The organism is Rhodococcus sp. ACPA1, from assembly GCF_002300195.1.
GTDB lineage: Bacteria > Actinomycetota > Actinomycetes > Mycobacteriales > Mycobacteriaceae > Rhodococcus_F > Rhodococcus_F opacus.
Map to the genome: position 1 here is coordinate 1,315,574 of NZ_NSDX01000003.1, position 56,305 is coordinate 1,371,878.

The window sequence follows — 56,305 nt, forward strand, 5'->3', positions numbered from 1 at the left end:
TCGCGGTGACGTCGGGGAGGTAGGCGAACTCGGGGCATGCGGCCGACGTCGGCAGTCCCGCGACGTCGATGTTGTCCTTGACCGCCACGACCTTGCCGGCCAGGGGGAGGTGCTCGCCGGCGTCGAGACGGGCCTGCACGGCAACGGCATCCGCGTGCACGTCCTCGGCGGGCCGCAGGGTGATCCATACCTCCGGGCGGTCCACCTCGGCGATCCGCCGGAAGGCGTCCTCGACGCGGGCGGTGGGGGAGAGAGTGGTCTGTCCGCGGTTCACGGCATCGACAGTCATCAGTTTTCTGCTCCAATCACGACGAGAGGGGTGCCCGGTTCGACGATCGCGCCCGGTGACACGAGGACTTCGAGGACTGTTCCGGACGTGGTGAACGCGACCGGCATCTCGAGTTTCATCGCCTCGAGGACCACCGCGTTCTGGCCAGGTTCGATGCGTTGCCCGGCTTCGACTTCGACGCGCCACACGCTCCCGACCATGGGGGCCTCGACGACGACGGCTCCGGGTGGAAGTTCGCCCCGCGCGGGCGGTTCGGGGGTGGGTGCCTGTTCGACGCGGTCGAATTCGCCCGACGCATGCCACGCCGACTTCTCGGCCTCGAAAGCCGCGGACTGCCGGGAGTCGAACTCGGCGATGGATTCGGCGTTGTTCCGCAGGAACTTCAGGTGGTCGGCGAACGCGAACGTGCCGTCGGAGATCTCCGCGTCGAACCGCCCCGCGACCGCCTGCTCGCGGTATTCGCGCAGCTGCTCCGGGGTGACGGGTTCCCACACGATGCGGTCGAAGAACCGGAACATCCAGGGTGTGCCCTCGTCGAACGGGCGGTGCTGCCGGTACCCGGACCAGATCGGGACGGTGCGGCCGATCAGCTGATACCCGCCCGGCGACTCCATGCCGTAGACGCACAGGTACTTGCCGCCGATCCCGACGGCGTCGGACGGCGTCCAGGTGCGTGCCGGGTTGTATTTGGTGGTAACCAGACGGTGCCGCGGGTCGAGCGGCACGGCCAGGGGCGCGCCGAGGTAGACGTCGCCGAGCCCGAGGACCAGGTATTCGGCGTCGAACACGGCGTTCCGGACGTCGTCGACGCTGTCCAATCCGTTGATGCGCCGGATGAACTCGGTGTTCGACGGCAGCCACGGCGCGTCGGCGCGGACACCGCTGCGGTAGCGGTCGATGGCCTCCGCGATGGACGGGTCGTCGAACGACAGCGGCAACCGGACGGTGCGGCTAGGGACCACCAGATCGTGCGTCGCGGGCAGCAGTTCCTCGATGTCCTGGAGGATGTCCAGCAACCGGCCGGCCGGAAGTTCGTCGGCATCGAAGTGCAGGTGCAGGGAGCGCACCCCCGGAGTGATGTCGATGATGCCGGGAACGCGGCGTCGGACCAGCGCTTCCGACAGTGCGTGGACGCGCATGCGGAGCCCGAGGTCGAGTTCCCGGTCGCCGTATTCGACGAGGATGTTGTCGTCGCCACCGCGGAGGTACACGACCTCCGGTCGGTCCAGTACGGGCGCGATCCGGCGGAGGACCCCGCCGTCGGACACCGTCGACCGGGTGGCCGCGGGCGGAACATCCAGTCGTCGAGACGAATCCGACGCCCGCAGCGAGTGCGCGCCGTTGTCGGAGACCGGGAGGAAGCGTACCCGGTCACCGGGGCGGATCTGCCCGAGTTTCCACCGGTGGGCCTTTACCACGGTGAGGGGGCAGGCGAAGCCGCCGAGGCTCGGGCCGTCGGGTCCGAGCAGAATCGGGGTGTCGCCGGAGACGTTGAGGGCGCCGACGCTGTACGGGTTGTCGTGCAGGTTCGACGGATGCAGCCCGGCGTCGCCGCCGTCGGTCCGGGACCAGACCGGCTTGGGGCCGTCGAGCCGCAGTCCGGTGCGGTTGGCGTGCGTCTGGACCTTCCAGGTGGTGTCGTAGAACTGCGCCATGTCGGAGTCGGTGAAGTAGGCGGGCGCCGGCTGCGGTCCCTCGGTGACGGCGAGATGCCACACGTGCGTGAACTCGGGACGCGAGTCCTCCGGGACGGGATGCGGTGCGCCGAGACCCGTGGTGTTCTCGAACAGCGAGTCGTCGAAGAGGCCCAGCACGTCACCGGTGGTGACGGCCTTGCCGGTGATGCCGCCGAACCCGCCGAGCGTGAACGTGGACGCGCTGCCGTGGTACAGCGGAGCGTCGATGCCGCCCCGGAACGCGACGTACGTGCGCAGGCCCGTGTCCGCCGGGGTGCCGACGTCGAGTACGGACCCGGCCGGCGCTTCCACCGGTTCCCACAGGGCGATCGGTTCGCCGTCGAGCGTGACCGGGGCGTCGGCGCCGCCCACACAGATCACCGTGGCGTCCGAGAGCACGAGGCTCGGCCCCTGCAGGGTGCATTCGAGCCCCGGTGCGCCGACTGGATTGCCGACCGCGGTGTTGACCAACTGGAACGACAGGTCGTCCATCGGTCCCGACGGCGGAATTCCGACCTCCCACAGTCCGATTCGGCCGGGATGGTCCTGCACGGTGGTCATCGTCCCGGCGCGGAGCACGTCGGCCCGGCGGCCGGTGGGCCGCAGATCGGCCAGCGACTGTGTGGTGTGCTCGGCGCCGAGCACGGTGTCGGCGGCGCAGATCCGCCGCAGCTGGGGCAGGTTCGTCTGGACCCCGTAGATGTGTGTGTCTGCGAGCGCTTCCGCGAGGGCGGCGAACGCCGCTGTGCGTCGGTGTCCGCGGGTGATCACCTTCGCGAGCATCGGGTCGTAGTAGGCGCTCACCTCGGTGCCCGTGTCGACCCACGTCTCGACCCGCGTGTGGGCCGGGAACTCGACCCCGGTGAGTCGTCCGGCGCTGGGACGGTAGTCGTGGCCGGGGTCCTCGGCGTAGATGCGGGCCTCGACGGCGGTTCCCCTGATCTCGGGTCCGGAGTCGGGCAGCCCGTCGAGCATGGAACTGTCTCCGCGGGCGAGCCTCAGCATCCACTCGACGAGGTCCACCCTGGTGACCTCCTCGGTCACCGGGTGCTCGACCTGCAGTCGCGTGTTCATCTCGAGGAACGACGCCTCGCCGCGGTCCACGTCGTAGACGAACTCGACGGTTCCCGCGGACCGGTAGTTCACCGACGACGCGAGACTGCGGGACGAGCTGAGCAGTTGTTCCACCACGTCGTCGGAGAGCCCGGGCGCCGGGGCCTCCTCGACCACTTTCTGGTTGCGGCGCTGCAGTGAGCAGTCGCGGGTGCCGAGGCTCAGCGTGCGGCCGAGGCCGTCGCCGAACACCTGCACCTCGACGTGCCGGGCGCGGGCGACGAACCGTTCCAGGAACACCCCGGACGAGGAGAAGTTGGCCTGGGCGAGGCGCTGCACGCGGTCGTAGGCGTCGCGGAGTTCCGCGGCGTCGAAGCACGCCTGCATGCCGATGCCGCCGCCACCACCGACCGCCTTGATCATCACCGGATAGCCGATGTCGGAGGCCGCGGACAGGGCGTCGTCGACGGAGTCGAGGAGCCCGCTACCCGCGACGAGCGGGACGCCGACGGCGCGGGCGGCCTCGCGTGCCGTGTGCTTGTTCCCGAACGTGCGGAGCTGTTCGGGGGTGGGGCCGACGAACGCGATCCCGGCGGATTCCACCGCCGCGGCGAACGCGTCGTTCTCCGACAGGAAGCCGTAGCCGGGATGAATCGCGCCCGCGCCCGTCGCCAGGGCGGCCTCCACGACGGCGTCGGCCCGCAGATACGACTCGTGGGCGGGAGCCGGACCCAGGCGGACGGCGACGTCGGCCATCTCGACGTGCGCGGCAGCCGAATCGGCGTCCGAGTGGACCGCAACCGTCTTCAGTCCGAGGAGGTGTGCCGATCGCATGATGCGGCAGGCGATTTCGCCCCGGTTCGCGACGAGCAGAGTGTCGAAGGAGTACTCGATCGGCGGCGTATTCATCCCTGTGGACATGGTTGTATACGCTAAGGAGGGGGTGTTTCACCGAGATTTCTCGAGGTAAAGCGTGGGTTAGTAAGACCTCTCACGGCCTGCGCGAATCGGGATCACGGTGAGGACGGCTGTACCGGGGGCACGAACTCGAACGTCGTTCCGAGCAGCCACACCAGGAGCAGGACCACCGGCAGGTGGAACATGAACTGCAGGAACGTGAATCCCACCAGATCGCGCGCCTTGAGCCCCAGCACTGCGAGCAGGGGCAGCATGAAGAACGGGTTGATCAGGTTCGGCAGGGCCTCGGCGACGTTGTACACCTGGACCGTCCAGCCCAGGTTCATCCCGACATCGGTGGCCGACTGCATGACGTAAGGCGCCTCGACCAGCCATTTTCCGCCTCCGGACGGCACGAAGAGGCCCAGCACGACCGTGTAGAGGGCGATGACGACGGTGAAGCCGCCGCCGCTGCCGATGTTCGTGAAGAACTCGGCCAGGTGCTCCGAGATGGTGAGGCCGTTTCTGCCCTCGGCCTTCGTGAGGATCGCGGCCATCGCGGCGTACAGCGGGAACTGGACCAGGATGCCGGCCGTCGCCGGGACGGCCAGCGCGACGGCTTGCAGGAACTTGCGCGGCGTCCCGTGCAGCACCAGCCCCAGCATGAGGAAGACCAGCAGATAGGCGTTCAGGCTACTGACGACGGTGAGCACGGGTTTGGTCACCAGCTGGGAGATCAGCCACCCCAGCGTCATCAGACCGGCCAGCGCCGGCAGGATCCGGCTGTATTCGAGCCACTCTCCCGGTCGCGTTCGGGGAGCCACCTCCTTCGGCCGGTCGTCGAGGTCGACGTCCAGATCCTGGGCGGTGGTGACGGCCGCGCCCCTCGGTGCGGAGAAGTGGGCGATCACCACGGTCAGGGCGATGATGATCACGCACATCAGCAGCGACTGCCAGGTGAAGATCGTGGTCCCGAAGTCGAGGACGCCGGTGATCTCCAGCAGCGCCGGAGGTAGGGATGCGGCGGTGGCCTGCAGTTGCGCGGCGGACGAGGACATGCCGAGCGCCCACACGGCGCCCAGACCCATGAAGGCCGCAGCGCCGAGCGCACGGTAATCCACTCGCAGGTCGGATCGGCGGGCGATCGCCCGGGCGAGCAGCCCGCCGAACACCAGACTGAGCCCCCAGTTCAGGAAGGAGACCGACATGGACAGGAATGCGACGAAACTGACTGCGGTGCGCGCCGACTGAGGCACCAGGGCCAGGCGATCGATCAGCCGGGCGACCGGCGGGGACGTGGCGACGACGTATCCGGTCAGCACCACCATGGCCATCTGCAGGGTGAACGCCGTCAGATCCCAGAAACCGTCACCGAACGCGTCCACGACCGTCTGCGGAGACGAACCGTTGGCCAGTGCGGCCACCGAGACGACGAAGACGCCGACGAGCGCGAAGACGTAGGCGTCCGGAAACCATTTCTCCGTCCAGCCGGCCAGCGACTGCGCGACCCGCGCCAGTCCCTTCTCGGAACGGACCTCGTCGGTAGCGGATGTCATGCGGCCGTTCCTCTTCTCTACGCGATGCGGAACCTACGAATAGTCGCGTTCGATCCTCAGAGTCCCGATGGTGGTGGCCAGGGCGTCGTACTGGGTCACCAGAAAGCAGAATTCGATCATCCTGCGGTCGTCGAAGTGGGTGCTCAGCGCCGACCACGTGGCATCGTCCAGGTTGTCGGTGGCGACGAGTTGGTCGACGGCGGTGAGGATGGCACGGCGGCGCGCGTCCCAGCCCTCCGCGGCGGGACCTTCCAGCACCTGGTCGAGGAGCGCCGGGGTGACGCCCGCCCGGCGTCCGAGGCGCACGTGGTGGTCCATCTCGTAGCCGCACTGCCGCAGGTGTGCCACCCGAAGGATGATCAGTTCGGTCTCGTACCGGGAGATCTGCCCGCCCGGCATGAGCTTGCCGGAGTACTGCAGCCACGCACGGAAGAGGCCCCCCGTGCGGCCCACCGTGCTGAACAGATGTGCGTCCGGCACACCGGCGACACGGGAGATGATTCGCCACAGCACCCAGTTGACGGGGCCGAGTTCCTTCAGGCGTCCGGGTGGAATGCGTGCGGTCACGCCGCCCCCTCTCCTTCTACTCGTCCCCTTGCGGGAACGGCTGCGTGCGCGCGTAGTTCGATCGAACGGGTCATCTCCGTGGCCCGAAGTGCGAGCATACGCACAGAATCCGTCCCGGGTACCCGGGACGGCGCGTATATCCGATTCTTCCGCCCCGCGATTCCCCGTTCGAGTGCGTCGACCGCCACCGTGATCGAGGAGGTCCGGGTCAGTGCACTGCCGCGGGGTGGGGGAACCGCGAGGCCGTCGAAGTCGATCAGGGTCCGGTCCGTGTCGATCTCGCCGAGCCGGGCGATACCGACCCGGGTCCCCAGCGGTTTCATCTCTTCCCGCAGGGCCCCGCCGAGTTCCTCGGCTCCGCCTCTCGTGGCGCCGTGCACGCCGCGCAGGGGGCTGAACGTCGTCGACGACGCCACGACGAGTGCGTACCCGTTGCGGTGGCCGATGTACGGTCCCGCGGCCCGCAGCGTGTGATACGTCCCCATCACGTTCACCTCGATGGCATACCGCATCACATCCGGATCGCCTTCGACGATGTGCGCCGGGGGCGTCACGCCCGCGTTGGCGACGACGACGTCGAGGCCGCCGAGCCGGTCGGCGAGGTAGTCGAACGAGTCCTCGACGGCTCGCCGGTCGCGGATGTCGCATCGACGCCACGGCGCCCGGCCGCACGTGGTGGCCGTCTGTTCGAGGAGTTCGGGTTCGAGGCCGAGCAGCCCGACACGGGCGCCCCGCTCGTGAAGTCGTCTGGCGAGTCCGGCGCCGATACCCCGGGCTGCCCCGGTGATCAGGACGCGGCGTCCGACCAGATTCTCTTCGAGAGTGCGTGACATGAAGCGAGTTCCCAACCTGTGTTACCGAGCGGTAGCAAGACGCTAGCACCCGCTCGGTTCGTTGGTGGGAAAAATGTCCAACCGAGTTGGACAACTGTCTCAATCCCGGATCGCCCAGGCCATCCGTGCGAGGGAAAGTGCCTGTTCAGCGCGCTCGATGACCACTTCACGCGACTCGCTGATATGCGCGAGCAGCGTGTCGTACGCGGTATCCAGCTTGCCGTCGAGGGCGAACTCGGCCACCGAGATGTGCTCGTCGATGGTGGCGCTCATGCGGTCGGGGGTGAGGTAGTCGAACATCCGGACCGGCCGCACCTTGGCGTTCACGTTGACGAGCGCATCGGACAGCGCCCGGTTGCCGGCCGACCGCAGCAGAACGGTGTGGAACTGCTCGTCGAGCGCCACGAACCCGGCGTCCGGCTCGGGGTTCTCCTTCCGCAACGCGTACCACCGGTCGAGCTCGGGTCCCAGGACGTCCGGGTCGTGCGACAGCGACTCGTCGGCGCGCACCCGGGCGATCCCCTGGAGTTCGAGCGTGATGCGCAGTTCGTACAGTCCGGCCAGCTCGTCGATGCGGGGGCGGTACGGAAACAACCCACCCACGTCGCGCTGGACGAGTCCGTCGGCGAGGAGCCGGGCAAGGGCCTCCCGCACCGGCGTCCGGGACACCCCGTAGGTGTCGGCGAGACGCTCCTCGCCGAGACGCTGTCCCGGTGGGATCCGGCCGCTCATCAGGTCGGTGCGCAGCGACAGATACACCTGATCGCTCAGGGAGCCGGCCGGTTCTCGACGTGCCATCAGATGGCCATCGCCGCGCGGACGTCGGAGACCGCGGTACGGACGTCGGAATCGGGTGCGGCACCACCGGCGCCGGAGGACGTGACCCGCCCCGACTCGAGGACGTAGTAACTCTCGGCGGATTCGAGCGCGAACCCGATGTGCTGTTCCACCAACAGGACTCCGAGCCCGCCCCGGCGGGTGAGTTCCACGATGGTGCGCTCGATCTCGGCCACGACGGACGGCTGAATGCCCTCCGTCGGTTCGTCGAGGATCAGCATCTTCGGTTCCGTGATCAGGGCCCGCGCGATGGCGAGTTGCTGACGCTGCCCGCCGGACAGGAGACCGGCACGCCGGTCGAGCAGGCCGCGCAAAGCCGGGAACAGATCCAGCACCTCGCCGACGAGTTCCTTTCCGCGCTTGCGGCCGTCGGCCACCACCTGAAGATTCTCCGCGGTGGTCAGCTGACCGAACGACTGCTGGCCCTGCGGCACGTAGGCGAGGCCGCGCGCCACTCGGGCGCTCGGCCGCAGCGCCGTGACGTCCTCGCCGTCGAACACCACCCGCCCGGAGTCGACCTTGATCAGTCCGACCGCGGCCCGGAGAAGCGTGGTCTTGCCCGCGCCGTTGTGTCCCATCACCGCGGCCACACCGTCCGACGGGACCGTCAGCGAGACTCCGTGGATCACTTCGGTTCGGCCGTACCCGGCCCGGATGTCGTCAAGCTCGAGCATCGCTGTCCTCCTTCGAAACCTCGGGCTGCAACTCGGGGGCGGCGCCGGCCGCGGCGGTCCCGAGGTACACCTGCTGCACACGTGGGTCGGCCTGCACCTGCTCCACGGTTCCCTCGCTCAGCACCGTCCCGGCGTGGAGCACGGTCACCGACGTCGCGAACGCGCGCATGAAGTCCATGTCGTGCTCGACCACCACGACGGTCCGCTCACCGCCGATGCGGCGCAGCAGGTTTCCCGTCTCGTCGCGTTCCTCGTGGCTCATGCCGGCCACCGGCTCGTCGAGCAGCAGGACGGAGCAGTTCTGCACCAGCAGCATCCCGATCTCGAGCCACTGCTTCTGCCCGTGCGCGAGGATTCCCGCCGGGGTGTCGCGGAGCTTGCCGAGACCCGTGACGTCGAGTGCCTCCTCGATGGCGGGGAGCACCGTCTTGCGTCGGCGCAGCAGTGTGAGTGCCGAACGGCCGGCGCCCGCCGCGATGTCGAGGTTCTGGAGAACCGTCAACTCCTCGAACACGCTCGCGGTCTGGAACGTGCGGCCCACGCCGAGGCGGGCGATGCGGTGCACCTTCTTGCCGATCAACTCCACACCGGATTTCGTCACCGAACCCGTCGCGGGGACGAGCCCGGTGATGGCGTCGACGAGAGTGGTCTTGCCGGCGCCGTTGGGGCCGATGAGGAACCGCAGGTCGCCCTGCATGAGGGTGAGGTCGACGCCGTCGACCGCCTTGAAGCCGTCGAAGCTGACCCGAAGGTCCCGCACCTCGAGGTACTCGCTGGACATTCCGGCGTTGCCGCCGAGCACGGGTTCCTTGGCCGTGGCAGGAATCGTCATCGCGCCATCTCCATTCGTTCCGTCGCCTCGGTCTCGTCCTCCGGCCCAGGCGGTGCCGGCTGCTCGGACGACGCCTTCTTCTTCCGCTTCAGCAGCGCGAACAGCCCCGCGACACCGGCCGGGAAGAATCCGACGACCACGATGAACAGCAGGCCCTGCGCGTAGATCCAGCCGGACGGGAACGACTCCGAGAACGCGCTCTGCGCCCACGCCACCCCGATGGCGCCGAGGACGGGACCGAGGAGCGTGGAGCGTCCGCCGATGGCCACCCCGATCAGGAACGCGATCGACGGGACGATCCCGACGTCGGCGGGGGAGATGATGCCGACGATCGGCACGAACAGCGCGCCCGCGACGCCCGCGAAGAATGCGGCCGTCACGTAGGCGACGAGTTTGATGTTCGCCGGGTCGTACCCGAGGAAGCGGACCCGCTCCTCCTGATCCCGGACCGCGACGAGCAGTTCGCCGTAACGGCTGTTCATCAACTGCCGGGTGACGGCGACGACGGCCAGCAGCACGCCGGCGGCGATGAAGAACAGCATCTGCTTGTTGGCCGGATCATTCAGGTTGAAACCGAAGAACGTGCGGAACCGGTTGAGGCCGTTGCTTCCTCCGGTGCTCTGCTGACCCACCAGCAGGATGGCGAACGCGGCGGCGAGCGCCTGGCTGAGGATCGCGAAGTAGGCGCCCTTGACGCGGCGCTTGAACACGCCGAGCCCGAGGACGAACGCCACCAGCGCCGGGATCAGCAGGATTCCCAGGATCGTCACGATCGGCGACGTGAACGGCACCCAGTAGCCCGGCAGTTCCCGGATGCCCGCGATCTGCATGAAGTCGGGCACGGTGTCGCCGCGGAGTTCGGCGTCGGCGATCTTCAGGTGCATCGCCATCATGTAGGCGCCCAATCCGAAGAACACACCCTGGCCGAGGGTGAGCATGCCGCCGCGGCCCCACGCCAGGCCGATACCGACCGCGACGATCGCGAAGCACAGGAACTTGCCGAGCAGACTCAGCCGGAAGTCGCTGAGAACCGCGGGGGCGACGACGAACAGAAGCAGCGCGGCCAGTGCGAATCCCGCCCACGCGCGGTAGCGGCCACTCGTCAGGATGCTCATACGAGACTCCTCGTCTTGACGGCGAACAGGCCCTGCGGTCGAACCTGGAGGAACACCACGATGACCACGAACACGATGACCTTGGCGATCGACGCCGTGGTCGAGTACTCGACGAACGAATTGAGGATGCCGAGTGCGAACGCGGCGATCACCGCGCCCTTCATCTGACCCAGGCCGCCGACCACGACCACCAGGAACGCGTCGATGAGGTAGCTCTGCCCGATGGTCGGGCTCGTCGAGCCGATCAGGGTGAGCGCCACACCCGCGACACCCGCCAGACCGGAACCGATGAAGAACGTCGTCACATCGGTTCGGCGACTGGAGATCCCGCTCGTCTCCGCGAGGTCGCGGTTCTGCACGACGGCGCGGATGCGGCGTCCCATCGGGGACTTCTGCATCGCCAGCGACAGTGCGACCACTGCCACGACGGCCAGCACCAGGATGAACAGGCGCGTCTTCGGCACCACCGCGCCGAGGATCTCCACACCGCCGGAGAGCCACTCCGGTGCGGCGACGTTGACGGCGGGCGCACCGAAGACGTCCCGTGCCAGCTGCTGCAGGATCAACCCCACACCGAACGTCACCAGCAGCGTGTCCAGCGGCCGGTGGTACATCCGCTTGACGAGGGTGACCTCGAGGAGGACGCCCATCGCGCCACCGACCACGAAGCCGACGAGCAGAGAGATGAACAGAGAACCGGTGGCGCTCGACACCACCTGCTGCACCACGTACGCCGTGTACGAGCCGGCCATGATGAATTCGCCGTGGGCCATGTTGATGACGCCCATCTGGCCGAACGTCAACGACAGCCCCAACGCCGCCAGCAACAGGATCGATCCGATACTCAACCCGGTGAACAGCTGTCCGATCACTACATCCATCGATGTATGTCCTCTCTCTTCCCTCGTGCTCGTCGGACCGTGTTCTAGCTACCCAGCGACTCGGCCCACGGGTAGGACTTCAGGTACGGGTCCGGCTGAATCGGGGTGCCCGAATCCCAGACCGTGTAGATCAGGCCGTCGTTCCGGATCTCACCGATGCGCGCGGTCTTGGTGATGTGGTGGTTGGACCCGTCGATGGTGACCAGGCCCTCCGGTGCGGCGAACGTGACGCCGTCCGCGTTGTCCTGGATGTCCTTGGTGGCGAACGAGTTCGCCTTCTCGACGGTGTTCTTCCACAGGTACACCGACGTGTACGCGGCCTCCATCGGGTCGGACGTCGGCTTGTTCGCGCCGTACCGGGCCTTGTAGGCGTCGACGAATTTCTTGTTCTCCGGCGTGTCGATGGTCTGGTAGTAGTTCCAGGCCGTCAGCTGGCCCTCGATGTTCTGGACACCGATGCCGCCGACCTCCTCCTCGGCGATCGACACGGACACCACGGGCATGTCGGCGGGCTTCAGGCCGACGTTCGCGTACTCGCGGAAGAACGCGACGTTGGAGTCGCCGTTCAGGGTGTTGAAGACGGCGTCCGCGTCCGCGGAGCGCACCTTGTTGACGATGGTGGAGAAGTCGGTGGAGCCGAGCGGTGTGTAGTCCTCGCCCTTGATCTCGATGCCGTTGGCCTCCGCGTACGCCTTGATGATGCGGTTCGCGGTCTGCGGGAACACGTAGTCGCTGCCCACCAGGTACAGCGACTTGACGCCCTTCTCCTTCAGGTAGTCGAGGGCGGGCACGATCTGCTGATTGGTGGTGGCGCCGGTGTAGAAGATGTTCTTCGAATCCTCGAGCCCCTCGTACTGCACGGGGTAGTAGAGCAGCGAGTTGTTGTCCTCGAACACCGGCAGCATCGCCTTGCGGCTCGACGACGTCCAACCGCCGAACACGGCTGCGACGCAGTCACTGCTGATCAGCTTCTCCGCCTTCTCGGCGAAGACGGTGGGCTCCGAGGCCCCGTCCTCCGCGACGATCTGGATCTTCTTGCCGAGCACGCCGCCCGAGTTGTTGATCTCGTCGACCGCGAGCGCGATCGAATCCCGGACGGTCACCTCGCTGATGGCCATCGTGCCGGACAGCGAGTTCAGTGACCCGACCTTGATCGTGTCCCCGGAGGTGTCCACACAGGACGCCGCGGTGGACTCGCCGGCCGTGTCGGACGCCTTGCTGCCACAACCGGTCAGCACGAGCCCGATGGCGGCGAGCGCGGTCGGTGCAGCGAGGGCGCGCTTGGAGAAGGTGCGCATGTACGGGCCTTTCCGTCGGAGGACTTGGGGACCTCCGCAACCCGGGACATGTATGCGCCCCACGTATACAGAGGTGTATTCGTGGGGCGAACATTAAGCGGCCGTTGTTGCGTCTGAATGTCTGTCGGTGACGTGTTCGTGACGCGAATTACGGTTACGTGAACAAGCGCTCACAGTGCCCCCTGCGTGGCCGGATGCTGCTGCCGCTGCGGCCAATGTCACACCGGTTCAGTCGGATTGAACCGATGTGACATCGGACGACCCAGCGAGGGGTCAGCGGATCAGGTACGGGGAGACCGAACTCTGATGCTCGCTGATGTCGAGTTGCTTGCCGAGCGGCGGGAACGCGCGCTGCGGGCAGTTGACGCGCTCGCACACCCGGCAGCCGGCGCCGATGGGGGTGCCCGGGTTGGAATCGTCGAGGTCGAGACCGTCGCCGTAGACGAGGCGGTGGGCGTGCCGGATCTCGCAGCCGAGCCCGATCGCGAAGATCTTGGCGGGCTGACCGTAGCGCTGGGCGCGACGTTCGACGGTGCGGGCGATCCACAGGTACCGGCGGCCGTCCGGCATCTGCGCGATCTGGTTCATGATCTTGCCGGGGTACGCGAACGTCTCGTACACGTTCCACAGCGGGCACGTGCCCCCGCTGGTGGAGAAGTGGAACCCGGTGGCGGACTGCCGCTTCGACATGTTCCCGGCCCGGTCGACGCGCACGAACATGAATGGCACACCGCGCAGCTTCGGACGCTGCAGCGTCGAGAGACGGTGACAGATCGTCTCGTAGCTCACCGAGTAGAACGCGGAGAGCCGCTCGATGTCGTACCGGAAGTCCTCGGCCACGTCGTGGAACTGGCCGTAGGGGAGCACCGTGGCCGCAGCGAAGTAGTTGGCCAGCCCGAGCCGGGCGAGCGCAACGGACTCGTCGCTCGTGAAGCCGCCCTCCGCCACCAGCTTGTCGAGCAGGTCGCCGTATTCGAGGAACGCAAGCTCGGTCGCGAACTTGAACACCTGCTGGCCGCCCGACAAATGCGGCGAGATCTCCAGCAGCCGGGATTCGGGGTCGTACCGGTGCAGGACGTTCTCGCCCAGGTCGATGCGCCTGACGATCTGCACGTCGTGGACGGTCTGCAACCTGCGGGCGATCTCACCGCCGACATCGCCGCGGTGGAATCGCATGCGCGCGGTCAGTTCCTCCGCCGCCGTGTCCAGTTCGTGCAGATAGTTCTGCCGCTGATAGAAGTAATCGCGGACCTCTTCGTGCGGCATCGTGATCGAGCCGCTGCCGCTGCCGTCGCTGTAGCGGTCCTCCGTGGCGAGAGCCAGCTGCGCGGTGGTGTTGCGGAAGCGGCGGTGCATGTTGACCATCGCCTTCGCCAGGCCCGGATGCGACGCCACCATCTCCGCGATCTCCTGGGCGTCCGCGTCGATGCCCATCTCCTGGTCCAGCGCCACCTCGCGCATCTCCGCGATCAGGCGCGTGTCGTCCTGGGAGGAGAAGAACGTGGTGTCGACGCCGAACACCTCGCTGATCCGCAGCAGCACCGGCACCGTCAGCGGCCGGACGTCGTGCTCGATCTGATTGAGGTAGCTGGCGGAGATCTCCAGCGTCTTCGCCAGCGCCGCCTGGCTCAGTCCACGCTCGGTTCGGAGCTGACGCAACCGGGTGCCGACGAAGGTCTTGGACATACGGCAATGGTACCGGCGCAGGTCAGATGTGCGAACGGAACCTTCGCAAGATTTACTCGCGCGGGTCGGGACGCGGTGACGCGGGGCGAACGTACCTCTGGGCGCACTGGAGGCGCTGAAAGGTACATTCGCCCGCGCTCAGGCCTTGTTCTCCGAGCGCGGCGCGCCGACGCCCGGGTCGATCTGGAACGGTCCCGACGCGGACGGTGCGACGGGGAAGTCGAACATCGCCGTCGGCAGGTACACCGTCGAGCAGGAGTTCGGGATGTCCACGACACCGGACAGCCTGCCCTCGATCGGTGCGGCGCCGAGCAAGAGGTAGGCCTGCTCGGGGCTGTACCCGAACTTGGTGAGGTAGTCGATCGCGTGGAGACACGCCCGCTGGTAGGACAGGTGCGAGTCGAGGTACTTCTGTTCCCCGTCGAGGGTGACGGACGTTCCGGAGAACGCGAGCCACTCCGAATACCGCGGGTCCGTGTTACCGGGCATGAAGATCGCGTTCTCGGACACGCCGTACGTGTCCATGCCGCGCTTGATGATGTCGACGCGCAGGTCGATGAAGCCGCCCATCTCGATGGCGCCGCAGAACGTGATCTCGCCGTCGCCCTGGGAGAAGTGCAGATCGCCGACGGACAGGTTCGCGCCGTCGACGAATACGGGGTAGAAGACGCGGCTGCCCTTGGTGAGGTTCTTGATGTCCTGGTTGCCGCCGTTCTCGCGTGGGGGTGCGGTGCGGGCGGCCTCGCCGGCGACGCGGTCGAAGTCGGCGCCCGACAGGGACCCCAGGACGGCGTCCTGCGGTTCGGGCGGCAGGGCGAGTGGGGGAACCCGGCCCGGGTCGGTGGCGATGAGCGCGCCCTCCCTCGCGTTCCACTTCGACAGGAGGGCGGCCGACGGCGCTGTGCCCATCAGTCCGGGGTGGACGATGCCGGTGAACGAGACGTGCGGGACGTGCCGCGACGTGGCGGTCTGCCCGGAGAAGTCCCAGACGGCCTTGTAGGCGTCGGGGAACTGCTCGGTGAGGAATCCGCCGCCGTTGTGGCGGGAGAAGATCCCCGTGTACCCCCAGCCCTGTCCGGCCAGCGGGCCGGAATCCTCCTGTGGGATGGGTCCGACGTCCAGGATGTCGACGATCAGCAGGTCGCCGGGTTTCGCGCCCTCCACGGCGAAGGGGCCGGACAGTGTGTGGACCGTGGTGAGGGGCGCGTTCAGGATGTCGTCGGCGGAGTCGTCGTTGTGGATGGCGCCATCGAACCATTCACGGCAGTGCACGCGGAAGGAGTCGCCCGGTTTCACCGTGACCGCGGCCGGGATGTCGGGGTGCCAGCGGTTGTGGCCGACGATCGCCTGATCGGTGAACTTCTTCGAGGAATCGAGCGGAAACAGCAGTTCGGGCATGTGCGCTCCTTCGGTGGCCGGTCAGGGACGTGGAAGTCGGCGGTGCAACGGGTTGTTCGTGAGGGGTGAACGACCGGCCGTGGTCCGGTGCGGCGGACCGGTCACGACGTCCGGTTCGTGAGCCGACGCCTTGGTGCTGTCGAGGAGGTTCATCGCGGACGACGACCCGTGTCCGAGTCGTGGCGAGGACACGCGCCGGACGGCGTCGCGGTTGCACCGGGGACAGCGGGTGATTCCGGGTACGTCGGCCATGGGGAACGACTGCTCGAACGGGCCGCAGTCTTCGGCGCATCGGAATTCGTACAGCGGCATCGTGGTGCCCTTCGCCGGAGGAGACCATTCGAGGTCACGGTAACCGACCCGATTGGTGATTGCAGTCACAACGGGCGGGTCTACGGGTGTGCCGCGGCGGGAAGGCGAGGGTCGCAGGGGCGGAAATATCTGTGTACGACGAGTTGCGTGCATTTGGTTCACCACCTGCGACTTTTTGCTACTGGCGAGTATTTTTCCTCTCCGATCGGGCAGGTATGGCGCCGAACTTTCTTAACAGTCTTTGCAAAGCGGTGTGAAAAGCTAGCCAAGATTGGCATTAGCAACAGGTAGACGGCACTTTTTGCTTGTGTCATTCTCGGTAAGTACATACGAAGGGCCTGGCAAGGATGTGAAGCAGTACATCCGTACCGGACCAGCAGATCGAAGAGAGTGGAGTCTTGATGTCGACCACCGGCACCCCGAAGACCGCAGCTGAAATCCAGCAGGATTGGGACACCAACCCGCGCTGGAAGGGAGTAACCCGCAACTACACGGCGGAGCAGGTCACCAAGCTCCAGGGCACCGTTGTCGAAGAGCAGACCCTCGCACGCCGTGGTTCCGAGATCCTCTGGGACCTCGTGAACAACGAGGACTACATCAACTCGCTGGGCGCGCTGACCGGTAACCAGGCCGTTCAGCAGGTCCGTGCAGGCCTCAAGGCCATCTACCTGTCCGGCTGGCAGGTCGCCGGTGACGCGAACCTGTCCGGACACACCTACCCCGACCAGAGCCTCTACCCGGCCAACTCGGTCCCGCAGGTCGTGCGCCGCATCAACAACGCGTTGCTGCGCGCCGACGAGATCGCCAAGGTCGAGGGCGACACCTCCGTCGACAACTGGCTCGCCCCGATCGTCGCCGACGGCGAAGCGGGCTTCGGTGGCGCGCTCAACGTCTACGAGCTGCAGAAGGCCATGATCGCGGCCGGCGTCGCCGGTTCGCACTGGGAAGACCAGCTCGCGTCGGAGAAGAAGTGCGGCCACCTCGGTGGCAAGGTCCTCATCCCCACGCAGCAGCACATCCGCACCCTGACCTCGGCTCGCCTCGCGGCCGACGTCGCGGACGTTCCCACCGTGGTCATCGCCCGCACCGATGCCGAGGCCGCGACCCTCATCACGTCCGACGTCGACGAGCGCGACCAGCAGTTCCTGGACGGAACCCGCACCGCAGAGGGCTTCTTCGGTGTCAAGAACGGCATCGAGCCCTGCATCGCTCGCGCCAAGGCCTACGCCCCGTACGCCGACCTCATCTGGATGGAGACCGGCGTGCCGGACCTCGAGGTCGCCAAGAGGTTCGCCGAGTCCGTTCGCAGCGAGTTCCCGGACCAGCTGCTCGCCTACAACTGCTCGCCGTCCTTCAACTGGAAGGCGCACCTGGACGACTCGACCATCGCGAAGTTCCAGAAGGAGCTCGGCGCGATGGGCTTCAAGTTCCAGTTCATCACCCTGGCCGGCTTCCACTCGCTCAACTACGGCATGTTCGACCTCGCCCACGGCTACGCCCGCGAGGGCATGACCGCCTTCGTCGACCTGCAGGAGCGCGAGTTCAAGGCCGCCGAGGAGCGTGGCTTCACCGCCATCAAGCACCAGCGTGAGGTCGGTGCCGGCTACTTCGACAGCATCGCCACCACGGTCGACCCCAACACCTCGACGGCTGCTCTGAAGGGCTCCACCGAAGAGGGTCAGTTCCACTGAGTCTTGTCCTCCAAGGCTTCGACCGATCAAGGTTTCACCTGATCAACCCGCCCCCGGGGAGGGGCCTGTAACAGGGCCCCTCCCCGGGCGACGACTCCACTAGACGAAAAGGAGCTGACGTGACCAGCGAAAAGATTCAGCGCGTCGGCGTGATCGGCGCCGGGATCATGGGTGCCGGAATCGCAGAGGTGTGTGCTCGCGCGCACGTCGATGTTCTGGTGTTCGAGCAGACCCGCGAGCTTGCGGCGGCGGGGCGTTCGCGCATCCTGCGTTCGCTCGACCGCGGAGTGAGCAGTGGCAAGATCACTGAGCGGGAACGTGAGCAGGCCGCCTGGCGGCTGCGGTTCACCTCCGACCTCGGTGATTTCGCGGACCGGCAGCTCGTCGTGGAGGCCGTCGTCGAGGACGAGAAGGTGAAGAGCGAAATCTTCACCGAGCTCGATCAGGTCGTGACGGATCCGAACGCCGTGCTGGCGTCCAACACGTCGTCGATCCCGATCATGAAGCTGGGCATCGCCACGAAGTCCCCGGAACGGGTCATCGGGATGCACTTCTTCAACCCCGTTCCGGTGCTTCCCCTCGTCGAGTTGGTGACCACGCTCAAGACGAGCAAGTCGGTGTCCGAGCGGGCCGAGGCCTTCGCCAGCGATGTGCTGGGCAAGCAGGTCGTCCGTTCCGCGGACCGTTCCGGATTCGTCGTCAACGCCCTCCTGGTGCCGTACCTGCTCTCCGCGATCCGCATGGTGGAGTCCGGGTTCGCCACCAAGGAAGACATCGACAAGGCAACGGTTCTCGGCCTCGCACACCCGATGGGTCCGCTCGCGTTGACCGACCTGGTGGGCCTGGACACGGTCAAGTCCATCGCCGACTCCATGTACGAAGAGTTCAAGGAGCCCCTGTACTCGGCGCCGCCGCTGCTGCTTCGCATGGTCGAGGCCGGGCTGGTCGGAAAGAAGTCCGGCGCGGGCTTCTACGAGTACGGCGACAACGGCCGTTTCAGCAAGAAGGCCAGCTAGCAGGTAGGTAGGCGACTACACCTGTGCGCCTTTCACGACCACTGGCGGTTGTGAGAGGCGCACAGGTGCATCGAGCCCAGAGGCATTCTCAGCCACTGGACTGAGCCCAGAAAGGTCGACCGCATGTCCAGCACCGCAGCATACGGATCCAGCATCCTGGGGTATCCCCGCATCGGACCTCGCCGCGAACTCAAGCGTGCTCTCGAGTCCTACTGGCACGGCACGAGCACGAAGGAAGAACTCGTCGCCGTCGCCCGAGACCTCCAGGAGGAGACGTGGAGTGAGCTCGCCGCGACCGGTCTGACCCAGGTCCCGGGCAACACGTTCTCCTACTACGACCACGTACTCGACAATGCGCTGCTGTTCGGTGCCGTGCCCGAGCGGTTCGAGCCGCTCGAGAATCAGCTCGATCCGCTGGACTTCTACTTCACGCTGGCGCGCGGCCGGCCGGACTTTCCGCCGCTCGAGCTGGTGCGGTTCTTCGGCACCAACTACCACTACCGTCAGCCCGAACTGGACGAGAACACCGAGTTCGCGCTGCGGTCCGAGACCGTGATGGACGAGTTCGCGCGGGCGAAGGCGCGCGGGATCGAACTGCGTCCCGTCATCCTCGGCCCGGTGTCGCTGCTCCTGTTGTCGAAGGTCGGTCCGACGTCGAAGCGGCACGGCTTCTCGACCCTCGACCTGCTGGACAGGGTGCTGCCGGAGTACGAGCGGTTGTTCGAACAGCTCGCGAAGGCCGGCGCCACGTGCGTCCAGTTGGACGAGCCGTCGTTCACCGAGGACCGCACACCGGAAGAACTGGCCGCGCTGGCCAAGGCGTACGAGAAGCTGTCGCACGCACCGCTGCGGCCCCGAATCCTCGTCACCGGTCCTTACGGGCATCTCGGGGAGGCGCTCGCCATCCTCGCCTCCACCAAGGTGGAGGCTCTGGGCCTCGATCTCGTCAGTCACCGGCTCAGCGCCGACGAGCTGGCGAAGATCCCGGGCATCAAGCGCAAGCGCATCTACGCCGGTGTGGTCGACGGCCGCAACGTGTGGCGCGTCGACCGCTACAACACGCTGACGTACCTGAACACGCTGAAGGACGTCGTGCCGGATCTCGTGGTGTCGACGTCGACGTCGTTGCTGCACGTGCCGTACGACGTGTTGTCCGAATACGACATCCCGGGTGATGTCGCGGACCGGCTCGCGTTCGCGAAGCAGAAAGTCGGCGAGGTGGTCTCGCTGGCCAAGGCGCTCACCGAGGGTCCGTCCGACAAGTGGCGCAAGCGTCCCACGTCGGTGCACTTCAAGCTCAAGCACGCGGTGCGCGCACGGGTCAACGCGATCAAGCCGGGCGACCGCCTCCGGGTGCCGTACGAGGAGCGGCGGGTCGCCCAGCAGGAGCGACTGAACCTGCCGCTCGTTCCGGCGACGACGCTGGGCTCGTTCCCGCAGACGGACGCGATCCGGCAGGCCCGGTACGAGCTGGGTGAGGGACGCCTCGAGTGGGAGGAGTACTACAAGCGGATCCAGGCCGAGATCGAAAGCACGATCCGGTTGCAGGAAGACATCGGTCTCGACGTCTTCGTGCACGGTGAGCACGAGCGCAACGACATGGTGCAGTACTTCGCGGAGCTTCTCGAGGGGTATGCCTTCACCCATAACGGGTGGGTGCAGGCTTACGGCTCGCGGTGTACACGTCCGCCGATCCTCTACGGGGACGTGTCGCGGCCGAAGCCGATGACCGTCGAGTGGATCTCGTACGCGCAGTCGCTGACGGACAAGCCGGTCAAGGGCATGCTCACGGGTCCGGTGACGATGATCGCGCGGTCGTTCGTCCGCCAGGATCAGCCGCTGTACGAGACGGCTGATCAGTTGGCGCTGGTGATCCGTGACGAGATCGCCGACCTCGAGGCGGCGGGTATCGCGATCATCCAGGTCGACGAGCCGGCGATCCGGGAACTGCTGCCGTTGCGCGAGAACGGCCGCGAGGCGTATCTCGAGTGGGCGGTCGACGCATTCCGTCTCGCGACGGGCGGGGCGAAGCCGGAGACGCAGATCCACACGCATATCACGTACACGAGCCGGGCGTCGGTGGTCGACGCCATCGAACGGCTCGATGCGGACGTGACGGCGATCGTGGCGACGCGCTCCATCACGTGGGTTCTCGATGCCATCAAGGAGCGGGCGCTGACCCACGGTGTCGGTCCGGGTGTGTACGAGAGCCGGTCGGCCCGGATTCCGGACATCGACGAGTTGGACGAACTGCTCACGGAGGCGAGCGAGTCGGTGTCACTCGAACGGTTGTGGGCCAACCCGGACGGCGGACTGAAGACGCGTCACTACTGGCAGCTCGAGCCGTCGCTGCGCAATATGGTGGCGGCCGCGAAGCGTCTCCGCAGGCGGGCCGAGAAGGAAGAATCCGAGGCCTGATTTCGCAGGCGTGTTCGGGGTCACCGCGTCTACGGTGGCCCCGAACGTGCGTTCGGTCGTGCAAACATGTAGGCATGTAAGCATGGTTACCGCAGCCGCATATGCAGTCACGTCCAGCGAAGGGGCCTTCGAGAAGACCGCTATCGAACGCCGCGAGCTCGGACCGCTCGACATACTCATCGAGATCAAGTTCGCCGGCATCTGCCACTCCGACATTCATACCGCCCGCAACGAGTGGGGCAGCACGCACTATCCGGTCGTGCCCGGTCACGAGATCGCGGGCGTGGTGAGCGCGGTCGGTTCCGACGTGACGAAGCACCGGGTCGGCGACCGGGTCGGTGTCGGCTGCTTCGTCGACTCCTGCGGCGAATGCGACGCCTGCCGGGCCGACGAGGAGCAGTACTGCGTCAACCGGGTGACCGGCACGTACAACGCCAAGGGGCGCGACGGCGAGTGGACGCAGGGCGGCTACTCGACGCACATCGTCGTGACCGAACGATTCGTCCTGTCCATCCCCGACGGCCTGGACCTGGACGTCGCGGCGCCGCTGCTCTGCGCGGGGATCACGCTGTACTCACCGCTCGCGCACTGGGGAGCCGGACCGGGCAAGAAGGTCGCCGTCGTCGGGATGGGCGGCCTCGGACACGTCGGTGTGAAGATCGCGCACGCGATGGGAGCCGAGGTCACCGTGCTCAGCCAGTCCCTCGGCAAGAAGGACGACGGCCTGAAATTCGGTGCCGACCACTACTACGCCACCTCGGATCCGAGCACATTCACGCAGTTGCGCGGAAAATTCGACCTCATCGTCAACACCGTCTCGGTGAATCTCGACATCGACGCGTACATGTCGATGCTCGCGATCAACGGAACGCTGGTCGAACTGGGGTTGCCGGAGAAGCCGATCGAGGTGCGCGCGTTCAGTCTCGCGGCCAACCGTCGCAGCCTGGCCGGTTCGATGGTGGGCGGCATCGCTCAGACGCAGGAGATGCTGGACTTCTGCGCCGAGCACGGTATCGGTGCCGAGATCGAGGTGATCTCCGCGGACGAGATCGACGGCGCCTACGACCGCGTGGTCGGCAGCGACGTGCGGTACCGATTCGTGATCGACACGGCAACGATCTGACCTACGCGTCACCGAGTTGATCTCGCAGTGACGCCAGTGTCTTCGCCAGCAACCGGGACACGTGCATCTGCGAGATGCCGACTCGGTCGGCGATCTGGGTCTGTGTCATGTTGCCGAAGAACCGCAGCATGAGGACGGTCCGCTCCCGTTCGGGGAGGGATTGGAGCAGGGGGCGCAGGGTTTCGTGGTTCTCGACGTCGTCCATCGCGGCGTCGTAGTCGCCGAGTGTCTCCACCATCGACAGCTCGCCCGTCCGGTCGGACGACGTGTTGTCGACGGAGACGGTCTGATACGCGTTGCCGGCGAGGAGCCCCTGCGCCACCTCCTCCTGTTCGAGGTCCAGGTGTTCGGCGAGTTCGCTGACGGTGGGGGCGTGGCCGAGGCTCTGGGACAGTTCGGCGACGGCCTGGCTGAGCGCGAGGTGCAGTTCCTTCATCCGGCGGGGTACTCGCACGGCCCACCCGGTGTCGCGGAAGTGCCGGCGTACCTCGCCCATGATGGTGGGGACGGCGAACGACACGAAGTCGGATCCCCGCTCCACGTCGAACCGGTCGACCGAGTTGACCAGGCCGAGGCGCGCGACCTGAACCAGATCGTCGTGCGCCTCGCCGCGGCCGTCGAAACGGCGTGCGATGTGCTCGGCGAGCGGGAGACAGCGCGTCACGACGGCGTCGCGCAGTCTGCTGCGCCGGGGATCGTCCTCGTCGAGAGCTGCCATCTGTTCGAAGAGTGCTGTGACGTCCTGATACTCGTCCGGCCAACGGGCCGTGTGCCCCCCACTGTGAGTATGGGACGTCACAGACTCAGGCCGTTCTTCACCTTGGTGAATTCCATGGTGGTCACGAAACCCGCGGTGGCGGGGTCGGGCTCCTGTTTCAGATCGACCGAATCGGTGAGGGCGTTGAGTACGTGCCAGGCGAACGAACGCTCGCCGAGGGAGTCGACCGAGGTGGTGGTGCTCGATACATCGACTCGCAGGGTGTTGTCGAGATATTGCAGCCGGCACACCAGGAGCGCGTCCGGTGTCGCGCGGACGATCAGCTGGGTACAGATCTCGTCCATGGCCAGTTTGATGTCGGCGATGGAGTCGAGGTCGAAATCTTCGTGGATGGCAACGGTTGCTGCCAGGGCGCGCAGTACGGAGAGCTGATCGGGCGTTGCTCGCACGCGCAGTTCGACGACGGGATGTGTGTGATCCTGGTCGGGTTCGATTGTCTTGGCGATGGCCATGAGACCTCCGGGTCGGGCGTACCGTGCTGTCGGCGGGCGGTGGGTCGGCTCGCGCTGCTGAGAAGTCAGGGTAGCGATCCGGCGACACCGCAGGTGGAATACCGCAGAACAGGACCGATCAAACCAGTCCGATCAGTACGTTTGCCCGAGTAAGGTTGGCGGCACGATCAGCGTTCCTGAGGCCCTCGGCAGGGTCATGGTGGTCACGGGAGACGAGTGGGATGCCTGACGAGATTCACCTGCACACGTTGACGAGTGATGTCGAGGCTGTGCACGCCGACGCGGTCGCCGTGTCGCTCGACTCCGTGCTCGAGTTGCTCGAGCCGGAGGACGAGACCGACGTCGCGCTGCACGCGCTGTGCCGTCGGGTTGTCCAGGCGTTCCCGGGTGCGGCGATGGCCGGGATCACCGTTCTCCGCGCGACGGGTCCCGTCACGGTGGCCGCGACGTCGGACGAGCTCGCGGCACTCGAGGAGTTGCAGTACCGCTTCGGCGAGGGCCCTGCGCTCGACGCCGTACGCTCCGGCGAGACCGTGCGGGCCGACCGTGCCGCCGCGCACGAGAGGTGGCCTGCGTATGCCGCGAGTTCCGAACCGGCCGGCGTCCACAGCTATCTGTCCGTACCCCTCCCCGTCGCGGAGCAGTCCGCCGCGCTGAATCTGTACGGACTGTTGCCGCACGCCTTCCACCGGATGGACGAGTCGGCGCTGGAGCTGTACGTCGAGGCGGCAGCGGTCGCGGTGCGCAATGCCCGGCGGTACGGCGAGGCGAGAAACCTGATCGAGCAACTTCGTATCGCCCTCCGGTCCCGCGCCGTCATCGATCAGGCGAAGGGAATCGTGATGGCGTTGCGCGGTCTCGACGCCGAGACCGCGTTCGACGTCCTCGTCACGCGTTCGCAGCGGGAGAACGTCAAACTGCGTGTGGTCGCAGAACGTGTCGTCGCGGCTGTTTCGGCGCGTACAACCGTGCATAACGGTTTGTAATCGCTCACCAGGGCAAATGAGAGCTCGAGTATCTGTTATTTCCTTGTGACACATCACAGGCGGGAGTAGTCTCGAACCGAGGTTGAACACACAGCCGATGTCGGGAAGCGCTGCCGTAGCAGACGGTGTCATGTGTCCGAGGTCGGGTCTGTCTGCAGGTGCTCCGCTTCCCCTCTCAATGTTCGAGATGGGGTGAGCCATGTCTGTTGGTCCAGGGGTCCCAGAACCTGAAATGGCGTGTTCGGGCACGGAGTTCGGTACCACGTACAAGCCGAGGGTAACGCTCTCGGCTGTCGGTTCCGCTCCGACACGCTGTGCGAGCGCGGAATTCACTTCCGAGCGGCTCGGGTCCGGGGTGATGTTGGTAGGGGTGCGAGGCGAGATCGACCTGTTCAGTGCACCGGGGTTCCGCGACTACGTGTGCACGCGGATCTCGCCCGAGGGGCAGTTCATCCTCGACATGTCGAAGGTGGATTTCATCGGAACCGCGGGTCTGTCGGTGCTCGACACCGTCCACGCGACGAACGTCCGGGACGGGCGGACATGGGCGATGATCTGCGGCCGGCCCGTATATCGGCTGCTCAGAGCGGCGGGCCAGGAGTCGAGCTACCCCTGCTTCGCTTCCGTGGACAGTGCCCTCGGGGCCTGGCACGGCCGAACGGCCTGACCGTCCGAACCGGCGCCCGACTTCAGTGGGCGCCGGTTCGACTGGTGCGCGGAGGGGCCGACACGCAGCGGCCGTAGGCGCGAAGGGTGTCGGTGGCGACACGGTCCCACGAGTAGCGGGCGCGGGCGCGATCGCAGCCCGCCATGCCGTATCCCGTGCGCAGGGCGTCGTCGTCGAAGATCTGTCGCAGGGCCTCGGCCAGGCGGACCGGGTTGCGCGGTGAGATGAGGCGTCCGGTGATGCCGTCGACCACCGTGTCCCGCATACCGCCGACGGCGGACGCCACCACCGGGGTGCCGCAGGCCATCGCCTCGAGCGGAACCATGCCGAACGGCTCATACCACGGGGTGCACACGACGGCATCCGCCGAGCGCAGCAGCGAGGGCATCGCGTTTCTCGGCACGCGCCCGACGATCCGTACCCGGTTGCGCACCTTCGCCTCACGGGCCAGTGTCAGCAGTCGCGACGCTTCGGGGTCGTCGGCGACGTCGTCGGCGGCCGGGCCGCCCGCGATGACGAGTTCGGTGTCGGGGAAGTGGGAGAGTGCCTCGATCGCGGTGTCGAAGCCCTTGCTCGGCGCCAGCCGGCCGACCATGACGAGCCGATGGCGTTTACCCTTCTCGTCGGCGCGGCCGTCGGGCGTGAACTCGGCGACGTCGACGCCGGACGGAACCACGGACGTACGCGAGCGCGGCAGGCCGAGGTGGGAGAGTTCGAAGACCTCGTCCGTACACGTCGCCACCACCCGGGTGGCGCCGCGGGCGATCAACTGTTCCAGGTGAATTCGGTTGTGAGTGCTCGACGAATCCGCGCGCTCGTACCTCTGCTCGACCACCCCGAGCGCATGGAACGTCTGGACCACCGGAATGCCGAGCGTGCGGGCGGCGAGTTGCGTCGCGATCCCGGACATCCAGTAGTGGGCGTGGACGATGTCGGGCCGTTCGGATTCCCATTCGGTCTTGAGGAAGCTGCCGAATGCCCCCATCAGCGGCAGGATCTCGGCCTCGGACATCCGCCGCGCCGGCCCGACCGGCACGTGCACGACGGTGTACCCGCCCGGGGTGGTGACCCGCTCCGGGGCGTCCTCGCTGTCCGCCCGGGTGTAGACGGTGACGTCGTGACCCTCTCGCGTGAGGGCTGCCGACAGTTCGGCGAGGTGAATGCTCTGCCCCCCGACGTCGGCGCCGTCCGAGACGTCGAGAGGACTGGCGTTGGCCGAGACCATCGAAATCCTCAATCGTCTCGCGGTGCCGACGGCTGCCGTTCTCATCGGTTGCCCGCCGCACACGGGAGGTCTGGGTTCGCGATGAATGGCCGTCATGCCACGGGGATTCCCGAACTTCGGGTTTGTAAACCGACCGGCTAGCACTCTGTCACAGGACAGGTCGCACGAGCCGGCCGGTGTTGCGTTCTAATACCAACGCCGCCGGCCGCCGACCGCACGCCCGGTGGCGCCGAGAATCCACAGGATCGCGCCGATCACCAGGAGGATGATGCCGATGGTCCACAGCCAGGTGAGGCCGGTGAGCCATCCGATCAGGAGCAAGATCAGTCCGAGCACGATCATGGCGTTCCTCGATTCTTCATCCCACCGGGGCGAGGAGAGCGTCCGATCCCGGACCCTCCCGCACCCCGTCGACTCCTGCGCCCATTGCGTAGGTCAGATGCCCGCCGAGCGCGCCGCCGATGCCGATCGCGAGAAGTCCCGCGGTGCTCGTGACGACGGCGCGTGCGTCCGTTCCGTGCCTGCGGCGAAGGTAGGACGCGAGCATGGCCGTGATGCCGATGGCGTTGGCTTCGGCGTGGATCAGGCCGACGCGGCGCTGACGCGTATCGCGTTCGGACCAGTCCGCCCAGCCGGTCACCAATGTCGGGGGAGTGGCGAGCAGTCCCAGGCCGATGAGCCTGCGTGCGCCGGCGTGATCGCGGAATGCCAGGTCGAAGACGGTCGCGCCGACCCACGCCCCGATGGGGAGGCTGACGAGAACGGGGTGCACGGGGTGCCCGAGCCAGGATCCGCGCAACACCGCACCCGCGCCGGACGAACCGAGCACCCCCCGGATCCTCTGTTGCAGGAACCGGCTGCCGCCGTCGAGGAACCCGGCGGATTCCGCCTTTCGGAACAGGCTCTCGAGGTTCATGCTTTGCGGTTACCCAGGGCGGCGCGAAGAAAACCGGCCCGCCTTGTCGTCGATGCAGGTCGGGCGTAGCGTCGGGACCACGTTCTCGAAGGTGAGGTGAGTGCCGTGAAACTCAATCTCTTCGCTGCTTGGGTCAGCTTCGCTCTCGTGTTGTTGTCGGTGGTCTGTCTCGGCGGGTTCCTCGTCGCCGCAGGCTCGGGGCAGGGCGGCTGGGCGGTGATCTCCGGATCTCTGTGCGTCGTCGCGCTGGCCGGAGCGATGGCGCTGTACGGCGGAACCGTGCGTCACGATCACAGGCTGCACCACGAAACGCCGCACCTCTTCTGACGGCGGGATTTCCGGGAGGACTCAGGATTCCGCGAGCCTCCGCTTCTCCGTTTCGATGTCGAAAGTGGCGGGCGGCCAGTCGAGGTCGAGCTTCTGAAGGGCATCGATCAGCAGCTCGGTGACCGCGATCCGGCTGTACCACTTGCGGTCGCACGGAACCACGTACCACGGCGCGTAATCGGTCGATGTCTCGTCGAGCATCGCCTGATACGCGTCCTGATACGCGGGCCAGAGCCTGCGCTCGTCGATGTCCGACGGGTCGTACTTCCAGTACTTGTCCCGGCGTTCCAGCCGTTCGAGCAGCCGCGACTTCTGTTCGTCGAGTGACACGAACATCGCGACCTTCACCAGCGTCGTGCCGCCGGCGACGAGTTCCTTCTCGAATTGGTTGATCTCGTCGTAGCGGCCGCTCCAGACTTCCTCGGGCACGAGATCGTGAACCCGGACCACCAGCACGTCCTCGTAGTGCGACCGGTCGAACACACCGAGTTGTCCGCCGCGGGGCAGCGCCCTGTCGATTCGCCACAGAAAGTGGTGGCGCTTCTCTTCGGGAGTGGGCACGCCGAACGACTCGTGATCCACGCCCTGCGGATCCACGTGCCCGATGACGTGGCGGACCATCCCGCCTTTACCCGCGGTATCCATGCCCTGCAGCACGAGGAGCACCGACCGGTGGTCGCCGGATCGTCCGTTGGCGAAGAGCTTCTCCTGGAGGGACGACAGCACCGCGCCGCGTTCCTCGAGCAGCGCGACCCCGTCCGACTTGTCGCCGACGAATCCGGGTGTGCTCCCGCAATCGAGTTCGGCGATCGGCTGACCCGGGCGCGACCGCAGGGCCTCGATTGCCGGTGTCCTCCAGAATCCGCGTGCGTTGTCTGCCATGTGCAAACAGTGCCACAGGAGCGTTACATGGAGTTGTGGGCGGTGAGGTGCATCGGTGTCGCGTCCTGGTGATCGGGACGGGATTTTCCGGTCTGGGCACGGCCATTCAGCTTCGCAAGCGGGGACGCGACGACTTCATTCTGCTGGAGAAGGCGCGGGAGGTCGGCGGCACCTGGCGGGAGAACACGTACCCGGGTTGTGCGTGTGACGTGCCCTCCCATCTGTACTCGTTCTCGTTCGAGCCGAACTCGGACTGGACGCGGATGTGGTCGGGTCAGGTGGAGATCTTCGACTATCTGCGCGGTCTGGCCGACAAGTACGACCTGCGGCGAAACATTCATTTCGGCCGCACGATGACGGGCGGGTACTGGGACGCCGAACGGCAACGGTGGCATGTCCACACCGAGTCGGGCGAGGAGTACGACGCCCAGTTCGTCGTCTCCGGGATCGGCGCCCTCCACATCCCGAACATCCCGGATCTGCCCGGAGCCGACACGTTCGAGGGCACCGCGTTCCACTCGGCGCAGTGGAACCACGACTACGACCTGCGGGGCAAGAAGGTCGCGGTGATCGGCACGGGCGCCAGCGCCGTCCAGTTCGTTCCCGAGATCGTGGGCGACGTCGCCGAGTTGCAGTTGTATCAGCGGACGCCGCCCTGGGTTATACCGGGCATGAACTTCGGCATCCCGCCGGAGGCGCGGCGCTTGTTCGGCCGGGTCCCGCTGGTCCGTCGAATGGTGCGTGCCGCGGTCTACTGGACCTACGAATCGCTCGCGCTCGGGTTCAACGGGCACTCCCGCCTGATGCGGCCGATCGAGAGCGCGGCGCGGAAGAACTTGAACAGGACCGTCACCGATCCCGAACTGCGCCGGAAGCTCACCCCGTCCTATCGCATCGGTTGCAAGCGGATCCTGGGGTCGGACGTGTACTACCCGGCGCTGATCTCACCGAAGACGGTCGTGATCACCGAAGGCATCGCGGAGGTGCGCCCGCACAGCATCGTCGCGGGAGACGGGGCGGAGCGGGCGGTGGACGCGATCATCTACGCCACCGGATTCCATGTCACCGACGGCTTCGACAACGTCGAGCTCACCGGGGTCGGGGGCCGGCGCCTCGCCGACGAATGGGAGGAGCACGGGATCCGCACACACCTCGGTATCACCGTCGCGGGTTACCCCAACGCGTTCTTCCTCTTCGGGCCCAACACCGGGCTCGGTCACAATTCGGTGGTCTTCATGATCGAGTCGCAGATTCGTTATGCACTCGAGCTGATGGATCTCGTCGACCGGCGCGGCGCCGATTCCGCGGTCGTCCGGCCCGCGGTGCAGAGCCGCTTCAACACCGACATCCAACGGAAGTTGGCAAAGGGTGTGTGGTCCACCGGCGGGTGCGTGAGCTGGTACCTGGACTCGCACGGCGTCAACCGCACTATCTGGCCGGGTTCGACCGTGCGCTACTGGCGACGGACGCGGTCGGTCGAACCGGCGGACTTCGAGTTCACACCCGGCTGAACGGCGGGGGTGTCACTCCGTCGACGAGATGGCTTCCCCAGAGATCCACCCCCGTGATCCGGGCGGTGGCGGTGCCTTCCGGGCTGGTGATCTGCAGTTCCGTGCCCGTGGACAGGTCTGCATCTGCGCCGAGGGCGTCCGTCAGGGTGCGGACGCGGCCGTGCCAGACGTACCGACCGCTGATGGGTTCGAAGTTTCCCGCCAACTGGACCTGCACGGTCACGGCGGGACGGTCGCCGACGACGACGTCGGCGGGGCCGCGGTAGCCCTCTTCTTCTTCCTCGTGTTCGTTCACACAGGCAAGTTTACCTGTAACTGTCGGTTACACAAGAAAGGGTCGGGCGCCTAGTCGGCCTCGGCCGCGGGCGGCAGCAGCGGGTGCGGAATCGCATTGAATCGCGCGGGCGAGCCGTTGACCGCAGCGATACCGGTGACGCCACCCCAGGTCATCATGGTGAGGTAGTTGATCAGATCCTCGACCGACATGGACCGGTTGGAGATCCACCAGTGCGTCGCCAACTGCACACCGCCGACGATTCCGTACGCCCAGGGGACGGCGCCGCCGGAGTCCATCTCCATCTGCCGCAGCCGCTCGCCGAGAACGGTGGAGAGCACCTCCGCGATCATCCGTTCCGAGTCGGCGACCGTCTCGCGGCCGGGGCCGGAGCCGTTGGCCATGATGTACAGGTAGACGTCGGGATCCGACGCCACCGTCTCGACGTACGCCGTGATGGTGGCGCGGGTCAGCTCGAAGTCGTCGAGGTCGCCGCCGATGGCCTCGTAGATCCGCGGGGCGAGTGTGGTCTCCACGTAACGCGCCATGGTCGCGTTCGTCAGATCGCTCTTGTCCGCGAAATAGCGGTACAGCACCGTCTTGGAGACACCGATCTCGGATGCGATCTCGTCCATGCCGATGTCGCGTCCACGCAAGCGAATGGCGGCGATCGTTCCGTCGACGAGTTCTTCTCGGCGCGCGATCTTGTGCTCACGCCAGCGGCGCTTGCGCCCATCGGGCTTTGCCGCCTTGTCCAGCTTCGTCATCGACTCGGTCACCTGCTCAGGATCCTTCACGTCGTCGTTCGCCACTGAGTCTCTTCACATCCGTTTCGTGTCGCGATCTCCTGTCAGCTTAGTGCTCCGGTCTTGTCGCACGGCACAACGCCGTCTGTGCGGGCACTCGTCCAGCGGCTGGGCTGCCGCCTCCCCGCCGTCCTTGGGCACAATGGCGTCTGTGGATCAACTGAGCCTTTCCGCCTTCGACGACGACGCGAAGCGTCGCGATCTCCGCAAGATGAAGGCTGTCGCGACGGGCTTTCTCGTGTTCGCCACCGTGGTCTACCTCGTGTGCAGGTGGCAGGAATCGCGGGGCGCGGGGGCGTGGGTCGGCTACGTGCGGGCCGCGTCCGAGGCAGGCATGGTCGGTGCGCTGGCCGACTGGTTCGCGGTGACGGCCCTGTTCCGGCATCCGCTCGGATTGCCGATCCCGCACACCGCGATCATCAAGCGCAAGAAGGACCAGCTGGGGGCGAGCCTCAGCAACTTCGTCGGCCAGAACTTCCTCGCCCCCGAGGTGGTGTCCGCCAAGGTGGAGGCTGCGGAGATCCCGCTGCGGCTGGGCACGTGGATGGCGCAGCCCAAGCACGCCGCGCGTGTCGCTGCCGAGACGGCCACCATCCTGCGAGGCTTCGTCGAGATCCTGCGCGACGAGGACGTGCAGCAGATCATCGACAGCACCCTGGTACGCAGGCTGGCCGAGCCCCAGTGGGGGCCGCCGATCGGGCGCGTACTCGGCGAACTCCTGCGCGAGAACCGGCAGTTGCCGATCCTGGATCTGCTCGCCGAGCGGGCGCACCAGTGGGCGCTCGGGAGTCAGGAGACCATCGACCGGATCGTCAGCCGCGATTCGCCCGCCTGGTCGCCCAAGTTCGTCGACGCCATGCTCGGCGAGAAGATCCACCGGGAGCTCGTCGAATTCACCTGGAAGGTGCGATCCAACCCGGAGCACGAGGTGCGGCAGGCGGCCAACCGCTTCCTCGTCGATTTCGCCGACGACCTGCAGAACGATCCCGCGACCATGGAGAAGGCCGAGAAGATCAAGGCCGAGATCATGGGGCGCGAGGAGGTGACCGGCCTCGCCGCCGCGACGTGGACGGTCGCCAAGCGCCTGATCATGGAATCCGTCGACGACCCGAACAGCACGCTGCGCACGAAGGTCGCGGAGAACGTCGTGCGATTCGGTGAGCGGCTGCGCGACGACCACGAGCTGAGGGTCAAGGTCGACGGGTGGGTTCTCGCCGGCACGCGCTACGTCGTCGTCCACTACACCGACGAGATCACCGCGATCATCTCCGACACCGTCGAGCGCTGGGACGCCGAGGAGGCGTCCAAGAAGATCGAGCTGCAGGTGGGGCGGGATCTCCAGTTCATCCGCATCAACGGCACCGTGGTCGGTTCGATCGCGGGCTTGCTGATCTACACGTTCTCGACGTTGCTGTTCGGCTGACATTCGCCTCGGCGGAGGGTCCGCTAGCTGGGTGCTAACAGAGTGCTTGCAATTGCTAGCACCCTGCCTTAGGCTTGGTTCTGCCCAGCAACACGGAGGACTGATGGCAAGCGACGATCGCGACGCAGCCGGTGCAGGAGATCTGGCAGCTCGCGTAGTCAGCAACGCCGCTCACGACATCGGAGGTTTCATTCGTGCCCAGCGCGAAGCGGCCCAGGTGTCGATGCGGCAGCTGGCGCAGCTGGCCGGTGTCAGTAATCCGTATCTGAGTCAGATCGAGCGTGGGTTGCGCAAGCCCTCGGCCGAGGTGCTTGGGCAGATAGCCAAGGGTCTCCGGGTGTCTTCGGAGGTCCTGTACGTCCAGGCGGGTTACCTCGAGCAGCGGCCACACGGTCCCCTCCGTGATGCTCTGCTCGCGGATACGGCCATTACCGAGCGGCAGAAGCAAGTGCTGCTCGAGATCTACGAGTCGTTCTGTCGTGAGAACGAATCGGCGGAAGCGGCCGAATCCCGGACGTCCGAGCTTCGGACAGAAGAACACCAGCGTTCTGATTCCCAGACGCCGGAACCAGAACCCCCCACCGTTGAACAGGAGAAAGCCGATGACTGACCAGAAGACCATCGACAGCGTCAAGACCTCGCTGTACGCGGCTGTAGGCGCCGGAGACGTCGTCGTGCAGGCCGTGGCCGACGTCGTCGCCCAGGTCCGCTCGCGCGCCGAGTCCACCCAGGGTGACGTCGAGGAGCGTGTCGGCGGCGCCAAGGAGCGCATCGCCGGACTCCAGGAAGAGGTCACCGAGGGTGTCGAGAACCTTCGCGACCGCCTCGCCGGACTGCCGTCCGAGCTGCCCGAGGAGCTTGCCGAGCTGCGTGAGAAGTTCACCGCCGACGAGCTGCGCAAGGTCGCCGAGGCCTACCTGAAGGTCGCATCCGACCTGTACACGTCCCTCGCGGAGCGCGGCGAGGACACCGTCGAGCGCATCCGCAAGCAGCCGGTCGTCGAGGAGGGCATCGGCCGCGCCGAGACCGCCTTCGGCGACGCCGTCGAGCTGACCGAGGAAGCTCTCGGCACCGTTGCACGCCAGACGCGCGCCGTCGGCGAGCAGGCCGCGAAGCTCGCGGGCCGGGCTTCGGGTCGCATCTCCGACACCGCCGAGGGGCTCGGCGAGGCCATCGCCGACGCCGGCGACGAGGCTGCCCTGAAGGTTCTCGACCTGGGCGACCAGGCCGAGGAAGCGTCGAAGGACGCTGCCGATCGCGTCGCCGCCACCGCTGCCGACGTCCAGGCTCAGGCCGACAAGGCTGCCCAGGCCAAGCATGCCGCTCCCGCCAAGAAGGCTGCTCCGGCCAAGGCTGCGGCAACTCCGGCCCCGGCTCCGGCCAAGAAGGTCGCCGCTCCGGCCAAGAAGGCTGCTCCGGCCAAGAAGGCTTGATCCTTCACGCTTTTCGGCCCCCGCACGTTCGGTGCGGGGGCCGTTTGCGTGTCGACCTCGTAGGATGGGGCTGTGATTCAAGTTGACGGCGTCGTCTCGGTGATCTTGTTGGTGATTCGCATCGTCGCCCTGGGCGGTGCTGCATACGCGCTGTTCCACGCGGCTCGCCAGCGCAAAGACGCGTTCACCGCCGTGGACAAGTTGAGCAAACCGATCTGGCTGAGCATTCTCGCCGTCGCGTTCCTCGTCCTCCTGCTGTTCCCCGCAGTGCAGTTGTTCGGCATCGTCGCGGTCGTCGCGGTGTGCGTCTATCTCGTGGACGTGCGCCCGCGCGTCGACGACGTGCAGCGCGGGCCTCGCTGGTAGCCGCTCCCACCTCATGAACACGCGAAGGCGTGGGTCTCGTGCACCCAAACGATGACAATGGGCATTGTGACAATGCTATTGTGGTGACACGGCTACCGAGGAGCTGACATGTCCGTCGTCCACCTGCGTGACTCAGCGAGCGATGCCCACCCGGCCGCGGGACTCGTCGGCGGCCTGTCGCGGTTGCTGCTCCGACGGGCGCACCTCGTCCGATGAAGGAATACCGGATCGACGACCTCGCACGCGAGGCGCGGGTGAGCGTGCGCAACGTGCGCGTCTACCAGGACCGCGGACTGCTCCCGCCGCCACGGAAGCAGGGGCGCACCGGGTGGTACAACGAATCGCACCTCGCCCGGCTGCACCTGATCGGGCGCATGCTCGATCGCGGCTACACGTTCGCCACCATCAGTGAACTCCTCACGGCTGCGCACTACGGACTCCAGGTCAAGGACGTTCTGGAGACCGACGACCCGGGCAGCCGATGGAAGAAGCGCAGGCGAGCGGCCCGTCTCACGATCGCCGAGCTGAAACGCATGTTCGGTGCGCAGACCACCGAGGCCAACATCGCCAAGGGCACCGAACTCGGTGTGCTCGTTCCCGCCGGGGACGACTACTCGGTGAACGATCCGCGACTGGTCGAGGCTGCGCAGGTCCTCGTCGACGCCGGCATCCCGCTCGAGGACGTCCTCGAACAGACCGCGGCGGTGCGACGAGACCTCTCGGACGTCGCCGCGCGGTTCGTCGCCGTCGTCGCGGACCGTTACCTCGCCGCCGAGGGTGAGTCGCTCGAACTCGACGAGGCGAAGGTCTCGGAGATCGCGCGGCTCGTCGACCAGATGCGTCCCCTCGCGCACGACGCCGTCCAGTCGCTGTTCGACGAGGCGATGGAGGAGCAGATCTCCAAGGCCCTCGAGCGGGCGGCCCGGCAACTCGGAGAGACCCCGGGCCCGGCGACGAGCACAGACACCAACAGAGCAAGTTAGACAGGACAGGGGTAGGAATGACCAGCAGTTCGCGCACCATCGCCTTCCGGGCACTCGCCGGCGCAGCCGGAGTGGGCGCCGTCGTCGCCGCGGCAGCGGCGATCCGCCGCACGCGCGCAACCCGCGGGTTGACGTTGTCGACCGAGGTGGCGCCGAACGAGCTGCTGCGCACTCCGAACCTGCGCCCGGACGTGACGGAGATCCTCACCGACGACGGAGCGACGCTGTACGTCCGCGCCTACGGTCCGGTGGACGGCGATCCCATTGTGCTGAGCCATGGCTGGACCTGTTCGACCGAGTACTGGTACCCGCAGGTGAACGCGCTGGCGGACGAGTACCGGGTCATCACCTACGACCAGCGTGGGCACGGCCGCAGCACGGTCGGTTCGCTCGCACTCGGCCCGGACGTCCTCGCCGACGACCTGTCGGAGGTGCTGAAGGCGACGGTGCGTGAAGACAAGAAGGCCGTGCTCGTGGGTCACAGCATGGGTGGCATGAGCATCATGGCGTGGGCGGGCCGGCACCCCGACGAGGTGAAGAAGTACGCGTCGGCGGTTCTGCTCGCCAGCACCGCCTGCGACCGGCTCATCGCCGAAACCACCGTCATCCCGCTGCCGAATCGTTTTCCGCGAGTGCCGGTTCCGGTCGGACGCGCCGTCCTGAGCACGCCGGTCCCGTTGGTGTCGTCGCCGGTGATGACCCGCGCGCTCCAGTACGTGTCGATGTCGCCGAACGCCTCCCGCGCCGAAGTCCAGTTCTGCGAGAACATCGTCCGGGACTGCAAACCGCGTATCCGCGGCGGCTGGGGTGCAGCGCTCAGCGGCCTCGACATCCACGAGGCTCTCGACAACCTCGACGTCCCGACCACGGTGCTCGTCGGCTCCATGGACCGGCTGACCCCACCGGTCCACGCCCGCAAGCTCGCTCGCGTCCTGGACGAGGCCGGTCATCTCGAGCGGCTGATCGTCCTGCCCGGCGTCGGCCACATGAGTTCCGTCGAGAGCATCGACGAGTTCGACAAGGAGATCGTCCGGCTCCGCAACCTCTGATCCGACAGTTGCCCGCGAATTGGTCAGGCTCACACGCAACAGTGTGTGAGCCTGACAAATCCGTCGGAATCTACTGGTTGGCGACCACGCCGAAGCGGCGCAGCGACAGCGCCGGGTTCTTGGCACGGACCTCTGCGATCCGTTCGGCGGAGACGGTGCCGATCGCGGTCCCGACCCGCTCACCGAGAGACGCGATCACCACCCCCATCGGATCCACGATCATGGACGCGCCCGAACCCGCCGGGGCGCTCTGATCGGCCGCGGCGACGTAGATGGTGTTCTCGATGGCCCGGGCGCGAACGAGCGTGGTCCAGTGATCTTCCTTGAGCGGGCCGGGCACCCACTCGGCGGGCAGGACCAGGACGTCCGCGCCCGAGTCGACGATGCGCCGGGTCACTTCCGGGAACCGCAGGTCGTAGCACGTCTGCATGCCGAAGGTGACGCCCTCGACGGTGAACGTCTCGGGTTCGCCGATCGAGCCGGCCTGCACGAAGTCCGACTCCTTGTAGCCGAATGCGTCGTACAGGTGCAGCTTCCGATACGCGGCGGCGATGCTGCCGTCGGGAGCGACCGCGACGAGGGTGTTGAAGATGCGGCGCTCGCCCGGGATCGCTTCGTTGATCCCGGCGACGAGGGTCAACCGGTGCCGGGCGGCGATCTCGCGCAGTCCGGTGACGAACTCGCCCTCGAGGGTTTCCGCGGTGTCCACGAACCGCTCGTCCATCGTCGGGACCGTGAACATCGCGTATTCGGGGGCTGCCAGTACCCGGGCGCCGCCCGCGGCCGCCTCCTCGGCGAACTTCGCGATCCGGCCGAGGTTGTCCTGCTTGTCCGAACCCGGTGCGAACTGTGCGATTGCGATGTCGACCATGTCAGTGCCTTTCCGAAGTGACGGGTGCGGGCATCCGTTCGATCTTGCCGAGCACCACGGTGTAACAGAAGATTCCGCCGATCAAGACCGCTCCGGTCGCGATGAAGGCCCCGGCGAACGAGCCCGTGGAGTCGACCACCATGCCAGTCACGATGGGCGCCGCGATCCCGAGAAGATTGGCGATGAAGTTGACGATTCCGCCGAGCGATCCGGTGTACCCCTGAGGGGCGATCAGGGCGACGATGCTGGAACCCGCAGGAACCGAGACAGCCAGACCGGCCGCGCCGATCGACAGGAAGATCAGCGCGACGACGATCGATCCCGCGTACGCTGCGCCCGTCACCGCGAGGGATGCGAGCAGGCTGACCACCAGCACGGTTCGGCGCACCTTGGTGACGTCGCCGGTCCGAGCCAGCCATCGGTCCATCAGGATGCCCGCGATGAGGAACTGCGCGATGACGGCGACCAGCCACGGAATCATCGTGTAGATGCCGCCCTTGAGCAAATTCACTCCGAACTGCTTCTCCAGATAGGCCGGCAGCCAGGTGAGCAGGACGTAGTAGGCGTAGGTGTACGACGCGTAGCCCAGGGCCAGGCCCCACGTCTTGCGTCGGCGCAGAAGGTACCCCAGTCCGTTGAGTGACCCGGCCGTCTCGGCGTCTTCGTCCTCGGCGCCGCCGGCCCGGATGAAGTCGAATTCCGCCTGGCTGAGGCGTCCCTTGGCGAGAGCCTGCTTCGGGGTGAGGTAGAGCAGCCACCACACGGCCAGGTAGCCGACGGACAGGATGCCGGTGAAGATGAACGCCGCGTGCCAGCTGAACGTGGTGACGAGGAAGGCCATGATCGGGATCCCGATCACGTTGGAGATCTTCGCGCACCCGTCGAAGATGGCCGTGGCGGTTCCACGCTCCTGCCGGGGGAACCACTGACCGATCGCCTTCCAGCCCGCGGGCACCGTCGGCGCCTCGCCGACGCCGAGGACCAGACGGGCGACGAGCAGCATGCCGAGACCACCCGCGGCGGCGGACGCGAACGACGCGACCGCCCACAGGAAGGCCGCCACCCGGTTGACCCACCGGACGCCGATCTTGTCGATGAACGATCCGATCGGCATCTGGAGCATGGCGTACGTCCAGAGGAACGCCGACGACACCATGCCCATCTGCGACGCGCTGATGTCGAAGTCCCGCATGATCTCCGGGGCGGCGATCGAGAGGTTGACGCGGTCGATGTAGTTGACGAACATTCCGACGCCGAGAACGCCGGCGATGGTCCATCGGGCACGGCCCACCTTGGGGTGGGCCGCCGCTTCCGCGCTGTCGGGGGATACCGGTCCGGACGTCTGGGTAGTCATCGTGACTCCCTGATCTGCTTGATCTGCTCGAACGGTGCCGCGAAGCCTGCGGCGAGCGCGCCGTGCTGCATGATCAGCGCCATCTGGTCGGCCCCGTGCTGCACCGCGAACTCCTTCTCTTCGACGCTCCACGCCGGGAGCACCCACGGCTTGCCCGCCTCGGCGGCCGCCGAGGCCACCGCGGCGAGGTCGGTGAAGTCACCCTCCTCGCGTGAGTATGCCCCGCGCTCGCGGCGGAGGGAGAGGTCGGACGGTCCGACGAACACGCCGTCGACGGTGTCGAGCGCCAGGATCTCGGCGATGTTCTCGATCGCTCCGGCGTCCTCGATCATCGGGTAGCAGCGGGTGAACGTGTCCTGCTCGGTGACCCACTCGTCGGTGAAACCGCCGTAGCCGGTCGTGCGGCCGCCCGCGAAACTTCGGTCGCCGAGCGGCGGGAACTTCGCGAAAGCCGTGACTTCCTTTGCGTGAGCCGCATTTTCGATGTGGGGGATGACGACAGCCGTCGCACCGAAGTCCAGCGCTTGCTGGATGGGGCCGCGTTCGGGTCCGAGCACCTTCGCCAGGACCTCCATGCCGAGGCTGCGCAGGAACGGGATGAACCGTTCGAGATCCGCGAGGTCGAAGGATCCGTGCTCGATGTCGAGGACCACGGCGCCGTAGCCGATGCCGCGCGCGATCTCCGCTGCGGCGAAGCTCGGGTCGGACAGCCAGATCGCGTAACGCCGATCGGCGGGGGTGCTGTACATGCTGGTGGTCTCCTTTTTCGTGGGGTCCCTTGCCGGAAACGGGTGGCTCTCGGTAGTCACTGCGCTGTGACCGCTCACACATCCACTCCGTATACGTCATGTATACACAGAGAATACTTGGTGTGTCCATAGCTTGTATGATCAATTTGTTACGAGTCCGTCAATCCGATGGGCCGTCTGACGAAGGGATCGAGATGTCGGCATCGACGCTCGCCGGGCCCACCGGTGAATCCGGACCGGCACGAGATCGGGTCTACGTCTGGCTGCGGGACGAGATCATCCGCGGGTCCATCGAAGGCGGCCGATTCCTCGACGAGCTCTGGGTCTCCGGGACGATGGGAGTGTCACGCACCCCGGTGCGAGAAGCGTTTCACCGCCTCGCCGCCGAAAGATTCATCACGCTGCTCCCGCGCAAGGGTGCGCAGGTGCGCACGGTCACCGCGCGCGAACTCGAGGAGGTCTACCAGACCCGGCTGCTGATCGAGGGCCACGCGGTGTCCACCCTGTGTGCGCGGGGAGTCGGCGCACCCGCGCACATGGTCGATCTGATCGAGCCGATGGAAGCCGCGGGGCGCGAGCAGGACTGGTTCGCGGTGTCCGGCCTCGACCGCGAATTCCACCTGACCATGGTCAGCGCAGCGCAGAACTCGGTACTGACCGAACTCTACGATTCGCTGCGGTCGCGGCAGCAACGCGTCGCCGTCCGCGCGCTGAACGTCGGACCCCAGCGGCTCGACACCATCAACGCGCAGCACCGGGCGCTCGTCGCCGCACTCGACGCCGTCGACGCCGACAAGGCGCTGGAGATCCTCACCGCCCACCTGCGGCCCGTCCCGGAAGTGCTGGCGTTGCTGCCGTCCCAGTAGCGGGACGACGAAACTAGCTGAACACCACCGTCTTACGGCCGTGCACGAGGACGCGGTCCTCGAGATGCCAGCGCAAGCCGCGGGACAGCACGAGCTTCTCGATGTCGCGACCCTGCCGGACCATGTCCGCGACCTCGTCGGCGTGGTCGACGCGGATCACGTCCTGCTCGATGATGGGGCCCGCGTCGAGCTCGGCCGTCACGTAGTGACAGGTGGCGCCGATCAGCTTCACACCGCGGGCGAATGCCTGGTGGTACGGGCGGGCGCCGACGAAGGACGGCAGGAAGCTGTGGTGGATGTTGATCGCCCGGCCGGCCCAGTGCTCGCACAGTGCCGAGGGCAGCACCTGCATGAAACGCGCCAGTACGACGGCATCGGGGTCGTGGGCGTCGACCAGTTCACGCACCTGCTCGAACGCGGGCCCGCGTTCGGCGGGATCCTTCGGGAACGGCACGTGATGGAAGTCGATGCCGTGCTGTCGCGTGACGGTCTCGAGATCGCGGTGGTTGCCGATCACCGCGCAGATGTCGGCGGGCAACTCGCCTCCGGCCGCGCGGCCCAGCAGGTCGTGGAGGCAGTGCGCCTCCTTGCTGACGAGCAGCACCACCCGCTTGCGCTCACCGGTGTCGGACACCGTCCACTCGGTTTCGGGGCCCAGCTCGGCGGCGACCGCCGCGAACCGCTCCCGGAGTTCCTCGATCGACATGTCGACCGAGGAGGCCCGCACTGCCTGACGGGTGAAGAACCAGCCGGTGTCGGCGTCGGCGTGGTACGCCGCCTCGACGATCCAGCCGCCCACGTCGGCGAGGAACGTCGAGATCCGGGCGACGATGCCGGTGCGGTCGGGGCAGCCGAGGGAAAGAACGTACCGGTGATCCTCGGTCGAAGCAGCGCTCATGGGCAACAGTCTTTCAGGTCGCGCTCCGGCCGTTCACCACGGCGGTGCCGACGAGGGTGCCGGCGTCGACGTCGTGAATCGCTCGCTCGGTGAGCAGCTGCAGGAGATCGAGACGAATCTGCTCGACGGTCCCGGAATCGAACGGGGCGAGCGCGCGGCGGAAGTTCCCACCGAGGACGAGGTCCCAGACGAACTCGGGGGTCGCGGGAATGATGTTGGACAGTTCCCGGACCTCGGTCGAGTGCGCGCCCAGCTCGCCCAGCCACTGGTGGAGCGCATCGGGGGTGTCGATGCGTTCGAGGGGATCGAACGGCGACCCGGCTGGTTCGGGCTCGGGTTCCCGGTGCCGGGCCACGGCGTCGTGGAACGCGTCCGCGAAGTCTCGCCGCGCCCCCCGCCGCCACACCGTCATCCCGACCTTCCCGCCATGCCGGACGAGGCCCGCGAGCCGGGTGAAATCGGCATCCATGTGGGGTAGGAAGAACACGCCGTACGAGCAGGCGAGCGCGTCGTAGCCGGCTTCCGGGACGGTGCTCGGCGGCTCCCAGGTGGTGGCGTCCGCGCAGACGAACTCGATGTTCTGCAGTCCGCGTTCCGACGCCTTGACCCGGCCCTGCTCCAGGAGTTCGTCGGACAGGTCGACCCCGTGGACGAGACCCGACGGGCCCACTGCGGTGGCGGCGGGCAACGCCGAAGACCCTGCGCCGCAGCACACGTCGAGGACGGCGTCGCCGGGGCGCAGTCCGAGCTGGAAGGCGAGCGACTGCCCGGCAGGCGCCCACACGGCCGTCGTCAGCCGATCGAACTCCAGCCGCGCCTCGTCGAAGATCGATCCCGGATCACTCATACGGCGATGCTAGGCCGTGCCGCGAGCCCCGGAAGGCATTGTGCGAAGCTCACAGGTATGTCCGACGTTGCACTGACCCGCTCCCAGGTGGCCGACCTCGTCGACCACACGCTCCTCAAGCCCGAGGCCACCACCGACGACGTGAAGGCGCTGATCGACGAGGCGCGCTCGCTCGGTGTGCTCGCCGTCTGCGTGTCACCGTCGATGCTGCCGGTCAAGGCGCCGGGTCTGGTGACCGCCGCGGTGGTCGGGTTTCCCTCGGGCAAGCACCACTCGCTGGTCAAAGGGGCCGAGGCCCGGCTCGCCGTGGACCAGGGCGCGCAGGAGATCGACATGGTGATCGACATCGGTGCCGCCGTGGCCGGCGACTTCAACGCGGTGCTGGCCGACGTCCTCACCGTCCGCGAGGCAGTCGGCGACCGCACGGTCCTGAAGGTGATCCTCGAGACCGCCGCGCTCACCGACGAGGCGATCGTGGAAGCATGCCGGGCCGCCGAGCGGGCCGGGGCGAACTTCGTGAAGACGTCCACCGGGTTCCATCCGGCCGGGGGAGCGACCGTCGAGGCGGTGCGGCTGATGGCGCAGACCGTCGGCGGTCGGATCGGCGTGAAGGCGAGCGGCGGGATCCGCACCGCACAGGCCGCGCTCGACATGATCGCGGCCGGTGCGACGCGGCTGGGACTGTCGGGAACCCGTGCCGTCCTGGACGGGCTGCCCGACTGACCCGGTGGTCGATCAGACCAGGAGACCGCAGCTGCTCTGCTGTTCCTGCTGCTGTTGCTGGGTGCCGGCGGCAGGCATCGTGTAGGCGCCGCCTTCGAGGGTGATCTCGATGGCGTCGTCGGTGACCTTCAACGATGTCGGCTGCATGCCCAGCGGGTAGGTCTGCAGACTCGACGTGAGGGTCTGGACGACTCCGTCGACGAGATCGGTGGGAAGACCGAAACCGAGGATCTCCGCACCGACCGTCTGCACCTTCACGGTCCCGTTCACGATCTCCGGTTTGACGGTCAGGTCCGCGAGCCCGGCCGGGCCGACGGAGAACCTCAGTGTTCCCGCGCTCGAATCGGCGGTGACACCGCTGATGAGCGAGCCGAACGCCTGCTGCTGCAGCGTCGCGAGAATGCCCGCGGTGGACCAGGTGATGTCCGCGTCGGAACTGCCGATGGTGCCGCTGCTGTCCGCGGTGTTCTCGATCCGGATGTCGTTGACCTGGGCGTGCACCTGCATGCCCTGCGCGGGGCCGAACTTGGTGTCGTCGCTGTCGATCGTGATGTACGGGACGTTCTTGTCGACCGACTGGAGCAGGACCGGCTTCCAGCTCAGGCCCACGTCCACCTGCGAGCCGAGTTGGCTCTCGAACTGGTCTGCCATGCAGGTCTTCACTCTGTTGCGCACGAAGAGTTCACCGCCGACGAGGACCGCCACGAGCGCGGCGATGACGACAAGAGAGATGACGAGCACACGGTTACTTCGGGGTGCGGAGTTCGTTCGGGCTGCCATTACACGGATTCTTCCCGACAACTCTGAACAATTTCTGTGAATGCGCCCGCGGCGGGTCGCCGAGATCCGCAGAAATTGTGATACGTGCCACAATCGCCCAGTAATCTAGGGGAATGTCCGGATGGTTGGCTCCACGTCCCGGTGACCCGGAGCGCGAAGGTGTCGGTGAAGAACTGACACGCGTCGCGACGGCTCAGGCGGGTTTCTTCACCACTGCGCAAGTGCTGCGCCTCGGTTTCGCCTCCGACGAGATCGGCGAGCGCGTTGCCGACGGCTCGTGGGTCAAGATCGAGCGAGATCTGTTCCGCTTGAAGGATTGCCCGCACTCCGATCTCGAGGAATTCGCGAAATGGTGCACCTGGTTCGGTGCCGCCGCCGCGGTCTCCCACCAGAGTGCCGCCGAACTTCACGGCCTCGGGCACCTGTACCCGCGGTTCATCCACCTCTCGACGGTGCTGTCGCCGCCTTCGCCGACGCAGCAGTTGGCGCTGCACCGGCGTTCGCTACGCCCGGAAGACTGCGAGCAGGTCGGCCCCCTGCGCATCACCACGCCGCTGTGCACGGCACTCGACCTCGCCGCGAGCGGCATCTCGCAGGAACTGCTCGACGAGGTGGTCGCCGACGGCGTCGCGATCGGGCGACTGAATGCGCGCGCACTGCACGGCGAGTGCGGATCCCTGCCGGCGCAGGTGGCGCAGCGCGTCGAACACGCACTGGCCACCTGCACCTGACCGGTCACCGCCCCGAGATCAGAACGGCCACTCGCCGTTCCGGGTGCCCTCCACGAGCGGGATCATCGAGAATCCCGCGTCCGACAGTCCGCCGAACGTGTGGCGGTTCGCGGACCCCGTCGGTCCGTGTCCGTGTCGGTAGCCCGCCACGTTCCACGTGTACACGGGGACGTCGGCCGGGACGTGCCGGGTCGGATCGCCCCACGCCGCCTGCTCGTCGGTGACGATGACGACGCGATCGTGGTCGCGGTAGTGCTTCCGCACCGCCGACGCCGTGTCCGTGCCGCCCAGGTCGCCGAAACTGTCGACGACCCGCAGCACCGGCTGGTGCTTGAACGGCACGTACCGGCTGTCCGTGCCGAACTCGACCAGGTTGGCCCGCTCGGCGCGCGCCGCCAGGACGGTGCCGAACACCGCGGCCGCGTCCGCCCTCGTCAGTTCCGACCGCGCCGAGACGCGGCTGTAGAACATCGATCCGGACCGGTCGACGAGCACCAGGGTGCGGCCGGGCAGCGACGGGACCGCGGACAGCGATGCCCCGAGCGCACGTTCGAGCGCATGTCCCCACCGCAGGCTCGGCGCGTTCCGGTAGGCCGCGAGGAATCGCATCGGCAGCTGCCGCGACTTCGCGACCTCGCCCGGATCGGCGATCCGGGCCGCCACCTGTTCCGCGACGTGGTCGGGGAGCCCGGCCTCGTCGAAGTTCCTCAGGTTGCGCAGAAGCGCCATGTACTCCATGGACGGGATCACCGCCCGCCATGCTGCCGCGTCCATCGGTCCTTGCAGCCAGCCGGCGAGCGATTCCCATGTCATGCCCGCCGCCGACAGCCGCTCCGGGGTCCGGAGGACGGCACGCCGATCCTCCGGCGGGAGCGCCGCCAGCGCCGCCCGTTCCGTGAGCATCCGCAGGCCGGTGGGGATCGTGTTCTCGCGTCCCTGCCGCCGATCGATCGCGTGCCGGAACAGTTCGCCCTGCCACGTCGCCGACGGCGACGCATGGGTGAGCTCGAGGACGTCGCCGAAGCGGACGTCCCTGGCATCGGAATCCCACTTCAGCAGTGAGCGTTCCGAGTACAGGCGGACGGCGGCATCGGCGACACCGCGCTTGACCGGCTTCGGGATCGAACGACCGTGGCGCGCAATCCAGTAGGCGAGGATCTCACCCGGCTCGTCGGCCCGCTCCAGCGCCGAGGAGATGACCACGCGGTTGCCGCCGTGCAGACCGGCGCCCAGCCGGGCCCGGACGAACTCGGCCGCGGCCACCACCGACGCCGAACGCAGATGCGCGTCGCGGCGCAGCCACCCGATCAGGCGGGCGGTCCACTCCGGGTCCGACAGCGTGACCTCGTGGATGAGCTCGACGAACCGGTTGTCGCGGTCCGGAGCCGACTCGTAGAACGTGTGCTCACCCACCATGTTGGTGACCGCGAGGAGGAACAACTCGCTCTTCGCGTCGCGGGCGTAGCCGCTGCCGCCCTCGAACGTGCGGCCGGCCGGTTGCGTCTCCGATGTGATGGGGCTCCGTACCTTGGTGCGGCGCAGCGTCTTCAGGTTGAACTTGCTCATGGGTTGTTCCTCCTTCCAGGAGGTGTCGGTGCTCGTGGGGTGCGCGCCACCCGAGATCGAGGCGACGACGGGGTGCGGAGTCGAACCGCGTGCTTGCGCACTTCACCTGAGAAGTATCCGTCGTCTGCGCACCGGGTGGCGCGCACGCATGTCGTGCCGAGTTCGGAGTCGGCGGAGGCACGGACGCGCTCTACCACTGAGCTACAGGGACCTGCGTCCCTGACCGGATTCGAACCGGCGACCACGCGATCCACAGTCGAAGTAGCCCTCGCCTGCGCACCGGCACAACATGTTTCGTGAAGTGACTCTACGGGGCGCCTCGGGGGATGTCGCGTGAATTAATTCGTGCCGGAACCGGGCGCGACCACGTCCCACGGAACGGTGAGGATGTTGTCGCGAAGGCGGCGGCGCTGCGGTTGCACGGGAAGTCCCTGCGCGCGCAGCAGTTCGAGGGCGGCCCGCCACCGCACCCTCGGTCCGAACGAGCCGTGCGGCGCCGTAGTGGCCCACGCGCGATCCGCTGCCGCGAGGAGGGCGTGGACCGGCTCACCCGGTACGTTGCGATGGATCAGCGCCTTGGGGAGCCGTTCGGCGATGTCCGACGGCTTCTCCACGGCGAACGGATCCCACGCCAGCGTCAGCGACAGCGGGCGGGTGGCGTCGAGCAGCACCCACGCGCAGCGGCGGCCCAGCTCGTCACATGTGCCGTCGACGATCAGCCCACCCGGTGCGAGCCCGGACTGCATCCGTGACCAGGCCGGCCCGACGGCATCCTCGGGGTACTGCCGCAGCACGTTGAACGCGCGGACCAGGACGGGTCGCAGTCCGGAGAGCTCGAACCCGCCGCGGGCGAAACTCACTCCGTTCCTGCTCTCGACAACACGGTCGGGATCGATCTCGAGCCCGATCACCCGGCGGTCGCCGCGCACGGCGGTCAACCGGTCGGCGAGCTCGAACGTGGTGTGCGGCCGGGCGCCGTACCCGAGGTCGACGACGAGCGGGTCGACGGACGCGTGCAGCGTCCGGCGCACCAGCGCGTCGTGGACGAGCCAGCGGTCGCTGCGTCGCAGCCGATTGATGCCTGTCGTACCCCGGGTGATGACACCGTGAGGCCGCTTCAGCGTCGCTGAAGTCATGGGAAATCCGTGCGGTGGTTTCTAGTGCTGCGACAACCACGTTTCGGTGATCTCGGCCTCGGCGCGGAAGAGGTCGATCAGGTTGACGAGCATCAGCTGCTCGAGCTTCCCGCCGACGAACGGCAGGTACACCTTGGCCTCGGACGAGGTGCGGAACGTGCAGCCCGTCTCGGTGGCGAACAGCTTCATGGTGCCCGTGAGGCTGCCCGGGCCCGCCGGGATCGAGGCTTCGTACGTGCCCGTGGTCGGCTCACCGAAGGGCGTGTACGACTCCTTGCGCGTGATGACCATGTCCTTCTTCATCACGGTCTGCGCGATCTCGGGGAGTTCCGACCGCGGCAGGATGTGGTGCAGGACGATGTCGATCCCGTCGTCGTTCACGTCGAAGTGCTCGATGTGGTTCTCGGAGTACTTCCGCATCTCCTCGATGCGCGCATCCCAGTAGTCACGGTTGGTGAACGCGTTGTACACCTCTTTCGGGGTGTGCTTGTAACGGGCTGAGTAGTCGATGCGGCGAGCCATGATCGCCAAGGTTACCGGCTGTGACGGAACACAAGGGACACCCGCCCCAGGTCAGGCCCCGAGCCACTGCTGCGTGAAGCCCTGCTCCTTCTCGATCAGGCGCAGGACCTCGTCCGCGATCGCGCTCTCGATCTTGCCGCCGATCAACGGGATCCTCACGTCGGCCTTGCCTTCGACCTGCACGTTCGACCCGGAACCGGCAGCCGTCAGGGTCTGGGTCCCCGAGATCGTCGCGGGCGCACCCTGGACTTCGGCCGTGAACGTGCCCTCGGCGTGATCGCCGTCGAGCGTGCCCCATGTCTCCGTGCGCTTGATCACGAGATCGCCCGACCGGACCTTCGAGACGATGCTGGGCAGGTGCTCGGCGGGGATCGACTGCGACATGGCCACCGAGATGGTGCCCGGGCCGGTCGTGACCTCGTCCAGGGTTGCCCCCGGTCCTCCGACCCGGTCGAGACGGTCGCGCCAGTACTGCTCGGTGATCAGGCCCGCATGGACCTGGGCGACGGGAAACGCATAGGACGACGAATGCTCGATGCGGCGACTCACGATCCGCAGGCTACCGTTTGCGGTTGTGTGGGACGTGAGCATTGTCAGTCAACTCGTCGATTCGGGCGCCTTCGTGTCCGAGAACCTCGAACTGTCGGGGATGACCACGCTGCGCGTGGGCGGGCCGGCGCGGATCGTGGCGGAGTGCCCGACCACGCAGGTCCTCGTCGACGTGGTGCGTCTCCTCGACGCCGCGCACATTCCGACTCTGATCCTCGCCGGCGGCTCCAATCTGGTGGTCGGGGACGACGGATTCGACGGTGTGGTCGTGCGTGTGTGCAACACCACCGTCGGTCTGGAGGAGGGATTCGTCACTGCCGAGGCGGGCGCCGAGTGGGATCAGGTGGTCGCGCAGACCGTCGCCGCCGAGCTGGGCGGGCTGGAATGCCTGTCGGGGATTCCCGGATCGACCGGGGCCACCCCGGTGCAGAACGTGGGCGCGTACGGCGTCGAGGTGGGGTCGATGCTGCGGCGGGTCCACCTCCTCGATCGACGCACCGGTGAGGCGCGCTGGGTCGAACCCGAGGCCCTCGGTCTCGGTTACCGCACGAGCGTCCTCAAGCACTCCGACGCCGCCCTGGTGCTGGCCGTGGAACTGACCGTGCATCCCGACGGGCTCGGCGAACCGCTGCGCTACCGCGAGCTGGTTTCCGCGCTGAACGCTGCCGAGGGCGACCGATTGCCGTCGGCGCAGGTCCGCGACGCCGTGCTGGACCTGCGGCGGGGCAAGGGCATGGTGCTCGATCCCGAGGATTACGACACCTGGAGCGCGGGCTCCTTCTTCACCAACCCCGTCGTTGCGGACGGCGAGTTGGCGGGTGTCCTCGCCGCGATCGAGACCCGCCTCGGCGACGTCCTTGTTCCCCAGTACCCGGCCGACGGCGGAACCAAGTTGTCTGCGGGGTGGCTGATCGAGCGGGCCGGCTTCTCGAAGGGGTATCCCGGCGAGAACGCTGTCGCGCGGCTGTCGACCAAGCACACTCTCGCGTTGACCAATCGAGGTGCCGCGAAGAGCGAGGACCTGCTCGCATTGGCTCGCGATGTCCGGGACGGCGTCCAGGCGGCGTTCGGTGTCCGGCTCGAACCCGAACCCGTGACGGTGGGCTGCGCGATCTGAGGCAGATCCGTAGCGCAGGTAACCTGTTAGCTGTGCATGAACTGGGTTCTCGGACAAGTCGGTCGCGCGTCGCGTTGATCGCGACGGCGCTGATTGCGTTTCTCGTTTTGCTGACCGGATGCACGGTCGGCTCCGAGTCGGGAACCGCCACCGCGCCGCCCGAACCGGCGGTCGAGGTCACCCAGAATCCGGCGTCGGGCACCGAGGACGTCAATCCGGTGGCGCCGATCTCCGCGACCGCGTCGCAGGGCACGTTCACCGACATCTCCCTCGTCAACGCCGAGGGGCGTGCCGTGCAGGGTGTGCTGTCACCCGACCGGACCACGTTCACCGTCGGGGAGGCACTGGGCTACGGCGCCACGTACACGTGGACGGGCACGGCGCTCGGCACGGACGGCAAGTCCGTCGCCGTCGACGGCAGCTTCGCCACGATCGAGCCCGATGAGACGATCGGCGCCACACTCAACATCGCCGACGGTCAGGAAGTCGGGATCGCCGCCCCGATCATCGTCCAGTTCCACGAGTCCGTCGAGGACAAGGCGGCGGTCGAGAAGGCGATGACCGTCACGACCAACCCGCCCACACCCGGCTCGTGGGCGTGGCTGCCCGACGACAACGGGTCGCGCGCACACTGGCGTCCGCAGAACTACTGGGCGCCCGGCACCACCGTGAGCCTCGACGCCCGGCTGTACGGACTGGACTTCGGCGACGGCGCGTACGGCGCGGAGGATCTGTCGCTGAACTTCACCGTCGGGCGCAGCCAGATCGTGATCGCGAACGCGCCCAGCCACCGCATGCAGGTGGTGCGCGGCGGCGAGACCATCATGGACATCCCCGTCAGCTACGGCGAAGGCAACGAGGCCCGCAACGTCACCCGCAGCGGTATCCACATGGTGACCGAGAAGCACGAGGACTTCCTCATGTCCAACCCGCCGTTCTACGAGAACGTGCGCGAGCGCTGGGCGGTCCGCATCTCCAACAACGGTGAGTTCATCCACGCGAACCCCGAGACCATCGGCGTCCAGGGTTCGTCGAACGTCACCAACGGTTGCATCAACCTGTCCCTCGGGGACGCCCAGCAGTACTTCGGCACCGCGATGTACGGCGATCCCGTCGAGGTGACCGGGACGTCCATCGACCTCTCGGCCGCTGACGGCGACATCTACGACTGGGCCGTCAGCTGGCCCGAATGGCAGTCCATGTCGGCGCTCGCATAGGCGAGCGAACTTTCTTCACACCCGGTGGAACCGAAACCGGGGTCGCCTGCGTCTACCTGAATGAGGACGCGTCAACGGCGCCGTGTTCTCGGGTCACACAACTGTGGGGAGTCGTCCGCTGTCGAGGGGTCGACGGACGACCCCGACAGTCCGTTTCGGTCGAAAGTCGTTGATCGGCAGGGGGCTGTGGGATGGGATGGATGTTGCTGGGGGTCGTGACGATCGTGGCGGGACTGTGGACCGTGGTCCTGGTGCTCGAACACCAGGACCGGCGGACCGCCGCGAACGCGCCTACGTCGTGCGGTGAAAACGCCCGGACGAAGCCTGATCTCGTGGCTTGACGACGATCTGGTCGATGTTCACGTGGGAGGGCCTCGAGGCGACGAACCCGACGACGTCCGCGACGTCCGCGGCGACGAGCGGGGTGATGCCCTCGTAGACCTTGTCGGCGCGCTCCTGGTCGCCTTCGAAACGCACCAGCGAGAACTCGGTTTCCACTGCGCCCGGTGCGATCTCGGTGAGACGGACCGGCTTGCCGAGCAGTTCTCCGCGCAGCGTGCGGTGCAGGACGCCCTCCGCGTGCTTGGCGGTCGTGTATCCGGAACCGTTGTCGTACGCCTCGAGCGCGGCCAGCGATGTGATGGTGACGATCAGACCGTCACCCGACTCGACCAACTTCGGCAACAGCGCCTTGGTGATCCGAAGGGTGCCCAGGACATTGGTCTCCCACATCCACCGCCAGTCGTCGAGATCGGCCTCGGCGACGGTGGCCAGTCCCTTGGCGCCGCCCGCATTGTTCACGAGCACGTCGACCCTCGGCAGTACCGCGCTGAACGCGTCCACGGAATCCTGGTCCGTGACGTCGAGTTCGAGCGCGGTACCGCCGACGTCTTCGGCGATCTTCTCCAGACGATCCAGTCGCCGGGCCCCGATGACCACATGAAATCCCTGCTCGGCCAGGGTGCGGGCGGTGGCTTCTCCGATTCCGGAGCTCGCCCCGGTGACGACGGCGATGCGGGTGTCAGGTGAAAAGGTCATGCCGACATGTTAGGGCTCGTCGATGACGGAGTAGCCACTCGCGTCGCCGGCGACGCTGCGGCTGCGCTCGCCCCGGATGTCGACGGGGACGTCACCGGCCAGGGTGATGCGGTTGAGGCGCCGGTACTGATCGTCGTAGTCGGCGACGGCGTAGTGCTGAGTGGCACGGTTGTCCCAGATCGCGACATCGCCCGACTGCCAGTTCCACCGGGTCGTGAACTCGAGCGAGATCGCGTGATCCTGCAGAACCCGGAAGAGTGCCTGCGACTGGGTGCTGCTCAGGCCGACCAGGCTCTTGACGAAGTGACCGAGCAGCAGTGTGCGCTCGCCGGTCTCGGGGTGCACCCGCACCACGGGGTGCTCCGTCTCGAAGTAGGTGGACTGGAACTCGGCGCGGTACTCCTTCGCCTTGTCGTCCTGCGCGCGTTCCGCGCTGGTCGCCGCGTAGTCGTAGACGTTGGTGTGCGTCGCCCACAGGTTGTCGGCGAGGACCTTCAGCGGCTCGGGCAGCGCGTTGTAGGCGGCGACACCCGACGCCCAGGTGGTGGATCCGCCGTACGTGGGGAGTTGCACGGCGCGCAGGATCGACGCCTTCGGGATGCGATCGACGAACGTGACGTCGGTGTGCCAGCTGTTGGCCTTGCCGTAGTCGGAGTCGATGGGCAGCACCTTGGTGCCGCGCGAGGTGACGGTCGGATGCGCCGTGGTGGGGGAGCCGAGAAGCTCCGCGAATTCGTACTGCGAGTCGTCGGTCAGATGTTCCTGGCCACGGAAGAAGATCACCTTGTGCTCGAGCAGGGCCTGGCGGATGAGCGACACGGTGGCGGGGTCGAGGTTGCCGCCGAGCCGGACGCCGTCGATCCGGGCGCCGATGTGGGCACCGAGCTTGACGACGCTCGCCGCGTTCTGGGAACCCTCGGCGTCTGTCACGTGCTCGGGCGCGAAATCGATGGACATGGTGAGCCTTTCGGATACCGGAGACGGTGTGGAGTCCCGTAAACCGAACCATCGGTGGGTGTGTCGCCGGAAGGATTTGCGTCACCCTGATCGCAACGGGCGGGCGCGCAACGACGTCGCCGCCGCACCGGCAGGCCGGTGCGGCGGCGACGAGAGCGTCGATCGTGTCGGCGCTACGCGGCGGCGCGAACCTTCCGTGTGATCGCGACGACGCAGAGCAGGCTGAGCAGCGTGACCGCGGTGAGGTACAGGGTGATCGGTGCCGACGAACCCCAGTTCGCGTACAGCGCGGCGGCCACAGTCGGGGCGAGCCCGCCGCCGAGAACCGATCCGATCTGGTAGCCGAGCGACGCACCGCTGTACCGGACCTCGGCGCTGAAGAGTTCGGTGAACAGTGCCGCGATCGGCCCGTAGACGATGCCCATGAACACCGCCGTGCCGAGGAGGGCGAGCATCATCACCGCCGGGTTCCCGAGGTCGATCAGCGGGAACAGCGCGGCCGCCCAGACGGTCAGCCCCACCGAGCCCGTGACGAGGAGTCGCCGCCGGCCGTACCGGTCCGACAGCATCGACGCGACGGGGATGACGATCAACCACACGAACGAGGCGACCAGCGTGAAGACGAGCACGAGCGTCTTGCTCATGCCCAGGACCTTCGTCGAATAGGACAGCAGGTACGCCATGAAGATGTAACCGACCGTGTTGATGCCGATGAACGCGCCCGCGGCCAGCAGTACTTCGCGCAGGTTCTCCCGGAGGACGGTGACGATCGGCAGTCGTTGATCGCGGTGCGTGCTCTTGACCTTCTCGAAGTCGGGGCTCTCGGTGATGGTGAACCGGATGACGAGCCCCATCAGCACCATTACCGCACTGGCCAGGAACGGGACCCGCCAGCCCCAGGACAGGAACGCTTCCTCGCTGAGGCTCGTCGACACCCCCAGGAACACGAGATTCGCCAGGATCAGGCCGCCGGGGACACCCATCTGTGGGAAACTCCCGTAGAAACCCTTCCGGTGGGCGGGGGCGTGCTCCACCGCCATCAGCACCGCGCCGCCCCACTCTCCGCCGACCCCGATCCCCTGAACGAATCGCAGGGTGACCAGCAGAATCGGTGCCCAGACTCCGATGGTGGCGTACGTGGGCAGCAGTCCGATGCCGACGGTCGCGCCGCCCATCAGCATCAGGGACAGGACGAGCATGGACTTGCGTCCGATGCGGTCACCGAAGTGGCCCATGACCACGCCGCCGATCGGCCGTGCAATGAAGCCGACGGAGAACGTCGCGAACGCGGCCAGCGTGCCCGCGATGGAGGAGAAGGACGGAAAGAACAACGGGCCGAACACGATTGCCGCGGCCATGCCGTAGATGAAGTAGTCGTACCACTCGATGGCGGTCCCGATGAGACTGGCGCCGGCCACCTTCAGCGGCCGGACGGTCGCCCGGGGTGTCACGGAGATCTGGGTGGAGGTCATGTCGATTTCCTTCGAGGGTGCCGGGGCAGCGGACGTGCTGCCCCGGCGGGGGTGATGACGGGATGCCTACCGAACTGCCGGGCCCACTAGTTCGACGTCACCTCGCTGGTCTTGTTCGCGTCGACCGACTGTTCGGTCAGGTGGTCGGTCTTGCACTGGAAGTTCCGGTACATGTCCATCTGGTCGCTGTAGTGCTGTGAACGCGTACCGTCCGGTGCGATGAACCCGCTCTGGCCGGGCGGCCCGACAGTGCAGAGGTCGGCGATGCCGTCGCCGAGCACGATGCGGTCGTTCTGGGTTCCACGGTTCATGTACGGCGACAGGGACAGCACCTCGTCGCTACCGGCCTGGGGGACGCCCAGGTAGTTCTTGTAGTCGAACCGATTCGCGCCGACCGGCATCTTCCAGCCGGCGGGGTCGGGGCCCTGCTCGGTGCGCAGCCGGTCCATTGCCTGGCCGAACGTCGAACGGAGGACGGACATCCGGTCCGCTCCGTTGAAGAAGTCGGTGGTCTGTGGAACTCCGGACTCGTCGCCGCGCAGGGCGTTGTAGACGAGTTTCGTCGCCTCGGCAGGACGCGCGGTGCCCGCGGCGGGATACACCTTGGCCGCGTACGAGGCGTACACGTCCTCCGGAACGTCGTCCCGGATCACCGCGTCGAACAGGATCGGCAGCCACGTGCGCATGATCGCCGGTTGCGGGCCGTCGTACACGCCGTCCGCGTTGTCGTCGGTGGCCTGTCCGTCCCAGTCGCGGAGCATGTTCACGCCTGCGGCGACAGGGTCGCCGTCGGGCAGTTGCTCGGTGGCCTGCGCCAGGTACGGCAGCAGATAGTCGACGTTGAGGTCGGCGAACGACGCCTCCCGGTTGATGTCCCAGATCTCGCCGGGGGTGAACTTGTCCTTGGCCTCGAGTCGAGTGGTGATGGCTCGCACGCGGTCGACGGGAGACCAGTTGTAGCCGTCGGCGAGTGCGCCTGCCGCGGACTGATTGTTCCAGTTGGCCAGATAGCCCTGCTCGGGGTTGTACGACTGCGGGTTGTCCTCGAAGGGGCGGATGCCCTCCCACTCCATGCTGCCGTCGCCGATCGCCGGAAGTCGAAGGTCCTGGTCGGCGGGGCGGACCGGCAGTCGACCGGGGGAGACGTAACCGATGTTTCCCCGGTTGTCGGCGTAGTACCAGTTGATGGTGATGGCCACTTTCTTCGCCTGCTCGAGGAACTCGTCCCAGCTCGTGGCCTTCATGATGTCGATCCAGGCGACCAGCGACTGGATCTCGTATCCCGCCCAGCTCTCCTTCAGGGAGTAGGCACTGCCGTTCGGGGTGTCGAAGCTGGTGACGCGGCCGTGCACCGTCGAGTAGACGGGGTACGCGACGTCTGGGCCGCCCCGCACCTCGATCGTCTCGTTCCGCACCTCCATCGGGCGGTACTCGCCGTCGTACCGGTACGCGTGCTCGTTCGAGGGGTCGAGGACTTCCTGATAGACGTCGTTGACGTCGAGCGGCCCGGCGGTCGCCCCCCACGAGATCGTCTTGTTGGTGCCGAACAGGACGGTAGGGACGGCATAGGGGGTGTTTCCCGCGACGTCGAGACCGGCGCCGTGCAAACCGACGCCGTACACGTAGGACGGGTTGAACCAGCCGAACTGCGGTCCGTTCATCAGAACGGATGTGCCGTCGGCGGTCTTGTCGGCGCCGACCATCCACAGGTTGCTGGCCTCGGGTTTCATGTGCGGCCATTCGCCTCCGCCCGCGTTCTTCATCCGGGTCAGATTCGCGTCGGGCAGAGCCTGCGTGACGTCGGAGAGATGAGCTTCCTGTGACATCGCGTGCGGCTCGTCGTCGGGCGAAGCCGATTCGTCGCGGGGAACCGTCGTCGGGGCGCCGGGATCTTCCTCGGCCCAGATCAGCTGGTCGAAGAGTTGCCTGCCCTCCTCGTCGCCGTTCTTCGCCTGGAGGCTCTTCAGGACCTGGAGGTTCGCGAGTTCACTGCTCGACTGGGAGAACCTGTTGGCCATGGTCTGCACCCAGACCATGGCCACGTCGTACCCGGTCCAGTGCTCGGGCCGGAAATCGGCGTCCAGGAACTGCTTCGGCATCAGGCGTGCCGGATCTGCTCCGACCTCGTCGATCCGCTTGTTGAACCCCTCGGCGTAGCCCTCGAAGATGTCGTGTTCATTCTGCGGCAGTCGGGCCAGTTGATCCTTGATCGATTGTGGATCGATGCTATTGCGCGCCGTCTTGTCGATCTCGACGTAGTCGGGTCCGAGCACCTCGGCCGCCGTGCCGATCGACGACCGCTTGGCCATCTCCATCTGGAACAGCCGGTCCTCGGCGACCGAGTAGCCGTATCCGGAGTACAGCGCGCGCGTGGTGTCGGCGTACACGTGGGGGATTCCGTAACCGTCCCTCTTCACGGTGATCCCGGATGCGGGGGAGTCCTGCGTTCCGGTGGCCGAACAGGCGGTCAGCAGCACGCTGAGTCCGACCCCGAGGGCTAGCAGCGCCTTCGTCGTCTTCATCGACAACCCCTGGTCCGGTCCGTGGCAGACCGGTGGCGATCACATCGATACATCTCGCTCCTATAACCGTACGTTCGGTTGGTATCCCGGCGTATTGTGTCGTGAAACACGATTGCCGTCAAGGGTGGTGACGGTCTCCGGGGAGCGCCGCCGGTGGTGC

Annotated in this window: 55 protein-coding genes (1 of these 55 only partly in view); 19 read left to right on the top strand and 36 right to left on the bottom strand. The window is 67.0% G+C overall.

Translation table 11 applies throughout. From position 1 onward, the window contains the following. From atzF to CJ177_RS16630, 14 genes are all read right to left on the bottom strand, one after another. Positions 1-289 carry the 5' end (the start) of an allophanate hydrolase gene (gene atzF, locus CJ177_RS16565; RefSeq protein WP_095868140.1) on the bottom strand. It extends 1,457 nt beyond the left edge of the window, so only the first 289 of its 1,746 coding nucleotides appear in the window; it begins with the start codon at positions 287-289; its stop codon lies beyond the left edge, outside the window. Next, positions 289-3,939: an urea carboxylase gene (uca, locus tag CJ177_RS16570; protein ID WP_095868141.1), complete on the bottom strand. Its 3,651-nt coding sequence runs from the start codon at positions 3,937-3,939 to the stop codon at positions 289-291. The genes atzF and uca overlap by 1 nt, the downstream gene beginning before the upstream one ends. A gap of 92 nt (positions 3,940-4,031) precedes the next feature. Next, positions 4,032-5,471 (bottom strand): short-chain fatty acid transporter, encoded by a 1,440-nt coding sequence (locus tag CJ177_RS16575; protein WP_005251827.1) that lies wholly within the window; start codon positions 5,469-5,471, stop codon positions 4,032-4,034. 33 nt (positions 5,472-5,504) lie between these two features. Next, positions 5,505-6,038: a carboxymuconolactone decarboxylase family protein gene (locus CJ177_RS16580; RefSeq protein ID WP_005251828.1), complete on the bottom strand. Its 534-nt coding sequence runs from the start codon at positions 6,036-6,038 to the stop codon at positions 5,505-5,507. Beyond that, complete coding sequence (locus CJ177_RS16585; protein ID WP_005251829.1) at positions 6,035-6,871, bottom strand: SDR family NAD(P)-dependent oxidoreductase; 837 nt, start codon at positions 6,869-6,871, stop codon at positions 6,035-6,037. The genes CJ177_RS16580 and CJ177_RS16585 overlap by 4 nt, the downstream gene beginning before the upstream one ends. 99 nt (positions 6,872-6,970) lie before the next feature. Further along, positions 6,971-7,669, bottom strand: coding sequence for a GntR family transcriptional regulator (locus CJ177_RS16590; RefSeq protein WP_095868142.1), 699 nt, complete (start codon positions 7,667-7,669; stop codon positions 6,971-6,973). Next, positions 7,669-8,382 carry an urea ABC transporter ATP-binding subunit UrtE gene (gene urtE / locus CJ177_RS16595; RefSeq protein WP_061041753.1) on the bottom strand — a complete coding sequence of 238 codons (714 nt, stop codon included), beginning with the start codon at positions 8,380-8,382 and terminating at the stop codon, positions 7,669-7,671. The genes CJ177_RS16590 and urtE overlap by 1 nt, the downstream gene beginning before the upstream one ends. Further along, positions 8,369-9,214 (bottom strand): urea ABC transporter ATP-binding protein UrtD, encoded by an 846-nt coding sequence (gene urtD / locus CJ177_RS16600; protein WP_095868143.1) that lies wholly within the window; start codon positions 9,212-9,214, stop codon positions 8,369-8,371. Before urtD ends, urtE begins: the two co-directional genes overlap by 14 nt. Beyond that, positions 9,211-10,329: an urea ABC transporter permease subunit UrtC gene (gene urtC, locus CJ177_RS16605; protein ID WP_061041752.1), complete on the bottom strand. Its 1,119-nt coding sequence runs from the start codon at positions 10,327-10,329 to the stop codon at positions 9,211-9,213. Before urtC ends, urtD begins: the two co-directional genes overlap by 4 nt. Continuing rightward, entirely contained in the window at positions 10,326-11,210 is an 885-nt protein-coding gene (gene urtB / locus CJ177_RS16610; RefSeq protein WP_005251836.1) for an urea ABC transporter permease subunit UrtB, read from the bottom strand. Before urtB ends, urtC begins: the two co-directional genes overlap by 4 nt. A 44-nt stretch (positions 11,211-11,254) precedes the next feature. Then, on the bottom strand, positions 11,255-12,508 hold the full coding sequence (urtA, locus tag CJ177_RS16615; RefSeq protein WP_005563339.1) for an urea ABC transporter substrate-binding protein: 1,254 nt from the start codon (positions 12,506-12,508) through the stop codon (positions 11,255-11,257). Positions 12,509-12,781: 273 nt separating this feature from the next. Next, positions 12,782-14,194 carry an acetate metabolism transcriptional regulator RamB gene (gene ramB, locus CJ177_RS16620; RefSeq protein ID WP_005251841.1) on the bottom strand — a complete coding sequence of 471 codons (1,413 nt, stop codon included), beginning with the start codon at positions 14,192-14,194 and terminating at the stop codon, positions 12,782-12,784. A gap of 138 nt (positions 14,195-14,332) precedes the next feature. Further along, entirely contained in the window at positions 14,333-15,592 is a 1,260-nt protein-coding gene (fmdA, locus tag CJ177_RS16625) for a formamidase (RefSeq protein ID WP_095868144.1), read from the bottom strand. Between the two features lie 21 nt (positions 15,593-15,613). Beyond that, a complete protein-coding gene (locus CJ177_RS16630) occupies positions 15,614-15,973 on the bottom strand; it encodes a zinc ribbon domain-containing protein (RefSeq protein ID WP_257014564.1) in 360 nt (119 codons plus the stop codon). Between the two features lie 332 nt (positions 15,974-16,305). On the opposite strand from CJ177_RS16630, the gene aceA reads away from it, so the two are divergent. From aceA to CJ177_RS16650, 4 genes are all read left to right on the top strand, one after another. Next, on the top strand, positions 16,306-17,595 hold the full coding sequence (gene aceA, locus CJ177_RS16635; RefSeq protein ID WP_005251848.1) for an isocitrate lyase: 1,290 nt from the start codon (positions 16,306-16,308) through the stop codon (positions 17,593-17,595). Between the two features lie 119 nt (positions 17,596-17,714). After that, a complete protein-coding gene (locus tag CJ177_RS16640; protein WP_005251849.1) occupies positions 17,715-18,611 on the top strand; it encodes a 3-hydroxybutyryl-CoA dehydrogenase in 897 nt (298 codons plus the stop codon). A 123-nt stretch (positions 18,612-18,734) separates the two neighbouring features. Further along, positions 18,735-21,029, top strand: coding sequence for a 5-methyltetrahydropteroyltriglutamate--homocysteine S-methyltransferase (gene metE, locus CJ177_RS16645; protein WP_061041749.1), 2,295 nt, complete (start codon positions 18,735-18,737; stop codon positions 21,027-21,029). An 82-nt stretch (positions 21,030-21,111) separates the two neighbouring features. Continuing rightward, positions 21,112-22,152 carry an NAD(P)-dependent alcohol dehydrogenase gene (locus tag CJ177_RS16650; protein ID WP_025433158.1) on the top strand — a complete coding sequence of 347 codons (1,041 nt, stop codon included), beginning with the start codon at positions 21,112-21,114 and terminating at the stop codon, positions 22,150-22,152. Position 22,153: 1 nt separating this feature from the next. On the opposite strand, the gene CJ177_RS16655 is transcribed toward CJ177_RS16650, so the two are convergent. Together CJ177_RS16655 and CJ177_RS16660 are read right to left on the bottom strand one after the other, a co-directional pair. Further along, on the bottom strand, positions 22,154-22,951 hold the full coding sequence (locus CJ177_RS16655) for an RNA polymerase sigma factor SigF (protein WP_005251853.1): 798 nt from the start codon (positions 22,949-22,951) through the stop codon (positions 22,154-22,156). After that, positions 22,948-23,382 (bottom strand): ATP-binding protein, encoded by a 435-nt coding sequence (locus CJ177_RS16660; protein WP_005251854.1) that lies wholly within the window; start codon positions 23,380-23,382, stop codon positions 22,948-22,950. Before CJ177_RS16660 ends, CJ177_RS16655 begins: the two co-directional genes overlap by 4 nt. A gap of 221 nt (positions 23,383-23,603) precedes the next feature. Here CJ177_RS16660 and CJ177_RS16665 point away from each other — a divergent pair, with 221 nt between their 5' ends. Beyond that, positions 23,604-24,368 carry a GAF and ANTAR domain-containing protein gene (locus CJ177_RS16665; RefSeq protein ID WP_005251856.1) on the top strand — a complete coding sequence of 255 codons (765 nt, stop codon included), beginning with the start codon at positions 23,604-23,606 and terminating at the stop codon, positions 24,366-24,368. 358 nt (positions 24,369-24,726) lie between these two features. Then, a complete protein-coding gene (locus CJ177_RS16670; protein ID WP_005251861.1) occupies positions 24,727-25,035 on the top strand; it encodes an STAS domain-containing protein in 309 nt (102 codons plus the stop codon). A 22-nt stretch (positions 25,036-25,057) separates the two neighbouring features. Here the strand turns inward: CJ177_RS16670 and CJ177_RS16675 are convergent, their stop codons facing one another. The 3 genes from CJ177_RS16675 to CJ177_RS16685 all read right to left on the bottom strand — a co-directional run bounded on the left by CJ177_RS16675 (position 25,058) and on the right by CJ177_RS16685 (position 27,176). Further along, entirely contained in the window at positions 25,058-26,260 is a 1,203-nt protein-coding gene (locus tag CJ177_RS16675; protein WP_082764474.1) for a glycosyltransferase, read from the bottom strand. Positions 26,261-26,446: 186 nt separating this feature from the next. Next, positions 26,447-26,602 (bottom strand): DUF6131 family protein, encoded by a 156-nt coding sequence (locus tag CJ177_RS47405; RefSeq protein WP_005251863.1) that lies wholly within the window; start codon positions 26,600-26,602, stop codon positions 26,447-26,449. Between the two features lie 16 nt (positions 26,603-26,618). Then, the gene (locus CJ177_RS16685) at positions 26,619-27,176 is read right to left on the bottom strand and encodes a DUF2231 domain-containing protein (RefSeq protein WP_095868145.1); all 558 of its coding nucleotides are present in this window, start codon (positions 27,174-27,176) and stop codon (positions 26,619-26,621) included. A gap of 96 nt (positions 27,177-27,272) precedes the next feature. Between CJ177_RS16685 and CJ177_RS16690 the strand changes: the two genes are divergently transcribed. After that, entirely contained in the window at positions 27,273-27,503 is a 231-nt protein-coding gene (locus CJ177_RS16690; protein ID WP_012689035.1) for a hypothetical protein, read from the top strand. Between the two features lie 21 nt (positions 27,504-27,524). Here the strand turns inward: CJ177_RS16690 and CJ177_RS16695 are convergent, their stop codons facing one another. Further along, positions 27,525-28,385, bottom strand: coding sequence for a polyphosphate kinase 2 family protein (locus CJ177_RS16695; RefSeq protein ID WP_061041746.1), 861 nt, complete (start codon positions 28,383-28,385; stop codon positions 27,525-27,527). Positions 28,386-28,420: 35 nt separating this feature from the next. On the opposite strand from CJ177_RS16695, the gene CJ177_RS16700 reads away from it, so the two are divergent. Further along, positions 28,421-29,896, top strand: a complete 1,476-nt coding sequence (locus tag CJ177_RS16700; protein ID WP_061041745.1) for an NAD(P)/FAD-dependent oxidoreductase — start codon at positions 28,421-28,423, stop codon at positions 29,894-29,896. Here CJ177_RS16700 and CJ177_RS16705 read toward each other — a convergent pair. Next, on the bottom strand, positions 29,883-30,191 hold the full coding sequence (locus CJ177_RS16705) for a DUF4873 domain-containing protein (RefSeq protein WP_005251872.1): 309 nt from the start codon (positions 30,189-30,191) through the stop codon (positions 29,883-29,885). The two genes, CJ177_RS16700 and CJ177_RS16705, sit on opposite strands and share 14 nt — an antisense overlap. A 50-nt stretch (positions 30,192-30,241) precedes the next feature. Further along, on the bottom strand, positions 30,242-30,982 hold the full coding sequence (locus CJ177_RS16710) for a TetR/AcrR family transcriptional regulator (RefSeq protein ID WP_005261065.1): 741 nt from the start codon (positions 30,980-30,982) through the stop codon (positions 30,242-30,244). 145 nt (positions 30,983-31,127) lie between these two features. On the opposite strand from CJ177_RS16710, the gene CJ177_RS16715 reads away from it, so the two are divergent. The 6 genes from CJ177_RS16715 (at position 31,128) to CJ177_RS16740 (ending at position 36,230) form a co-directional block, all read left to right on the top strand. Beyond that, a complete protein-coding gene (locus CJ177_RS16715; protein ID WP_025433153.1) occupies positions 31,128-32,399 on the top strand; it encodes a DUF445 domain-containing protein in 1,272 nt (423 codons plus the stop codon). A 103-nt stretch (positions 32,400-32,502) separates the two neighbouring features. Continuing rightward, positions 32,503-33,009 carry a helix-turn-helix domain-containing protein gene (locus CJ177_RS16720; RefSeq protein ID WP_005261063.1) on the top strand — a complete coding sequence of 169 codons (507 nt, stop codon included), beginning with the start codon at positions 32,503-32,505 and terminating at the stop codon, positions 33,007-33,009. Beyond that, positions 33,002-33,832, top strand: coding sequence for a major lipid droplet protein TadA (tadA, locus tag CJ177_RS16725; protein ID WP_005251876.1), 831 nt, complete (start codon positions 33,002-33,004; stop codon positions 33,830-33,832). The genes CJ177_RS16720 and tadA overlap by 8 nt, the downstream gene beginning before the upstream one ends. 72 nt (positions 33,833-33,904) lie before the next feature. Next, positions 33,905-34,198, top strand: coding sequence for a DUF2516 family protein (locus tag CJ177_RS16730; protein WP_005251878.1), 294 nt, complete (start codon positions 33,905-33,907; stop codon positions 34,196-34,198). Positions 34,199-34,410: 212 nt separating this feature from the next. Further along, positions 34,411-35,181 carry a MerR family transcriptional regulator gene (locus CJ177_RS16735; RefSeq protein ID WP_005251880.1) on the top strand — a complete coding sequence of 257 codons (771 nt, stop codon included), beginning with the start codon at positions 34,411-34,413 and terminating at the stop codon, positions 35,179-35,181. A 17-nt stretch (positions 35,182-35,198) separates the two neighbouring features. Next, complete coding sequence (locus CJ177_RS16740) at positions 35,199-36,230, top strand: alpha/beta fold hydrolase (RefSeq protein ID WP_061041743.1); 1,032 nt, start codon at positions 35,199-35,201, stop codon at positions 36,228-36,230. A gap of 70 nt (positions 36,231-36,300) precedes the next feature. Here the strand turns inward: CJ177_RS16740 and CJ177_RS16745 are convergent, their stop codons facing one another. From CJ177_RS16745 to CJ177_RS16755, 3 genes are read right to left on the bottom strand one after another with little or no spacing between them, the layout of a single operon-like run. Continuing rightward, positions 36,301-37,101 carry a carbon-nitrogen hydrolase family protein gene (locus tag CJ177_RS16745; RefSeq protein WP_061046216.1) on the bottom strand — a complete coding sequence of 267 codons (801 nt, stop codon included), beginning with the start codon at positions 37,099-37,101 and terminating at the stop codon, positions 36,301-36,303. A gap of 1 nt (position 37,102) precedes the next feature. Continuing rightward, entirely contained in the window at positions 37,103-38,455 is a 1,353-nt protein-coding gene (locus tag CJ177_RS16750; protein WP_025433151.1) for an MFS transporter, read from the bottom strand. Continuing rightward, positions 38,452-39,204, bottom strand: coding sequence for an HpcH/HpaI aldolase/citrate lyase family protein (locus CJ177_RS16755; protein ID WP_095868146.1), 753 nt, complete (start codon positions 39,202-39,204; stop codon positions 38,452-38,454). The genes CJ177_RS16750 and CJ177_RS16755 overlap by 4 nt, the downstream gene beginning before the upstream one ends. 194 nt (positions 39,205-39,398) lie before the next feature. Here CJ177_RS16755 and CJ177_RS16760 point away from each other — a divergent pair, with 194 nt between their 5' ends. Beyond that, positions 39,399-40,070, top strand: a complete 672-nt coding sequence (locus CJ177_RS16760; RefSeq protein WP_025433149.1) for a GntR family transcriptional regulator — start codon at positions 39,399-39,401, stop codon at positions 40,068-40,070. 13 nt (positions 40,071-40,083) lie between these two features. Here the strand turns inward: CJ177_RS16760 and purU are convergent, their stop codons facing one another. Continuing rightward, positions 40,084-40,968, bottom strand: coding sequence for a formyltetrahydrofolate deformylase (purU, locus tag CJ177_RS16765; RefSeq protein ID WP_005251890.1), 885 nt, complete (start codon positions 40,966-40,968; stop codon positions 40,084-40,086). A 13-nt stretch (positions 40,969-40,981) separates the two neighbouring features. Beyond that, positions 40,982-41,815: a class I SAM-dependent methyltransferase gene (locus tag CJ177_RS16770; protein ID WP_095868147.1), complete on the bottom strand. Its 834-nt coding sequence runs from the start codon at positions 41,813-41,815 to the stop codon at positions 40,982-40,984. A 57-nt stretch (positions 41,816-41,872) separates the two neighbouring features. Between CJ177_RS16770 and deoC the strand changes: the two genes are divergently transcribed. Further along, positions 41,873-42,538 carry a deoxyribose-phosphate aldolase gene (gene deoC / locus CJ177_RS16775; protein WP_005251893.1) on the top strand — a complete coding sequence of 222 codons (666 nt, stop codon included), beginning with the start codon at positions 41,873-41,875 and terminating at the stop codon, positions 42,536-42,538. Between the two features lie 12 nt (positions 42,539-42,550). Here deoC and CJ177_RS16780 read toward each other — a convergent pair whose 3' ends face one another. After that, positions 42,551-43,318 (bottom strand): DUF2993 domain-containing protein, encoded by a 768-nt coding sequence (locus tag CJ177_RS16780; protein ID WP_005251894.1) that lies wholly within the window; start codon positions 43,316-43,318, stop codon positions 42,551-42,553. A gap of 113 nt (positions 43,319-43,431) precedes the next feature. On the opposite strand from CJ177_RS16780, the gene CJ177_RS16785 reads away from it, so the two are divergent. Then, complete coding sequence (locus CJ177_RS16785; RefSeq protein ID WP_005261055.1) at positions 43,432-44,049, top strand: hypothetical protein; 618 nt, start codon at positions 43,432-43,434, stop codon at positions 44,047-44,049. 18 nt (positions 44,050-44,067) lie between these two features. Here the strand turns inward: CJ177_RS16785 and CJ177_RS16790 are convergent, their stop codons facing one another. The 4 genes from CJ177_RS16790 to CJ177_RS16805 form a co-directional block, all read right to left on the bottom strand. Next, positions 44,068-45,615 (bottom strand): TROVE domain-containing protein, encoded by a 1,548-nt coding sequence (locus tag CJ177_RS16790; protein WP_095868148.1) that lies wholly within the window; start codon positions 45,613-45,615, stop codon positions 44,068-44,070. A gap of 338 nt (positions 45,616-45,953) precedes the next feature. Continuing rightward, entirely contained in the window at positions 45,954-46,751 is a 798-nt protein-coding gene (locus CJ177_RS16795; RefSeq protein WP_005251904.1) for a hypothetical protein, read from the bottom strand. A gap of 21 nt (positions 46,752-46,772) precedes the next feature. Further along, entirely contained in the window at positions 46,773-47,273 is a 501-nt protein-coding gene (locus CJ177_RS16800; RefSeq protein ID WP_005251906.1) for a DUF2505 domain-containing protein, read from the bottom strand. 51 nt (positions 47,274-47,324) lie between these two features. Beyond that, positions 47,325-47,822 carry a DUF2505 domain-containing protein gene (locus CJ177_RS16805; protein WP_025433148.1) on the bottom strand — a complete coding sequence of 166 codons (498 nt, stop codon included), beginning with the start codon at positions 47,820-47,822 and terminating at the stop codon, positions 47,325-47,327. A gap of 25 nt (positions 47,823-47,847) precedes the next feature. Here CJ177_RS16805 and CJ177_RS16810 point away from each other — a divergent pair, with 25 nt between their 5' ends. Together CJ177_RS16810 and CJ177_RS16815 are read left to right on the top strand one after the other, a co-directional pair. Then, on the top strand, positions 47,848-48,939 hold the full coding sequence (locus tag CJ177_RS16810; RefSeq protein WP_082833566.1) for a UDP-N-acetylmuramate dehydrogenase: 1,092 nt from the start codon (positions 47,848-47,850) through the stop codon (positions 48,937-48,939). Positions 48,940-48,971: 32 nt separating this feature from the next. Further along, positions 48,972-50,156, top strand: a complete 1,185-nt coding sequence (locus CJ177_RS16815) for an Ig-like domain-containing protein (RefSeq protein ID WP_061700525.1) — start codon at positions 48,972-48,974, stop codon at positions 50,154-50,156. Positions 50,157-50,447: 291 nt separating this feature from the next. On the opposite strand, the gene CJ177_RS16820 is transcribed toward CJ177_RS16815, so the two are convergent. From CJ177_RS16820 to CJ177_RS16835, 4 genes are all read right to left on the bottom strand, one after another. Next, positions 50,448-51,194 carry an SDR family NAD(P)-dependent oxidoreductase gene (locus tag CJ177_RS16820; RefSeq protein WP_095868149.1) on the bottom strand — a complete coding sequence of 249 codons (747 nt, stop codon included), beginning with the start codon at positions 51,192-51,194 and terminating at the stop codon, positions 50,448-50,450. Positions 51,195-51,203: 9 nt separating this feature from the next. Further along, on the bottom strand, positions 51,204-52,151 hold the full coding sequence (locus CJ177_RS16825; protein WP_007300726.1) for a TauD/TfdA family dioxygenase: 948 nt from the start codon (positions 52,149-52,151) through the stop codon (positions 51,204-51,206). Positions 52,152-52,324: 173 nt separating this feature from the next. Continuing rightward, positions 52,325-53,623 carry an MFS transporter gene (locus CJ177_RS16830; protein WP_005251920.1) on the bottom strand — a complete coding sequence of 433 codons (1,299 nt, stop codon included), beginning with the start codon at positions 53,621-53,623 and terminating at the stop codon, positions 52,325-52,327. A gap of 86 nt (positions 53,624-53,709) precedes the next feature. Next, positions 53,710-56,145 carry a penicillin acylase family protein gene (locus tag CJ177_RS16835; RefSeq protein ID WP_095868150.1) on the bottom strand — a complete coding sequence of 812 codons (2,436 nt, stop codon included), beginning with the start codon at positions 56,143-56,145 and terminating at the stop codon, positions 53,710-53,712. Positions 56,146-56,305 lie beyond the last annotated feature (160 nt).

What these genes read in the sequence shown, in the direction of transcription:
- urtC (WP_061041752.1), bottom strand. Translation starts at nt 10,329, where the DNA reads ATGAGCATCCTGACGAGTGGCCGCTACCGCGCGTGGGCGGGATTCGCA.
- CJ177_RS16780 (WP_005251894.1), bottom strand. Translation starts at nt 43,318, where the DNA reads ATGGCAGCCCGAACGAACTCCGCACCCCGAAGTAACCGTGTGCTCGTC.
- uca (WP_095868141.1), bottom strand. Translation starts at nt 3,939, where the DNA reads ATGTCCACAGGGATGAATACGCCGCCGATCGAGTACTCCTTCGACACT.
- urtE (WP_061041753.1), bottom strand. Translation starts at nt 8,382, where the DNA reads ATGCTCGAGCTTGACGACATCCGGGCCGGGTACGGCCGAACCGAAGTG.
- CJ177_RS16820 (WP_095868149.1), bottom strand. Translation starts at nt 51,194, where the DNA reads ATGACCTTTTCACCTGACACCCGCATCGCCGTCGTCACCGGGGCGAGC.
- CJ177_RS16825 (WP_007300726.1), bottom strand. Translation starts at nt 52,151, where the DNA reads ATGTCCATCGATTTCGCGCCCGAGCACGTGACAGACGCCGAGGGTTCC.
- CJ177_RS16835 (WP_095868150.1), bottom strand. Translation starts at nt 56,145, where the DNA reads ATGAAGACGACGAAGGCGCTGCTAGCCCTCGGGGTCGGACTCAGCGTG.
- CJ177_RS16665 (WP_005251856.1), top strand. Translation starts at nt 23,604, where the DNA reads ATGCCTGACGAGATTCACCTGCACACGTTGACGAGTGATGTCGAGGCT.
- CJ177_RS16685 (WP_095868145.1), bottom strand. Translation starts at nt 27,176, where the DNA reads ATGAACCTCGAGAGCCTGTTCCGAAAGGCGGAATCCGCCGGGTTCCTC.
- CJ177_RS16675 (WP_082764474.1), bottom strand. Translation starts at nt 26,260, where the DNA reads ATGGTCTCGGCCAACGCCAGTCCTCTCGACGTCTCGGACGGCGCCGAC.
- urtA (WP_005563339.1), bottom strand. Translation starts at nt 12,508, where the DNA reads ATGCGCACCTTCTCCAAGCGCGCCCTCGCTGCACCGACCGCGCTCGCC.
- CJ177_RS16830 (WP_005251920.1), bottom strand. Translation starts at nt 53,623, where the DNA reads ATGACCTCCACCCAGATCTCCGTGACACCCCGGGCGACCGTCCGGCCG.
- purU (WP_005251890.1), bottom strand. Translation starts at nt 40,968, where the DNA reads ATGAGCGCTGCTTCGACCGAGGATCACCGGTACGTTCTTTCCCTCGGC.
- CJ177_RS16735 (WP_005251880.1), top strand. Translation starts at nt 34,411, where the DNA reads ATGAAGGAATACCGGATCGACGACCTCGCACGCGAGGCGCGGGTGAGC.
- urtB (WP_005251836.1), bottom strand. Translation starts at nt 11,210, where the DNA reads ATGGATGTAGTGATCGGACAGCTGTTCACCGGGTTGAGTATCGGATCG.
- CJ177_RS16670 (WP_005251861.1), top strand. Translation starts at nt 24,727, where the DNA reads ATGTTGGTAGGGGTGCGAGGCGAGATCGACCTGTTCAGTGCACCGGGG.
- CJ177_RS16750 (WP_025433151.1), bottom strand. Translation starts at nt 38,455, where the DNA reads ATGACTACCCAGACGTCCGGACCGGTATCCCCCGACAGCGCGGAAGCG.
- CJ177_RS16755 (WP_095868146.1), bottom strand. Translation starts at nt 39,204, where the DNA reads ATGTACAGCACCCCCGCCGATCGGCGTTACGCGATCTGGCTGTCCGAC.
- metE (WP_061041749.1), top strand. Translation starts at nt 18,735, where the DNA reads ATGTCCAGCACCGCAGCATACGGATCCAGCATCCTGGGGTATCCCCGC.
- CJ177_RS16650 (WP_025433158.1), top strand. Translation starts at nt 21,112, where the DNA reads ATGGTTACCGCAGCCGCATATGCAGTCACGTCCAGCGAAGGGGCCTTC.
- CJ177_RS16720 (WP_005261063.1), top strand. Translation starts at nt 32,503, where the DNA reads ATGGCAAGCGACGATCGCGACGCAGCCGGTGCAGGAGATCTGGCAGCT.
- urtD (WP_095868143.1), bottom strand. Translation starts at nt 9,214, where the DNA reads ATGACGATTCCTGCCACGGCCAAGGAACCCGTGCTCGGCGGCAACGCC.
- CJ177_RS16770 (WP_095868147.1), bottom strand. Translation starts at nt 41,815, where the DNA reads ATGAGTGATCCGGGATCGATCTTCGACGAGGCGCGGCTGGAGTTCGAT.
- deoC (WP_005251893.1), top strand. Translation starts at nt 41,873, where the DNA reads ATGTCCGACGTTGCACTGACCCGCTCCCAGGTGGCCGACCTCGTCGAC.
- CJ177_RS16760 (WP_025433149.1), top strand. Translation starts at nt 39,399, where the DNA reads ATGTCGGCATCGACGCTCGCCGGGCCCACCGGTGAATCCGGACCGGCA.
- CJ177_RS16795 (WP_005251904.1), bottom strand. Translation starts at nt 46,751, where the DNA reads ATGACTTCAGCGACGCTGAAGCGGCCTCACGGTGTCATCACCCGGGGT.
- CJ177_RS16590 (WP_095868142.1), bottom strand. Translation starts at nt 7,669, where the DNA reads ATGGCACGTCGAGAACCGGCCGGCTCCCTGAGCGATCAGGTGTATCTG.
- aceA (WP_005251848.1), top strand. Translation starts at nt 16,306, where the DNA reads ATGTCGACCACCGGCACCCCGAAGACCGCAGCTGAAATCCAGCAGGAT.
- CJ177_RS47405 (WP_005251863.1), bottom strand. Translation starts at nt 26,602, where the DNA reads ATGATCGTGCTCGGACTGATCTTGCTCCTGATCGGATGGCTCACCGGC.
- fmdA (WP_095868144.1), bottom strand. Translation starts at nt 15,592, where the DNA reads ATGCCCGAACTGCTGTTTCCGCTCGATTCCTCGAAGAAGTTCACCGAT.
- CJ177_RS16800 (WP_005251906.1), bottom strand. Translation starts at nt 47,273, where the DNA reads ATGGCTCGCCGCATCGACTACTCAGCCCGTTACAAGCACACCCCGAAA.
- CJ177_RS16660 (WP_005251854.1), bottom strand. Translation starts at nt 23,382, where the DNA reads ATGGCCATCGCCAAGACAATCGAACCCGACCAGGATCACACACATCCC.
- CJ177_RS16785 (WP_005261055.1), top strand. Translation starts at nt 43,432, where the DNA reads ATGTCCGGATGGTTGGCTCCACGTCCCGGTGACCCGGAGCGCGAAGGT.
- CJ177_RS16790 (WP_095868148.1), bottom strand. Translation starts at nt 45,615, where the DNA reads ATGAGCAAGTTCAACCTGAAGACGCTGCGCCGCACCAAGGTACGGAGC.
- ramB (WP_005251841.1), bottom strand. Translation starts at nt 14,194, where the DNA reads ATGTCCAAGACCTTCGTCGGCACCCGGTTGCGTCAGCTCCGAACCGAG.
- CJ177_RS16695 (WP_061041746.1), bottom strand. Translation starts at nt 28,385, where the DNA reads ATGGCAGACAACGCACGCGGATTCTGGAGGACACCGGCAATCGAGGCC.
- CJ177_RS16740 (WP_061041743.1), top strand. Translation starts at nt 35,199, where the DNA reads ATGACCAGCAGTTCGCGCACCATCGCCTTCCGGGCACTCGCCGGCGCA.
- CJ177_RS16585 (WP_005251829.1), bottom strand. Translation starts at nt 6,871, where the DNA reads ATGTCACGCACTCTCGAAGAGAATCTGGTCGGACGCCGCGTCCTGATC.
- tadA (WP_005251876.1), top strand. Translation starts at nt 33,002, where the DNA reads ATGACTGACCAGAAGACCATCGACAGCGTCAAGACCTCGCTGTACGCG.
- CJ177_RS16745 (WP_061046216.1), bottom strand. Translation starts at nt 37,101, where the DNA reads ATGGTCGACATCGCAATCGCACAGTTCGCACCGGGTTCGGACAAGCAG.
- CJ177_RS16575 (WP_005251827.1), bottom strand. Translation starts at nt 5,471, where the DNA reads ATGACATCCGCTACCGACGAGGTCCGTTCCGAGAAGGGACTGGCGCGG.